The organism is Candidatus Cloacimonadaceae bacterium (genome assembly GCA_030693415.1).
Taxonomy (GTDB): domain Bacteria; phylum Cloacimonadota; class Cloacimonadia; order Cloacimonadales; family Cloacimonadaceae; genus JAUYAR01.
The window spans coordinates 1-48,386 of sequence record JAUYAR010000150.1 but is presented as its reverse complement, the minus strand read 5'-3'; the positions used below and the strand labels follow the sequence as shown (position 1 = coordinate 48,386).

Here is a 48,386-nt window from a genome sequence, read left to right as displayed (position 1 = left end):
TTCCAGTTGCTCTCCACCCCACCTCACGGTGACGCAGTTACCTTCGGCTACAGAGTTTTAACGGTGCTCTGAACAGGACTTTCACCTGTCTGATATGTATCGCTCACAGGCGCACGAATTACCGACGTCCCCGTCGGTTCCTGCGCGGCAACCCCATCAGGGGCGACACAAGATAGCACAGGATAGAGCGAATACTAACCCCCGAGTCCTGCCACCCACCCCACTGGGATGCCGAACTCCGATTCGGCTGTGGTTTGTAAACTGTGGGGAATCGGAATTTCCCGCTCCAAGGGTTAACTCATTGCAGATTAACTATTTGCAGGCTCATCCGCAGCATCAGCATGCTGCGCTACTCCTTAGCATTACGGAGTCAATACGGACTTAGTCCGTAATGAGTCCGTATTGATTCCGTAATGCAAAGGGGGAAGAACCGGATTTTTTTAGGTGCAAGATAAGAGATGAAGAAAGTGCCGTCCTACGGACTGGTCAAGGTTGAACCTCACATCATCCCTCTTCTCTTGCTCAGCTTTCACTCTGCTTTCCTCTGTGTTATCTCTCATTTCTCATTTCTCATCCCCGGCTTCACCTATCCACCCAAAAAAGTCATTGACAATATCGGGTGCTTTTCAGGTGATGCGATGCATAAGGCAATTACAAGTTAGAATAGAATAGGAGATAGCGTATGAGGTTATCAAAGCGACATTTAAGCCTGTTGCTGGTCTTGTTGTTCATCGCTGTTATCAGCGTTGTAATAGCACAAAAGCAAAAGCTTGCCGAAGAAAATGTTGTGGAAGACTTCAAGATTGAGGATATTCCTGCCGATGACGGCACGGGATTGATGCTGAGCTGGAAGCCACTTCACCGTTCCAAGAGAATATTGGAATATCGTGTTTATCGCGGAATCAGTCCAGACACACTGTTTTTCTTAGCTTCGATTCCGGTGAACGTAAAAACCGGAGTCGCTTCCAACCAGATGTTTTTCTATGACAGCGGCAACAGCGATTTCATCGACATCGGCTCCCCAGGTAAATTGCGCAGGGAAAAAGGGCAGAACGATAAGAGTCCGCTCTTCCGCAAGATCCCTCGGAACATGGAGATCGCGGCTCGGTTATCAGAGAAATTTGACATCTTCTCCTCCCTCGAAAAGAAAGCATATTATTACCGCTCCGACAAAGTGCGCTCCGCCAACGCGGAGGATTCCACTTACTATGCCGGGATGAAGTTTCGCCAGTTGGTCACCTATGCCTATCTGCGCCCCGGCGAGACCTATTATTACACAGTAGTGGCGGTCAACGAAAGAAACCAGTATATGCCCCATGCAATTCCTCAAGCCTCCACTCCGCTTACCAATCCTCCAGAACCTGCCACAGCGTTTTATAGCGCCTGGTTGGAGGACAAACAGGAGCTGCGCTTTGAATGGGAGCTTCCGCTTTTCAAACAAGACATCACCTCCTATCGCATCCATATCGTGCGTGGAATCTCCGATTCGCTGTGGATGAAGGTCAAGGACGATCCCGCGCAGCAAAAAGCATACGCCACTCCGATCGCCCAAGGTGGAATCGGCGGTGGAGCACTCAAGAACTATACTGCCGTTGGTGCCGCGAGCCTGGCTTCCACAGGGATTGACATCGATGCCATCAAGGGTGCTGGCTACGCGATCGAGCTTTTGGACGGCGAAAGCTCCTCAATGTCCCACATGGTGCAAACCCGGCAAACAAACAGCAGTGCCATTCCGCCAAAGCCGACTTTCCATGCGGAAGACAAACCCAATGACAAAGGCGACCGGCTTTCCGTGATCTGGGACAATGCCATCGTGTTCATCACCAAGACCTCCTCCCTGGATCAGGAAAATACCAAGCTGAAGATCAACTATCAGCTCAATAAAGCCGAAACCCAGAAAGTGCAAAACATCTACTTCTCCCTCTATCGCACTGGAGAGGAAAAGCCCTTTGTCACGATCAACGAATACCATCAGGACAATATCATCCGGCTGGACGTTCCCACCGGCTATGACTATAAACAGGGTTTCAAAATGCGCATCACCATGCAAGGCAAGCCCAAGATTCCGGCAGATTATTACATCGAACAAAACCTCGAATGGGACGAAACGATGCTGGCGCTGATGCCTTCCAAACAGCTTTACCGCACCGGGGTGGAAGTTTCCGGCATCAAAAACGTGGTTTACCGCCGCGGAATCCGTTCGCCACAATATACTTTGATCAAGAGCAACACCTCCTACGACAACAATCTGGACGTCACGATTTCCTATCCTTCCACCGTGGGACGCATGGTTTACGGCATCAACTTTGTGAAAGGGGACATGCTGCACACCTATACCGATGGCAAAAGATTCAGCCGCAAGCTCTTACTCGGCGAAAAGCACAGAGGAAATATCCTCGTCTCCCCTGAATTGGATTTCACCTATGACCGCGAAGCCGAGATGACGTTGATGACCAATCTCTTCAAGGATGAGGCTATCAAAGCCATCGACGGAATGAAAACCAAGCTGGTCGAAATGAAGTCCCAGATGGACACCCTGAAAGCGATGCCCATGACACCGGAGGTGGAAGCTCAGATCACCGGGATGAAAAATAAGCTCGAGACCATGCAGAAACGGGTGAACGCCTACGAAAACAACGAACACATGCAGAAAGCACTTTCCCGCAATAGCGACCGAAGCCGCATCCGATATGTGGCATCGATCCGCGAGCCGGAATCCCGTCACCAGAGCTATATGCTGGTCAAGACAGACGGACGCGGCTTGTATGTGGAATCCGATCCGGACACATTGGCAAACGGCGAGGTCAATTTTATGATCCCCGTTTCCAACTGGTTTGACCGCAATAAGATTGTCACGCTGATCGCAACCCTTCTTTTTGGCTTGGCGGTGGTGATCTTTGTCAATCTGGCAAAGCGAGGAAAGGATCTCTTTATCCGTTCCATTGCCGGTTTGCAGGAGATCGACAATGCCATTGGCCGCGCCACCGAAATGGGACGCCCGATGCTTTATTGCATGGGCAACGGCGGACTTTCGGACGTCGCCACCCTGGCATCCTTGGGGATACTCGGACTGGTGGCAAAAAAAGCTGCGGAATACGATACCAGGATCATCGTTCCCTGTTATGACTTTATCGTGATGCCGATCGCGCAGGAAATCGTTCGCGAGGCTCACTATTCAGTGGGACGACCGGATAGTTACGATAAGAACAGCGTGTTTTATCTGAGCAACGCCCAGTTTGCTTATGTGGCTGGTGTGAACGGCATCATGGTGCGCGAACGAATGGCGACGAACTTCTTTATGGGATTCTTTGCCGCCGAAGCGCTGCTCATGACCGAGACTGGAAACATGGTGGGCGCGGTTCAGATAGCCGGCAGCGATGCCATCACCCAGATTCCTTTCTTTATTACCACTTGCGACTATACATTGATCGGCGAGGAACTCTATGCCGCCTCCGCCTATTTGAATAGAGAGCCCATGCTCTTGGGCACCCTGAAGGCACAGGACTATTTCAAGTTCCTGATCCTTTCCTGCGTGATTGTAGGCGCCATATTGGCTACTTTCCAGGTCACTCAGTTTATGCAGCTATTTCCTTTAAAATAAACGAGGTATTTCATGAAGAAAACAATACCACTGATGATCGTGATAATCGGAGGAATCTTCTGGTTTGGTTGGGCGCTGAGCACGCACAAGTTCTTCCAGGATGATTTCTACTATAGCTTCTATATGCCCTGGGCACGCGCCATGGCACCGTTTGCCATGCTTCTCGGTGTGGTCAGCCTATCCATGATGCACACAAACAAGATAAAACGCCGCGCTCCGAAATGGCAATACAGCTACTTCTTCTTTGCCGGATTCGTAGTAACCACCCTTGCCGGATTCATTGGCGGCACCCAAAAAGGCGGAGTCTATATGTGGATGTTTGAAAACATGCAGATGCCGATGAGCGCCACGATGTTTGCGCTGTTGGCTTTCTATATGGCATCCGCGGCATACAAAGCCTTTCGTGCGCGTTCGCCGGAAGCGACGGTGCTGCTGCTTGCCGCCATCCTCGTGATGCTTGCTCAGGTTCCATTGGGAGTGCAGATCAGCAAACACCTTCCCACAATCTCGCAATGGATTCTGGACGTGCCAAACCTGGCTTCAAAGCGTGGCATCATGTTAGGCGTAGGACTTGGAAGCGTCGCCACCACCCTCAAAATAATGCTCGGAATCGAACGCTCATATTTGGGCGGCGGTGATTGATTTAGGAGATGAAGATGAACTTTTTTGAACGCATACAAAAGCTCGACCGACGCTGGATCTACATCGTGGTCGCACTTGCCATCGTCATTCCCCTGATGATTCCCTACAATTCTGATAACGTCACGACTCCTCCCACGGAGAATCTCTATCAGATGATAGATTCATTCTCCGGCAGGGAAGACCGCGCTTTACTGCTCAGCTTTGCACACGATGCCTCCACGATGCCGGAACTCTTTCCGATGGAAGTGGCGATCCTGCGGCATTGCTTTGAGCGCAACATCAAAGTGTTTATGCTCACCTGGCTGCCACAAGGCGGACCAATCATCGATTATGCCATCAACACCGTCAAGGAAGAATATCCGGATATCAAATCCGGCGTGGACTATTGTAATTTCGGATACATTCCCGCCGCTCTGGCGATGCCCACCATCATCGGTATGGGAGACAACATCTCCACCACGGTGAAGACGGATGCCGAAGGGCGCAAGGTGGAAAATCTGCCGATCATGAAAGCGCTCAACAACTATAGCGAACTGAACTTGGTAGTGGAGTTTTCCGGCTCGGTGGCAGGCATGTCCTGGCTCTTCTATGCCAGACCGAAGTTTGGCTTGAACGTCTCTGTGGGAGTGACTGCGGTGATGGCTGCCGATCAATATCCCTACCTCCAAAGCGGGCAGTTTATCGGCATGCTTGCAGGGCTCAAGGGCGCTGCCGAGTATGAAAAGCTGGTGGACGTCTTTGCCGCCTATCGCGAACCTGGCTCTCCCATCCGTCCGACTTTCGACGAGGAAGGCGTCAAGATCATCCCCGGCAGATCCTTCAGCAGCGATATCCTCGCGGACGACGCGGCAAAGAAACTGATCAATATCACCACTCAAAGCATAGCCATCTTTTCACCGGCGGAGTTTCAGCTTTTCATCGATAAATATCCGGATAAAACCGCCCTCTTCAATCAGATCAAAACTGAGCAGGACGGCAAGATATTGATCGATGTGCGCACCGTCACCGAGCAGCAAAAAGAAGAGCTCGGTTATCTCGCCTGGGGTGATCTCAACCGCATGACACGCAATATCCTCTACAAATTCAAGGTCGCGCGCATCGGCATGAACGCCCAATCCGTCGCCCATATCATGATCATCCTGTTCATTATTCTGGGCAACATCGGCTACTTCATCCAAAAAGCCAGAACGGCAAAGAAATAAAGGGAGGAAAACATGTCATTCGAATTAATGAGCAACCTGGTCGGAGCATTCTTTACCTTGTGCATATTCTCCTTTCTTTACAAGGACAATCCCCTGTATCAGATGTCCGAGCAACTGTTGGTAGGCATCTCGCTGGGTTATGGTTTGGTGCTGACTTATGAGCGCGTGTTCGTGCCCTATTTCTATCAACCGCTATTCCTCAAACAACAGTGGATTCTGATCATCCCCAGCATTATCGGTATGTTCTACCTCCTCCGCTTCTCCCGCAAACTGAGCTGGCTATCTCGCTATCCCATCGCCTTTTCGATGATGGGCGTGGGCGCCAGCGTTCCGCTTGCCATGCACACCAGCATCCTAGTGCAGATGCGTCAGGCAATGGTTCCGCTCGAGAGCGTCAACTTGTTTCTGATCTTCTTTGGAACTATCGCCGTGCTGCTCTATTTCTTCTTTTCAAAGGCGCACGCCGGCTTATATGGCAAGTTTGTGAACGTGGGAAAGTGGTATATGATGGTGGGATTTGGCGCTTCCTTCGGTTTGACCGTGATGGCGCGTATCTCGCTATTGATCGGCAGAATCCAGTTCCTGGTAAATGACGTCATGGGATTGCTGAAATAGCAGCCGGACAAATCCTTGGTAAGCTCGGGGATGCCAACCCTCGCATCCCCGTGCTTACCATTACTCTGTTTGCAGATGGCGCTTGCCATGATGACATGAAGGAAACAACTTATGAATAAGAATATGCCGATATTGGGAATTCTGTTGGTGGCGTTGATGCTGATCGGCTCCTGTGCCAAAAAGCAAGATGACACAGATGCCACCGTGCAAAACTTCAGTGTGCTGGATATGCCTTTTGATGACGGCACCGGCGTCATGCTCAAATGGAAACCGTTGGACAAATCCAAGCGGGTCATCCAATATAATATCTACCGGGGACACAATCCGGACAGCCTTTTTCTCCTCAGCAAGATCGAGGTCGATCCTAAACTGGGCGTTATCGGCAACGAGCTCTATTTCTTTGACCGGGATTATCAACCTCTGATCGAATTTGAAAAAGCTCCCGGCAAACTCAAAAAGGAAAAGCACCAAGCTCCCGACAGCCCGCTCTACCTTGCTGTGCCGCTCGATCCGATTGTGCTGAAAAACCTCTTGCCCCACTACACGGTTCTGGGCGCCATCAGCAAAAACAATTTCTATTACCGCGGCAAGAAAGTGCTACAAGGCGAGGACGTGCTTGCCGGCTATAAACTGAACCAGTTTGACTATATCTTTGCCAATCCCATCCCCGGCAAAGAGTATTATTACAGCATCGTAGCAGTAAACGAGCGGGGCAGGCATTTCTCAGGCTCCGAGATCAAATCCGTGGCGCCGTATGACAACCGTCCAGATTCAACAGCCGTGCTGCACACCACCTATTTGGAAGACACACAAGAGTTTGGCTTTGAATTCAGCCCACCCTCCGGTAGCCAGGACATTGCTCAATACAGCGCATGGCTGATGCCGAAGAGCATGATCCCGCTATACCACAATGAGCAGCTCAAAAACCTCCACGCGCCGGACAGCGTATTCAACGCCGCCTGGCAGAATGGATCGATCCATCTCTTCGACCTGCCAAATCATAGCAACACTCCGTTTTCATATCACAAAGTGAACGCCAGGGAAGCGGGCATCGGCACTTTGCAAAATGTTGGGGATTATCTCCCCGTCTTCAGCTATGTAGATTATTCTGGATTTGAAACCGCCAGCCTCGGCAATTCCCTTCGCATCCGAACCAGCGATATGCTGCCCAAGGTTCCCGAATTTAAGATCAAGGACAAGATGAACGACAAAGGGGACAACCTGTTGGTCTCAATCGGTCATCCCATCGCCTATATCAGTCAAGCGGCTTATGCCAATTCCCAGAAGACCCGTCTGCGCGTGAATTATGAACTGGCGGAGAACGAAAGCTATAAAATCGACCAGATCAAATTTACGTTTTACGATAAAAGCGGCGTCAAACACCTGGAAGTGATCGAACACTTTGTAGATAAAACCTTTCGGATAAACATCCCTATAGCTTTGAAGAACGTAGCGGAATTCAAGGTGGAAAGCGTTGTCAAGATCAGGGGAACGCGCGCTTGGAGCAACGATGTGTTGAAGCAGAACGTTTTTTACGACAACATCACCCGGCGTTTCAATGCCAAAAACATCCGCTTGAACTCAATGCCCCTCACCGGATTATATTACGACGTATTCACAAGGTCAAAATTGAGTGCCGATTTTGCCCCCGGCTTGCGCAGCAACGCCATGATCCGTTCCTATGACCACGCGATCAGCTATGAGAGTACGCTATATAAAGTGCTCAAGGGTTTCGACGACGCCACCAAGCGCATCACCATCGATCCAAGTTTCATAGTGGCGGTGGACAATGAAAAAGAAGCCGTCTTCCGTGCCTCGCTCTTCCGCGATGAGTTTGAGAAAAACCTCAAGGACAGCGAATTTGCGGACTTTATCACCAAACACCCCGCCTATAAAGAAGCAAGCGCCAAAAAAAGCGAGCGGGCATGGCTCAAAACCCTATGGCGCGAAAGCCAGCTCAACGCTCGCAGCTTTGCCTATCAACTGCTCGTCACCGATGGCAAGGGAATGCATTCCCAATCGAATACGTTTACTCATCCCGACGGCAGCATCTGGAACTATCCCGTTTCCGAATGGTTTGACAACACCAAATATGCCACCTTGCTGGGAAGCCTGCTCTTCTGTTTTTTACTGCTATTCTCCATCTACAACAGCCGCAGGAAGGAGCTTTTCATCCGCCCCATCGCTGGTCTTGAAGAGTTGGACAACGCCGTGGGACGCGCCACGGAAATGGGCAGACCGGTGATGTTCGTTCCCGGATGGGGGTCGCTTGGCGAGCCTTGCACGATCGCTGCGATGATGATCCTCAATCAGATCGCACGGAAAACCGCTGAATATGATATTCGTCTGATCTCCCCGCATTTGGATTATTTCGTAGTTCCCCTCGCTCAGGAAATGGTGAGAACCGCCTATAGCGAAGCCGGCAGACAGGATGCCTACAATCAAAACGACATATTTTACGTCTCCGATGCCCAGTTCGCTTTCAGCGCTGCCGTCAATGGCATCACAGTGCGGGAACGCGTCGCCACGATATTCTATATGGGATATTTCAATGCCGAGGCGTTGCTAATGACCGAAACCGGCAACCAGGCCGGCTCGATCCAGATTGCCGGCACCGACGCCATCACCCAGGTGCCATTCTTTATCACCACCTGCGATTATACTCTGATCGGCGAAGAATTCTACGCCGCGTCTGCATATCTGTCCCGAAACATGGAACTGATCAGCATGCTCAAGGGTCAGGATTATTTCAAACTCGTGATTGTGATCAGCGTCGTGGTCGGAGCAATCCTCTCCAGCATGCATTTCAACTTGCTGATCAACTTTCTGCCTTTCGAATAAGGAGCTTGCATGGTCAAGATACCCACCAGCACCCTCAAACGCCTTCCCCAGTATCTGGAAGTGTTGAAACAACTGCGCCGGGCGGGTCTCAAAGAAGTTTCCGCCACCAAGATTTCCGTCTTTGCAGACGTGCATCAGACCATGGTGCGCAAGGATCTCACTTTTACCGGGGTTGAAAATATCCCCCAAAAGGGCTATCGGATCAAGGAACTTTATTCGGCAATCGAAGCACTGCTCAATTGGAATGATACTTCCACCAGCTTTTTGGTGGGAGTGGGACACCTCGGTTCCGCGCTTTTGGGCTATCAGGAGTTTTCTCAAAAAGGGCTCTCCATCGTTGCCGCCTTTGACAACAATCCTGCCAAAATCGGTGGAATGGTGCACGGCATCCCGGTTTATTCAGCTTGGGATTTCAGCACCATGGCATTGAAACAAAACATCCGCATCGGCATCATCACCGTGCCTCCCGAAGCTGCACAATTGATCGCGGACATCATGGTGCACAGCGGGATCAAGGCTATCTGGAATTTCACTCCGCACAAGATCATCGTGCCACCGGACATCATCGTGGAATACGTCGATATGTTCGCTTCGCTGGCAGTGCTTTCACGCCGTTTGGCAGAAAAGGAGTGAGTATGAATCTACTCTTTGTATCCCCACGGGGGCGCACCGGCGGACTTGAAACCATGCGCAAGGGTCATCAGATCCTGCAGGGCTTGCTCTTTGTGGCAGCCGCCGCTCGCGATGCCGGACACAAAAGCACTGTCGTGATCGCCGATGCCGATAGCGTGGATCGATACATCCGTCGCTACCAACCTGATCTTATCGGCGTATCCTGCGTCACATCCACCTATCCCGTCGCCAGAGAGCTATTGATCAAGCTGAAACAGGATTATCCATCCATTCCCACCATCCTCGGCGGACACCATGCCACTTTCATGTACAAAGAAGTCCTTGCCGAAACGGGAGTTTCCTATGTCTGCCGCGGCGAGGGCGAGGAAGTGTTTTCCCTGCTGCTCAAATCCCTCGAAGCGGGAAATCCCTATCCCGAGATCCCCGGCATCGTCTTTGAAAAGGACGGAAAGCTTTTTAACGAAGGTCATATCGCCATATTGGAGAATCTTGACCATCTGCCCCGCATCACGATGGATTTGACCGCTCCGGAATTTACTTTCACCCCCAAGATCGTCTCCAGCCGGGGTTGTCCTTTCCGCTGCTCATTCTGTTCTATTTCCGCATTCTACAACGGTAAATACCGTCAACGCAAGGTGTTGGACGTGATTGCAGACGTCGAGGAATACATCCGTTGGGGCTTCGACACTTTCTGGTTTCATGATGATAATCTCACCGTCGATACAGTTTGGGTGAACGACTTCTGCGCAGAAGTGGAAAAGCGGGGACTCAAGTTCCGCTGGAACTGCATGACCCGTGTGGACAGCATCGTTAAAGATCCCAAATTATTCGCGCGGATGGCAAAGTGCGGCTGCACGCTGGTCTCGATCGGCATCGAAAGCGGCATCCCGGAAGTGCTCAAACGCATGCACAAAAAGATCGATATCCCCCAGATCAAACAGGCGATCAACACTCTCAACCGCCTCTCCATCACCCACAACTGGTATATGATTCTGGGCAGCGGAGACGAATTTGATCAGCCCAAATACATCGAACAAAATATCAAATTCTTCAGTTCCCTCCCCTTTGGTTATGTCCTAATTTCCATACTCACTCCATTCCCTGGCACCGAGGTTTTTGCAAAATTGCAGGCGGAAAACCGCATCCTTCACTATAACTGGGAGGATTTTGACATCACGCACTGCGTATATCAGCCACTCGGAATGAGCCCAAAACAGATGGAAAGCTACCTCCCCAAAGCCTACCTCCAGATTTACCTGAGGAAAGGCTGGAAACTGATCCCACTCTTCATCAACAGTCTGCGCCGCAAGGCTATCCGTCCCCAAATGATCACCGGTGCGTTCAAGGCTTTATTTAAGACCTATGTCCTGCGCAAATCTCTCTACAAAGCACTGGAAAAGCGGTGAGCGTCGGTTAGCCGAATTATCTGAAGCCATTTATTATCAACGAGTTATAGCATATCTATCCTTGGCTTGTTTTTCGGCAAATCTGAGAGCAATTACTCCCACAAACGCCAATAAGTTGCCAATTACTTCCCAAATCTTCTTATTTCTTATCTCATTTCATAAATGCCATTTTATACCATTTCACAACCATTACATAAACCATTACATAAATGCTTTATTTTCAATCTCTTCCCCCTCCTTCCTCTTTCCAAAGCGTTAATCAAGCCTTAATCAAGCGTTAATCAAGCGTTAGTTTTATTACGCTTGATTAACGCTTGACTACCGCTTGATTGACGCTGTGGGACGGGAAGGCATGTAGCGCAGCATGCCGATGCTGCGGGTGTGGAGAGATAAAATCGCAATAACAGTCGCCTCGACTGTCCTCGCTATCCATCACGCGAGACAGTGATATCACGATCATGACCTATTAATGTGGATATCGCAACTCCGCATCTCAATACACACCCACTCTTCTCACTGCGCGCTACTTTCGCCAACCAGCAGAAATCGCTCAGGAGATCAGTGAAAGAGCAAAGGAGGAGCTATGTCCGTCAATTGTATTTTGAGGTGATTTCCTCCATCCCCGGGAGGCGAAAAACCTTGAATTGATCGACGCGGGAATCCGCATCGGCAAAAAATTCTATCTGATCCTTGAAAGCGACGAAATGCTCGTCGTGATTGCGGATATGGGCATGCAAATCAGGATTGACAACGATGCGCAGCATCTGATTCTTGATAAAATATTCCGCCCGGCTGAGCCACCGATGGATGCGCATGGTCATGGCTTCTTTGGAGATCACGCGTCCGCTACCGCTGCAATATGGGCAGGTATCGGAAAAATTGGCGATCAGGGTCGAGCGCATGCGTTTGCGGGTTACTTCCACCAAACCCAGTTCCGTGAAGGAATAGACCTTGTTTTTGGCGCGGTCGCGACGCAAGCCTTTGCGCAGGGTGTCCAACACTTCCTGTTTGTTGTTTTCGCTGATCATGTCGATAAAATCAATGATAATCACGCCGCTGAGATCGCGAAGCCGGATTTGACGCGCGCTTTCCGCTGCTGCTTCGATGTTGGTGCGTTTGATTGTTTCTTCATAGTTTGTTTTTCCGGTGAAACTGCCGGTGTTGATATCGATCGCCACAAGAGCTTCGGTCTGTTCGATCTTGATATTTCCCCCGCTGGGCAGATAGATGCGCGAGTGAAAGACGGTTTCGATCTTTTTCTCGATGCCCCAGGCATCAAAGATGGGGGAATCCTCTTTATAGAGTTCCACCTGATTGACCAGTTCCGGCGATATATCTTCCAGATAGGAGATGATTCTGCGGCGGAAAGCCTTGTCATCGATCACCAAACGATCCACATGCTCTCCAAAGAGATCGCGGATCAGATAGTTTTCCAGGGCGTTTTCTTCAAAGACGCAGACCGGTGGCTTGGCAAACTTGATCTGTTTCTCAGTGAGACGCCATGTTTTTGCCAGCGCATTGTATTCGTTCTTAAACTCTTCTTCGTCGCAACCTTCAGCTTCAGTGCGCACGATCAGTCCGTAGGTGGGGTCCTTGATGCTGGAAAGGATTGTGCGGATGCGATTGCGCTCACCCTGGTTATAGATCTTGCGGGAGATTGCGATCTTGTCCTTGTTTGGAAAAAGCACCAGATATTTGCCGGGAATGGATATCTGACCTGTGAGGCGGGCGCCCTTGGAACCGATAGGTCCCTTGTGCACCTGCACCACGATCTCCTGTCCGGGCTTGAGCAGATTGCCGATTTTGGAAGAATCGCTTGGATGAAGCCTTTTCTGCGGTTTGTCGTGTTCAAAAACGTCTAAGAAATCCAGCACGATATCCGAATAATGCAAAAAAGCAGTGCGATCGAGCCCGATCTCGATAAAAGCGGCTCCCATTCCGGGTAGGACATCCTTGACGGTGCCCTTGTAGATGTTGCCGACGATGTTTTGTTTGTCCATGCGCTCGACAAAGAGCTCCACCAGACGGTTGTCCTCGAGCACGGCTACCCGCTTTTCCAAGGGGTGGACGTTCACGATGATCTCGGAGTTAAAACTATCTTTTTTCATAATGTTCCTGTAATATTTGGGCTCGGTTCACGCTCCTCAATCCAGATTGTAGGGACAGTGATAGAGCCAATGATTGGGACTGAAAGCACGCGCAAGGTGGGCTTCCAGTTGCTGGGCGGGGCTTTGTTTATCCCAGTTCAGCATTTTTTGGATTAGGTTGAAGGCATTGCTTTCACGCAAAGCATCGAAAATTGTGATCTTTCCTGGAAATTGTCTCGTGGAATAGGAATCGAGCTTCGCCAGCGCGGCTGCTTTGCCAATGGCGTTTTGCAGTCCGCCGATCTCGTCGATGAGCTTCAGTTTTTTAGCGTCCGCGGCACTGAATATCCTGCCTTCGGCGACGGCGGTCATATCTTCAGAAGGGATATTTCTGGAGATGCGGACACGAGCTTTAAACTCATTATAAACACTTTCGGAATTGCGTTTTAGCGAAGCGATGATCTCGGGATCGTATTTCTCAAAAAGGTTGATGGCGCCGGCATACTTGCCATAGTGAATGGTCTGGCTGCGCAAACCGAGTTTTCTGCCCAGTACGTCGGTTTCCGGCAAAGTCATGATCACGCCGATCGAACCAGTGATGGCATAGGGATCGGCAAAAATGTAATCCGAAGCGCAACTGATATAGTATCCTCCGCTGGCGGCAACTCCACCCATGGATACAACCACCGGCATCTTTTGGCGCAGCTTGTTCAGTTTTTGGTAGATCAATTCGGATTCCAAAGCGCTGCCTCCGGGACTGTTGACGCGCAGCACCACCGCTTTGATGCTCTTGTCGGCGGAAATACTCTCAATGATATCGCTCACTTTATCTGCGCTGATGACGGATTCGGAGCTGTAACCCATCGAAGGAGAGATGGTTCCGCTCAGATTTACAACCGCGATGCGATCCTTTTGGTGAGCGGAGGAACTCTTGTCCGAATAGCTGCCGATCGAGATGCTGTGTTTTTTTCTGATGTCATATTCGCGCAATAGATCGTCGTATGAGAGCACGCGGTCGATGAGTTTGGCATGCTTCGCGGTGTCCGCACTAATGAAGAAATCTCTGCGGTTCTCGAAGATATCCTTCACGGAAAGGCTGTCCGCGCTCCGCAGTTTGGAGATATCAGAGATCATCAGATCATAGCGTGCTTTGAGTGCTTTGGCGATGTTGTCTCTGGTGCCGGGGCTGAGCGAAGTCTGTGAATATGGTTCTCCCGCTCCTTTGTATTCACCGGATTGGAGGACGTGCATCTTGATGCCGAGTTTGTCCAGAGCTTCCTTGTAAAAGAGGATGTTTGCGGAAACTCCTTCCAGCAGCAGTCCCGCGGAAGCAGATGCTTCCATATAAATGCTGTCCGCCATCGCGCAAAGCAGATAATCCTTTTGTAGAAGCATATCACCGTGGGCGATGACGGGTTTGCCGCCGGCTTTGAAAACTTTGATGGCTTCGCCGATCTCACCCAGATTGGCGTGGCTCACCTGGATGAAAGCGGGTTTGATCAGGATGCCTTTGATCTTTTTATCCGTGGCGGCGGATCTGATCTTGCGGCAGACATCTTCCGTGCTGGCTTGACCAGAACCAAAAAAGCCGGTGCTTGTGATCTCATTATAATCGGAGATCATGCCCCTCGAATCAAGCAGCAGCCAGCTATCTGAAACCAGCTTGGTTCCATATCCGCCGCTGCCGATCTTGGTGACGAAACCGATGAAGAAAGCCAAAACAAGGACGAGCGGAAAAGCTATGCAGCCGATTAGAATACCTTTGTTTGTTTTCATGTCTAAAATACTCCTGTCTTGTGCGAAAGGGATTGATTGCCATCAAGTGGAAAAACTGATGGCGGAGATGCTGGGATTCGAACCCAGGGTACGCGTTTTGCACATACACACGATTTCCAATCGTGCTCCTTCAGCCAACTCGGACACATCTCCGCGCAAGGAAAGGTCAGCTTTTTCAGAGCGCTCAATCTGTCAAACAATTTTAGTGCCTAAAGTGCCGGTAGCCGGTGAAAACCATTGCCATATCCAGCTCGTCGCAGGCTTTGATGACCTCTGGATCGGCTTTTGAGCCACCTGGCTGGATGACGGCTTTGATCCCCTGGCGATAGAGTTCGTCGATGGAATCCCGATATGGGAAGAAGCCGTCCGAAGCGCAAATGGCTTTGCTGAGATCATGATTGAACTTTTGCGCTTTGTAAAGAGCAAAGGTGGTGGAATCGATGCGGCTGGTTTGTCCTATCCCCAGCCCCAGAGTTCCGTCCTTGCTGGTCAGCGCGATGGCATTTGAACGCAGGATGGAAACCACTTTCCAGCCAAAGACCAAAGCCGCGAATTCTTCCTGGCTGGGCTGGCGCTGGGTCACCACTTTCATAATGTTGATCGGCTCATCCACCAGATCCCATTCCTGCAGCAAATAGCCCCAGCCCAGGGTCTTGATCTCCATCGGATTGCTGGGACGGACAAGCAGTTGCGGATCATACTGGATCAAGCGACGGTCTTTCTTTTTCTTCAGGATGTCCAGAACTCCAGGCTCATAACCCGGCGCGATGATGATCTCCGTGAAGATGCGGTTGATCTGCACCGCGGTTTCCAGATCCAAGCTTCTATTCACGATCACGATCCCGCCAAAGGGTGATATCGTATCTGTAGCAAAGGCTTTGCGGTAGGCATCGCTGAGGCTGAAACCGCAGCCGATGCCACAGGGATTGCAATGTTTGGTGATGACCACGGTGGGCTCTTCGAAGAGGCGCACCGCCCGCAGTGAGGAATCGATATCCAAGAGATTGTTGAAGGAGAGATTCTTGCCGTGCAGGATATCCCAGCCCTTGCGTTTGTTCACATAAAAGCCCGCCATTTGATGTGGATTCTCGCCATAACGCATCGCCATGTTGAGCGAGCAGGAAAGATCAAAGAATGGCGGCACATTGCGTTCCGGCTTTTCCTGATCCCGCAATCCGGCAAAATAATCAGCTATATCCGCATCATAATGCGAGACCATGGCAAAGGCTTTTTGTGCCAATTCGACGCTGAAATCAGGGGTCAGCATTCCACCATGCCGCAGGTGTTCGATCGTGGGGAGATAGTCCTTGGGGTCGGTGAGCACCACCACATTTTGATAGTTCTTCGCCGCGGCTCGGATGAGCGAAGGACCTCCAATATCGATGTTTTCGATGATCTCCGCTTGGGTGGAACCCTCATGAAGCCGTATCTGGGCAAAGGGATAGAGATTTACCACCACCACGTCGATGTGTTCGATATTCAATTCCTGCAGAGTCTTTGCGTGCTCCACGTTGTTGCGGTCTGCCAATATTCCCGCGTAGATCACAGGATGCAGAGTCTTCACCCTTCCGTCCAATATCTCTGGGAATCCGGTGAGATCCGAGACTTCCACCACATCTGGACAAAACTGGCGCAGGTGTTTGGCAGTGTTTGAGGTTGAAAGGATACTATAACCCAGGCTGTGCAACTCGGTTGCGAGTAGCTCGATCCCGGATTTGTCGCTCACGCTGATCAGGGCATACTTTTTCATGTTTCCTCTTCTTCATCTATAATTTTTGTTAAATTCTTAAGTTCGCTACTTTTCAAATAGCTCTCGATGCGGGTGTTGATTTTCTCGTTGCTATACATTTCCACGGTCAGGCGCAGCACTTTCTTGGGATCTTCCTTGAGCCGTTTGGAATAATCCTTGTTTTCGATCACGGAGACTAACACGATGCCACCGAGGATGATCACCCAATTGATATATATCCACATTAGAAAGATGGGTAGTGCCGCCATCACTCCATAGATTGCCTGGATGTTGGTGAGCCGGTAGATATAGAAATCGAAACCGGATTTTGCCACAACCCACACCACAGTCGTCCAAAACGCTCCTCTGAACAGCGAACTCCGTTTGATCCGGATCGTAGGTAGCAGCATGTATAAAAACAACATCGCCAAAAACTGCAACACAAAAGGGATGACATACATCAGATACTGCAACCCGGGCAGGCGCAGCATCATCGAAATGATCGGCAGCGAGCTGCTGGAAAAGAGCAGGATCATGATGAAGAGACCAAAGATCACAGTGCCGGAAAACTTGATTATCTGTGAAAGCAGATCTTGCGAATAACGGAATTGCAGGCTGAGAATGCGATCGAAGGTATCCCGGATCACTTTGAACAGAGAATAGGAAGTTACCAGCAGGATGATGAAATTGAAGACATTGAAACCCGAACGCCGCGCCATCATTTCGTCAAAAAACTGGATGATCGCCTGAGCCGAACCAGGGAAAAAGTTGTTTGCCACAACGGTCTGAAACTTCTCCTTGAGATTCAAAAAGGGAAGATCGGGAGCGATCAAAAATATGAAAGTGATAAAGGGCAGAAAGCCCAAAATCGTGATATAGGTGAGCGATGCTGATTCCTTCAGCACACCTTCCGTGGTGATCCGCACATAGAGCGTGTGGAAGAAATGTGATACGTTTTTCAGGATCAGTTTCCGCTTGCGGGGGTTCTGCAAATGTTCCCAAGTGCGTTTGGTATCGGCGATCACAGTCCGCAGATAGGACATGATCGAATCGATCAAGCTGCTGAATGGCTGAAACTTCTTTTTGGTCATCGGTTATTCCTCTCTCAACGCTACGACTGGATCGAGGCGGCTGGCACGATATGCAGGCATGATGCCAAATCCCAAACCCACGCCCACCGAAACGATAAGCGCCACAAAAATCATCGATACCGATGCCGCAACCTTGATGTTCAAATAATCTCCCACCGCTCCGAGGATGCCCAAACCTAAGATAACACCCAAAACTCCGCCTAACCCCGTGATCAAAACCGTCTGCACCAAAAACTGGACAAATACGTCAAAACTGCGTGCTCCGACAGCGATGCGAACTCCGATCTCGCGGGTGCGTTCCTTGATCGATGCCAACATGATGTTCATGATCACGATTCCTCCCACCAGCAGTGATATGACAGCGATCAGGATGAAAACAGCCGAGAAGATCATCGTGTTTTGTTTCATTTGATCAAGCTCTTCCTGAGCGGAACTGACCGTGAACAAACGCTTGCCGCCCTTGAGGTTGAGGATGATGCCTTCCAGTTTCTGTCTCAGTTCCTTAGCGGCATCGGGGCTGGATGCTTTGATTTCGATGCTGCTGATTCTTTCACCCGGGCTAAGCTTACTCAGCATCGTGGAGATCGGAACAAAGGCACGCCGGTTCAGATATTCCAGGGCGTTGTCTCCAAAGGCTCCGCTCCCACCTTGGTTTTGCCAGTATTTTTCATCGAGCACGCCCACAACCATCAGCTTTTGTTTCTTCAAAACCACGTATTCGCCAAGGGAATTGCGCGAGCCAAAGAGTTCGCGATTCATGGTCGAGCCCAATACTATGACGTTGTTGTGCAGATCCATATCGACGTTGGAAAAGAATCTGCCTTTGTCCACCTGCCAATCTTCCACGATCATCATGTCCGGCATCACTCCAATGACCGATCCCTGATAGCTGAGATCGCCACGTAAAACGACACCGTCTCGAAGCTGCACCTGGGGATTGAAAGCCTCTGCGGATGGGATCTGGCTGCGGATATAATTGATCTCCCGCAGGTCAAAACTGGCATCGCCCCCGCGGCTGAAATCATAGCTCCAATTGCGATTGACCTCGATTTTGTTCAAACCGCCCCGTTCCGACATCCAACTCAGGGTAGATTGGTTCATGCCGTTCACGATTGCCAGCACTACCATGATGCACATCACTCCAAGGATGATTCCGATCACGGTGACGGCGCTGCGCACTTTGCGGGTCATGATGTCCGCCAAGCCGATGCTGATGGATTCTCTAAGCTGAATCGCCACTTTCAATCCTTCCATCCATGATGCGGATGATACGATCGGCACGAGCGGCGACGGCGGGATCGTGGGTGACGATGATCACGGTGTTTCCATTGCGGTGAAGCTGGGAAAATATCTCCAGGATATCTCCTCCGGCTTGGGAATCGAGATTTCCGGTGGGTTCGTCCGCCAAAAGGATGGTGGGGTCGTTCACGATCGCTCTGGCGATCGCAACGCGTTGTCTCTGCCCGCCGGAAAGCTCCGATGGCTTGTGTTTGATGCGGTCGCTGAGCCCCACGCTTTCGATGATCCATCTTGCCTTTTCTTTTCTGCGTGAAGGATTCATGCCGCTATACATCAGCGGCAGCTCCACGTTTTTGAGTAAGCTCAGATGCGGAAGCAGGTTGAAGGATTGGAACACAAAGCCGATCTTTTTGTTGCGGATCGAAGCCAGCGCTGATTTTGGCATCGCGCTCACCATCTCCCCTTCCAAAAGATAATCTCCCGTCGAAGGACTGTCCAGACACCCAATGATATGCATCAGAGTGCTTTTCCCCGATCCGGAGGGACCCATAATGGCGACAAACTCCCCCCTCGCGATAGTCATATCGACTCCGCTCAAAGCGCGGACTTTCACCTTTCCCAGGTCATAATCCTTGATCAGATCTCGGGTGCTGATAATCTCCATATTTTTATCCAATTTAGCCCAACAAATCATGCCATGGCTAATTGTCAACTAAAAAAGAGGTGGAGCTTGAGGGAGCGGTCAGATCGTGGAGGAAAGGTGAAAAGTGGAGGGTGAAGAAACTCAGAACTTAGAGTGGTGCTCTGCCTTAAAACTTCGCCGATCAAGAGCTTAGTATTGCCGCCTGAAACTCGCTGCGGAGTTTTGAATTAAACCTAGGGTTCAAGATGTGCAAACCACACATCAAAGATAAATTTAGTTAATTTAGTATGAGCTTATTTTCTTCCCAGATGTCTTTGCACTTCCAGTAATGAAACAGGGATTTGTTTCGCGGAAATCTCATCCAACCATAGAGCATCCTCTCTATCATATAGAATCAGAGCTACTATCCGGTAGAAACATGACGGGCTGAATTGACCAACTCCTAAGTGGATAAAGTTCAATGCGGTAGTATTTGTCAGATACCCAAAATGTTGATTATCAGGCAGTTGATCAAATAATACGAGATATCGGTTCACTTCAATGGGATCTCCAGTGGTGGTGGATAATACCGCATCCCAGGATAGATGCGCGTCCGCACCGATCATGGCTATTTGCAGATTTTGCACTGAATCGGGGGGAGAGGAAACGCCTCTGCCGGTGAGGGCAAAAGTCAATTGGGGATGGTTTGTGGCATTACTGGCAATGATCAAACTATCGCTCACGATCCCTTCGGTCATAGGTGTGAAAGTTATCCCGATGGCATAGGAAGAACCGGGTGGAACTGTTATCGGAACATCTTGATTGATAACTTCAAAGACAGAGTATCCAGACTGTAGTGTAATAGAATTTAGCACAATCGCTTCGTTTCCGATGTTTACCAGATTGGCATATTCTGGAGCAGGAGTATTATTTAGATATACAGAGCCAAAATCCAGGGTGATCGGTCCGCAATAGTCAATCAGTTGATCTTGGACGACAAACATGATCTCATTACCAAAAACTGAACCCAGAAAACCGTTGTCGATCGTTTGAGCTGAAGCATAGTATGTAACTCCAGGCTGTGGGTTGAACAGATATTCCTTTCTCCCTCTGGCAGCAATCCTGCGAAAGCCATTGGCGCTTGACATAGGTGATATCACGTCGCCCAACCCCGGACCCGTGCCGATTCTAAGGTTATATGTAAGCGCGGCAAAAGGAGTGGTGTCATCCGATGCTCCCGAAAAGGAGAACCTATTTGATACATGATCAAATGCGACAGTAGGAGGAGAGGGAGCAGTGTTTACAGCAGGGAAGTTATTTTGATACACTGCGCTATGATATCCGGTACCGTTATAGCCTGCAAGAATCAGATCGATCTTGCCGTCATTGTTGTAATCCCCCCAGGCACTAAACGAACTGCTCAGACCGGGGAATCCCGCATTGACATTGCTGAAAATCCCAAAGTTGTCGTTCCGGTATAAGGTCGAAAACCTGTTCTGATCCCAACGACCGGTGATCAGCAGATCCGGCAGTCCCCCTTAGCATTACGGTATCAATACGGACTCATTACGGACTAAGTCCGTATTGACTCCGTAATGCTAAGGAGGTAGCTGCAGCAGCGGAGAAGATGTAGCGCAGCATGCCGATGCTGCGGAGGAGTCTGCAAAGAGTTAGCCTGTTATGAGTTAAATCATGGGGTGGGGAATTCCGATCCCCCACACTACCACAGTTCCGTCCTACCGGACTCATACTTGGTTTTGTGTTGTGTGTCCACGGGGTGGAGCGAACACGAAAACCCGTGACCGACGGAGACAAAGACCATATCCAAGCCACATCTGGGGCTGGGGCGCGTGAACCGACGGGGACGTCGGTAATGCCAAATTCTTTCCCAAAAAAAGCCCCGAACACAATGTCCGGGGCGGTATTATCGATTCAGGCAGAATCTACTACTGCATGAGGATCATCTTTTTGGTGGAGACAAAGCTCCCAGCTGTCATCCGGTAGAAATAGATGCCGCTGGCAATGTTTTTGCCCGCATCGTCCTTTCCATTGAACACGACGCTAAAGCGTCCGCTGTTGTGCTCTTTATTCACCAGGGTGCGCACCAATTGCCCTTTGACGTTATAGATCCCGATAGAAACGGCTGAGGGGTCTTTGACCGCGTAGCTGATCGTGGTTTCGGGATTGAAGGGATTGGGGAAGTTCCCCCCCAGCTCCGTATGATAAACCGGCATCAAATCATCATCCGTAGCTGATCCGGGGTGAAGGACGAAGTTTACCGTGGTAGTAAGATTGGTGTTCACGAGGACGTCATGGACAGTGAGGGTAATGAATCCCGTCTTGGAAGCGGTGACGCTGTATGTGCCGACGGGGACGAGCAAGCTGTAGGCGCCGGAGGTGTTTGTCGTGGCGGTAAATGCACCCGCGGTGATTGTAGCTCCCTGAATCGGTGCTGTTTGAGGAGTCCTCACCACGCCGGAGATGGATCCGCTGACCACTTGTTTGACCAATTGATTGGAGAAAGCGGGTACGGACATGACGTTTGAGGTATAGACTGCTCTGACTGCCCAGCGATAGGTGTTGTTTGGCAGATTCATCCAGTTGGTGTCAATAAGAGTCTGTCCTGGAATCGTTGCCGTGGTCAGAAGAGTCCAAGTCTGTTCGCTCTGCTCCATTCCCGCAGTCAGACGCCAGACCTTGTAGCCGATCAGGGCGCGGCTGTTGTACCGACCACCGCTTTGGACGTTTGTAGCGGTGAATTTGCCCTCGACGCGCGGATACGCATGTCTAACATCTTTGGAGAGCCGCAAAGGAAGGCTGGCATCGATGGATGTGTTTGGTCGGGTGGAACTTACAGAAGTCCTGCTGAAATCCGATGCGGCAAAACGCAATGCGCCGACTTCGTTGCCGACATAGATATCGTCTATGAACCAGACATACCAAAGACCGTCATTTGAAGGCGGATCATCCGCGTGCCAGGCGAGCTTGATCTGCTGTCCCTCATACATGGAGAGATTGATGTTGATCGGCGTGGTATAGTAGTTCCATCCACCGGTCAGAGCTGAGGCATCCCAAAGGATCGTCCAGGTGGTTCCTCCGTTTGCGGAGACTTTCACATAGTAGTGATCGCCATTGGTGGAACCGAGAAAGACATAGGAATCGAACCTCAAATATGCTGCGGGGGGGCAGTTGAAGGAGGGGGTCATCAACCATTCATCCTGGTGACTATAGCTCCACCACAATCCGGCTTGATGGCTACCGTCCGTGGGATTGACTGGGTTTCCGCCGATGGTGATGCCACCCGTTCTGCACCAAGTGGGAAATACTCCATTGGCGTTGGCGGGACCGTTGTTGTTGATTACCCTCGACCAGCTTTCCGGCGGGAAGGAATCACCTTCAAAGCTCTCAGTCAGATCGAGTGCGGTGGGATCCGGTGCCTGCCATTGGAGGCTGATTTGGGTGTTGTTGTTGATGATCTCACCCTGCACTTGTCTGGGCGCGTAGGCGATCTCACTTAAGATGATGTTTCCGAAAGAATAGTTTGTGCTGCCCACGTTGATGACACCGCTGGCGTTTTGATAGCCGGGGCAGATGACGGTATAATTGTAGGTCTGATTCGCGTAAACGGTGGGTATGCTGAAGAGCCCCTGGGTATTGGTGGTGCCGCTATAGTTATCATAGCCCTGCAAGAATATCCCCGCTCCGGGAAGTCCCAATCCGGTGTCGCTGGCAAGAATGGTTCCGCCGACGGTCACTTGCGGCATCTGGACAAGGTTGATATTCAGGGTCAGGGTCACATCTTCCGAGATCTCAACGGTTTGGGTCTGGTTGATATATCCGTACTTGCTGAAGGTTACCTGATAGGTGCCCGTGATGAGGTTTTGAATCTGATATAGTCCCTGGGCGTTGGTAGTTGCGCTATATCCGCCGGTGGCAAATTGCATTAGAACTCCGGCTAACGGCGCTCCGCCGGCTCCATAGACCGTTCCGTTGATGTGTCCCACTCCTCCGGGGACGATGTAGAAGGATGTTTTGGGGAAGGCTCCGCTTGCTGTGGCGGTGGGAGGATTGGCAGGATCGTATGCGATGCCGTCTGAATAGGCGTTGCGGGCGCGGTTCGTTCCCACGGTCTGGGTCAGAAACAAATCCGAGGGACTGAAGTATTGGGTGTCCATGGGACGGTTTACCAATAACACGAGGTTTTGTCCGTTCAGATACATAAAGGGTGTGGTGAAGGGGATGTGGATCAGGTTTTGTCCGCTGGGATAGTTCACGTTGCCGTCGAAGACGAGGGTCAACTGAGTGGAGGGGATCCATCCGGCGGAGAGATCGTTTTGGGTGGTGGTGCCCATCCATATTTTGGTGGGTTTGTTCGGCAGATTGGTCGCAAAGTTGTTGTAGAATCCAACGCCAAAGATGACGCCGATCGTGTTTCCAAGCTCCGCGGGATAGTATAGGGTCTCAAACAGCGAGTTCATGTAATACATATCCAATGGGAAGCGACCGGTCTGGTTGCCTGAGCCGATGGTGAGAACCATCAAGCCCTGGGGTTGGACGACGACAGGGAAGTTCGGGGTTTGGTCGTTCAGGTTGTTTTGATCTCCCGTGAGGAAGACCTTGCCATAGACCTGGGTGGCGCCTTCCACGGTGGGAGTCCATGGCACAGCAACGACGACCGTCTGACCGGGATTGATGTTTGGACCGGCAACTGATCCAAGCTCGACGTCGCCGGTGCGGAAGAGCTTCACCTGATAGGTCGTTTGCGGGTTCGAACCCCAGTTGAAGATGCTGATGCTATAGTTTGACAGCATGCCCACGGAGGGCGTGGTGTTTCCGGTTATTGATAGCGCGGCAAGATCATTTTGAGGGATGTATTCCAGCATGATGTTGTCCAGAAAAATGGAGCGGTTCGTTCCACCCAGTCCATGCTTGAAAGCGATGGTTCTGCCCGTGCCGGTATAACCTCCGAAAGTGACCACGTATTCCGTCCAGGTAGTGCTGAGAGTGATCACCTGGGTTTCGATGTAGGTCGCAGCGATTTGCGGATTGGTTAATACACCCACGGAGAGGGTGAAGTTCGCTCCGGAGGAACGGGCATAGAATTTGGTTCTGGTAGCGTTGGTGTTGATCGTGTTCACGTATGGAGGCGCTACGAAGATCAGCGAAGCGTTGGCGTCCGTGCTGTTTGTCATCAGAGCGCTATTAGGCGCCGAGTATGGGGTTGTGGCGCTGGTCGTCACTCCTGCGGCGGGGGCGATGGATTGGACGATGGTTGTCCATTGCACAGGTAAAGCGGGAGCTGTGACCGCATCGAAGTTTTGCAAGTAGGGCAGCGCGGTGATGGTGGGATCGACGCAGCTACCCGTCAGCGCGATGGTGTTGGGTAGGCGGTCCCGGGTGGAGCGTCCCCCTGAACGAAGGTGATCGTTCACGGTGATCGTGGCTGTATGGTTCCCCGCGATCGTGGGATTGTATCTTGCGGTGAAGGTGAGTAACTGACCGGTATTCAGGTTTGCCGGAAGCGCGGGCAGGTTTTGCAGGGTCATGTATTCACTGCCTGCGATGCCGATGCTGGTGATGGTGAGGGTTCCGCCACCTACGTTCATCACGTTGAAGTTGCGGTTGTGGGTGCTGTTCAGGAGCACCGTTCCATAGTTGTGGCTGCTGGGGTTGACCATAAAAATCGGATTTGGGCCAATTGGAGTCATGTGGAAGGTGGTCTTAGGAAATTGCCCGGTCGGTGTGGCTCCGGTGGGAGGATTTTCCGGGAAGTACTGCGTTCCGTCGGAATAGATATGCAGACTGCGGTTCGTGCCCACGGTCTGGCTATAGAAAACGTCCGAAGGGGAGAAATACTGCGTGTCCATGGGACGGTTCACCATCATCACGAGGTTTCCGCCGGCGTAGGTATATGGAGTTTGCAGGGGGATGGTGATGGTATTTTGCCCGATGGGATAATTCACATTGCCGTCATAGACGAGTGTGAGCTGCGTGGAGGGAATCCATCCACCGGCAAGGTTGTCGTTTTGAGTGGAGCCGAGCCAGATTTTGGTGGGTTTATTCGGCAGGTTGGTCACAAAGCTGTTGTAGAAGGAAAGAGCCGTGACTGTGCCGAACATACCGAGTTCCTGAGGATAGTAAAGAGTCTCGAAGAGGCTGTTCATCCAGTACATATTGACGGGGATCTGGGCTTGCTGGTCTCCCGCTCCGACGGTGACGACCACCATGCCTTCGGGCATGACGGTGATGTTCAATGGCTGAGTCTGGTCGTTGTTTGGGTTTTGATCTCCGACAAGGACGACCCTGCCACGAATGATCAGCGGACCCTCGGTTGCGGGGGTCCAGGTAACAGTGAAATCGATGGTCTGTCCCGCGGCGATGGGAGTGCCGGCGATCGATGCCAGTTCAGCCCCCGTAGATGTGACAAGCTTGACCTGATATACGTTTTGGGCATTGGAGCCGCGATTGCGAACCGTTATGGTATAATTGGTGGGAGTTCCCTGCGAGGGAGTGGTATCTCCAAGTAGTCCCACAGCCGCCAGATCGTTGTTTGCTGCCACTAAAGGCAGGAACTCATAGATGGTGCCATTGGCTGGGAAGGCTGAGATTGATATGTTTTCCGTGGTTTGGGATACAGTTGCCGGCGGACCGGGAGTTACGCTGTAGATCCAGGTTGATCCACCGGGCAGCATGTTTATCCCGATGGAAGCCGAAGCGTTGGAAGGCGTGCCGGTATAGGTGCCATAGATGAAGTCTATCTTTCCGGTTTCATAGAGACGCACCTGAAAGTTGAACTGGTTGGTGGCGCTGTAATTCCACCTCGCGTTTTGATACTGAACCGTGAAGATCCGGTTTGGCGCCGTGCCCGTCACGAGATACTGTGCCGTGCCGCCGGACAAACTGATGTCATCCCAGAGCGGTGCTGCCAAAGGACGGTACTCGGTGGACAGAAGCTGGTTGCTCAGATTGCTGTGAGCAAAAGTTGGACCAAAACCCACCCATCCGTTTGAGGAAACGCGAACCACCGTATAAACGTTTTCTCCATAGGGAAAGGTAAACCCGATATTGATGGCTTCGGATAAGGCATCGTCCGAGTGAATCGACGGAATTGGGGTTCCTGTGATCGGAACGTATGTTCCAGTGGTGGCATTGAATGAGTAAAACTCGTCTATGCCGGCAAAACATAACAAAGAGATTGCGATCATCAGGTTAATCAAGAGGATCTTTTTCATGATCGGCTCCTTTAGTTTATTTATCTTATTTTCGTTTTTATACTCATTTTCCTATGTTGACCCATACTCAGTGTCACTGTTATAGGTGCGTTTTTTCAATCTTATGAAGATGAAAACAACCACGACACCACGCTTACGGAGTAGGATGAAATTGTCAACCATTTTTCCCTGATTTTGCAGATCATGCGTTTCACATGCCGGATTGAATGCACAGATCACGGTTTGTGATACCTTTGGCAGCCAGTTCTTCCTGTTCTGTTAGCCAGGCGTCGATGCCGATCTCGCGGATGCGGTGATTGTTCTGCACTATAAACGGATAACGTCTAATGAAATCGGTTAGTTGTTTACAGGGAAATTCGACGCAGAAAGCACAGACGTCGATGTCTTTGGCGATGGCGCACTTGCGGATCCCGCAATCAGGGTCTCCACAGCCGCCGCGGCAAAAAGGGCTGGTCTGATCAAGTTCGGAGATGCTTTTCAACACTTTCCAGAAATCCGGAAACTCGGGAAAGAGCTCGGAACCATAGAATTCCCAACCGTCTTCCTGAAGGGTTTGATGCAAGTTTCCCGCCAGGCGCGGCAAGGTGGCAACGATGCTGCACATCCTGCAGTTCAGTCCACAGTAACACAAGTAGTCTTTTGCGGTTTTAGTCGTCATGCAATCTACCTCGCTTATATCGCGTTAACGATGCAAGAAACATTCCTTTTTTCACGATAATATCTGCCTTCCTCAAAGTCCGGGAATGTGGAATTGATTCAACAGCTTAAAAAAATTATGAGTAAAAAAAAACGGGTGTCACAAGGACACCCGTTTTTTAAGGACTGCGCTATTGTTGTTTCAGCGTGTTTGTATTACTTGATTTTGGCTGGAACTGGTTCAGGCACCGGAACCACGACTGTAGTATCAGTGGGGATTTCTATAGCCGGAGCGATTTCTTCAGTCTTGGGTTCTTCGGTCTTTGCTTTGCACGCGCTGAAAGCGACCATGCCGATAAGCATCATAGCGATTAGGGCCAATAAGATAAGTTTTTTCATGGTGATTCCTCCATAAGTGAAATCCATATTTTTTTGGGTTTGATTTTGATATTTTCGGCAGATATAGCCATGCCGGGGCTTTTTGTTTGAAAGGCGAAAAAGGCGCGAGCCCTTTAGTATCCTTTCACACAGTCCTTACTCACATCTATGTACTTGTTTATTGTCGCCAACCTATAGAGTATGATATTTTTGGCAAGAGATTTTTTTTGGGGATACCCTAAAAAGACAAATCAAGCCCGGCATGAACCATGCCGGAACCGAAATCCGCAAAGCCGTTTTCCCGATAGCCAAGCCCATAGGCGATACCCAGAATTCCGAGTCTGGTATTCACTTTGATGCCAAGCCCCAGAGCGAGGAGGTCTGATTTGAAACGATTCAGCGGCAATGCGTAAGCGCCATGATCAAAAAAGACGAATGCGCGCGATTGGGGACTGAGGTGATAGCGCAGCTCATAATTTGCCCATCCGAGCCGGTGGCTTCTGATCTCATCTTCGCCATAGCCCCGCAGGCTGGAATAACCACCCATTTTATAGAGTTCATAATCCAAAGCCGCGGTGTCGTTGAGGTTGCGAAGGTGAAATCCCAGCGACGTCACAAAGCGGTTTGATATCCTCAAGTAGGTGCTGTAATCCGCTTCAAAGGCGTCCCTGAAACGTTTCGCGAGGTCTGAGTAGATTATGCGATAGACGAGATCAGCTTCGATGCCTTTGGCAGGATTGATCCTCGGGCGGCTGTTGTCGAATCTCCAGAACGCGCCGATGCTGCGGCGGGCGTTTTTATCCACGATAATGGGACGCCGCATGCCCGGAGCGATGGATTCACCCACCATTTCGATGCCATAGCGGTGATTGGCAAAATAGGAATAAATCTCGGCGCGGACCTGAGATTTGATCCAGGAAGAATCCTGCACTGCGCGATAGAGATAGAGATCGCCGGAGAGCGGAAAGCGGTTGAGCCCTGATTCATGATAGCTGAGTTCCAGTTCTCCGCTGCCGCTGTGTTCTTTCCAATACAGACTGATCGATCGATCCGAACCCCAGAGATTGAGAAACTTCAAGCGCAACAGACCGCTGAGCTCGGTTTTCAATTCACGCTGGTTGATTCCCAGGATGCCTTCCAGATAGGTCATCTTGCCTTCTTCGATCTTGATCAGGAGGCTGTTTTCCTCGATCGGTTCGATGATCGCGTCCCGGATATAGGCTTTGCGCAGGATGTTTTGTTCCGCCTGATCGAGAGCCTGGGGGGTGATCAAAGGCTTTTGCGCCAGCCCGGAAAGCTTGATCAGGGTTTGATCGCGGGTATATTGGTTGCCCTCAAAATAGTAGCGTTCCGCCTTGAAAGGCTTGCCTTCCTCGATTCTCAGCCAGGCGCCGAGCGCGTCCCCATAAACCAATGAGTCCAGGCTCACCTTGGCAAAGAGATAGGCGCGTTGATGATATTGATCCAGGATCAGGTTCATCAAGCCCGGCAGCTCATCAATGCTGAATCTGCGTTCCTCTCCGATGAGCAAAACCTGTTTCAGCTTTGCCTCGGAAAAATAACGCATGCCGACAAAGTGAACCGATACCTGCCTTGAACTGATGATCTCGTCCAAAAGAAAGCTCAAATCCAGCTCTTCCTCAGAAACCGGAATCAGCTCCGGATAAGGGATTTTCACGAAATGGCGTCCCTGTCTGCTTAGCTCGGTCTGCATAGCGGTGATCGCCATTTTCAGGAGCTCCGGGGAATATTCTGCTCCTTTCCTCAAGCCCGAAACCTGTCTCAGCCTCACTTCGTCAAAGGGAAAATCCGCGGAATAGGAAACCTCCCTGATCCTGAGAGCACCGATCTGCAAAGCGCAGAGCAGGATGGCGATCAGAACCGGCAGCTTCTTCATAGTGGGGTTTTGGTCAATCGCGATCCGCTTTCAAAACTGCGAGGAAAGCTTCCTGGGGGACGGACACGCTGCCGATATCCTTCATCTTTTTCTTGCCTTCCTTTTGTTTGTCCAATAGCTTGCGTTTGCGCGATACGTCTCCGCCATAGCACTTTGCCAGCACATCCTTGCGCATGGCGTTGATTGTGCTGCGGGCGATGATCTTGGCTCCGATGGAAGCCTGCAGGGCGATCTTGAACATGTGCCGCGGGATCACTTCCGAGAGCGTGGTGGTGACGCTTTTTCCCCAATTATGAGCTTTGTCGTGATGGCAGATAAAGCTCATGGCATCAACCTTTTCGCCGTTGATCAGGATATCCACCTTGACCACGTTTGAGGGACGGTAATCCTTGAAGGAGTAATCCAGCGAGGCATAGCCGCGGCTCACGGTTTTGAGCTTGTCATAAAAATCGAAGATAATCTCGATCAACGGCATCTCATAATGCAATGCTACGCGTTTTTCATCGATATACTGGATGTTTTTCTGGATGCCGCGGCGATCCTGAGCCAGTTTCATGATGTTGCCGATATAATCCGTGGGAACGATGATCTCCGTCTCCATAAAGGGTTCTTCGATGGTGTCGATATAGTTTGGATCAGGAAAGTCGATGGGGTTGTTGACGATGATGTCGGATCCGTTTTTGAGCTTGATCAGAAAGCGCACGCTGGGCGTTGTGGCAATGATCGGAATGTTATATTCCCGCATCATGCGTTCTTTCACGATCTCCAGATGCAGCATGCCGAGGAATCCGCAACGAAAACCATATCCGAGCGCGGCGGAATTTTCCTTTTCATAGATGAGCGAGGCGTCGTTTAGCTTAAGCTTGGCGATCGAATCCACGAGGTTTTCATAGTCCTCGCCGTTGATCGGAAAGATGCCGCTATAGACCATCGGTTTCGGCTCCATAAAGCCTGGCAGGATTTCCGTGCAGCCGCCCTTGGCGAGAGTGATGGTATCTCCGACGCGCGCGTCCGCCACTTCTTTGATATTGGCGATCACATATCCCGCCTCACCGGTCAACAATTCCTTTTGGGGAGAGAACTTGAGCCCCAGATATCCGATCTCTTCGATATCATATTCACGGGCGTTTGAAAAAAGCCGGATGCGGTCTCCCTTTTTCAGCATTCCGTCAAAGACGCGCACCAACACCACCACGCCGCGATACATATCAAAATAGGAATCGAAGATCAAAGCTTTGGGAGGAGAATTTTCCACGCCTTTGGGAGCGGGAAGGACTTCGACGACGGCGTCCAAAAGTTCGATGATGCCGAGTCCGGCTTTGGCGCTCACGCGTTTGATGTCAGTGGGTTTGCAGCCGAGGATTTCCACCAGATCGTGTTCCGTGCCTTCGATATCCGCCTTGGGCAGATCAATTTTGTTCAGTGCCGGCAGCAGCTCTAGGTTATTTTCCAGAGCCAGATAAAGGTTGCTCATCGTTTGCGCTTCGATGCCCTGGGAGGCGTCCACTAAAAGGATCGCGCCTTCGCAGGAAGCTAACGCGCGGGAAACTTCATAGGAAAAATCCACGTGCCCGGGGGTGTCGATCAGATTCAGGATATAGTCCTGTCCTTTATAGTTGTGGATCATTCTGATGGCGTGGCTCTTGATGGTGATGCCTTTTTCGCGTTCCAAATCCATGCTGTCCAAGACCTGAGCCACCTCAGCGCCTTTGCCGATCACGTGAGTCGCTTCCAAAAACCGATCCGCCAGAGTAGATTTTCCATGATCGATGTGGGCGACGATGCAGAAGTTTCGTATGTGTTCCTGTTTCATTTTTTGTCCTTATATCCTTGCCGGATAGCGAATTAAATCCATCTTACCGATTATGTGCCTTAAATTGCTTTGGCGCGCTTTTGTCAATCAAATTGAGTTTTTAGGTGGTTTGAATAAGGTGGAAGAGTGAGTTTCAGAGATTTGATTCACCACAGAGGGACAGAGGAATCAGAGAATGAGAAACGGAGCGGTGGACGAGTAGAAGGGTGGATTGTTAGGATATTCACCTTGGCGGCAAGCCGCTCTCTCACTTGACTGCGTTAATCAAGCCTTAATCAAGCGTTAATCAAGCGTTAGTTTTATTACGCTTGATTAACGCTTGATTAAGGCTTGATTAATGCTTTGGATGTAGCGCAGCATGCCGATGCTGCGAAATACATACGAAGAAAAACAAAGTAAATCGCGAAGCAAATATCCAAAGCAAATTTCTCAACCTGACAGTCGCGGCGACTTTCTTTACGATTTTATGTATCTTCAATGCGCCGATAATTCTGGTATGGAAGCCATCTCAACCCTGCAGCAATGCACTGCTGCGGTAGCTATCTCATCTCCTCTTCACACCCAAGCTCGCAAGATATAGACCAAACTCCAGCAGCACGATCGTCGCGCCGGTGGGCAGATTCAGATACCAGGAACACGCAAAGCCTCCCAGCGCCGCGACCAAACCCACAATTAGGCTGACAACGATGGCGGAGCCGAGTCTGCGGACAAGATTGAACGCCGTAGCTGCTGGCAGGATCAATTGCGCACTCACAAGGATGATGCCCGCGGATTTGAGATTGAGAACGATGTTGGCAGCCAGCAGAGCGAGGAAAATGCGGTTGATGAGATTCGCGCGGATGCGGTAAAATGCTGCCATTTCTGAATTGTAGGAGAGGTAAAAGAGCTCTTTGTAGAAGACGAGGATAAACGTCAGATTGGCAATCAGCAGCAGGATCAGATAGATGATCTCGGCTTTGCCGATGAGCAGGACGTTTCCGAAAAGATAGCTGGAAAGATCGAAAGTGTAGCTCTTTTTGAGCGAGATCAGCACCACGCCCAATGCCATGGAAACGGAGAGGAAGATGGTGATGCCGTTGGCTTCCTCCAGCTTTTTGTGTTGGGCGAGGAAACCGATGGCAAGCGCGATCAGGACTACAAAAGCGAGGGTCGTGGCAAAGAGATCGATGCCGAGTATCAAAGCGATGGCGATACCCGCAAAGCCAATGTGGGAAAGCGCTTCACCCATATAGGATATCTTACGCAGGGTCACAAACGGAGAAAAAAGCGCCAAACTAACAGCGGAAAGCACCGCGCCGATCAAAGCATAGACCAAAAAGCCATATTCAAACATCTTCAATAGCCCTTTTCAATGATCTTTACCGCTTTGCCGAAGGTCTTGTGAATCAATTCCGCGTTCACCATTTCGGTCTGGGTGTGGCAGTGCAGATGGCGGTTTAGGCAGACGAGAAAACTGCAATACTCGGTGAGGGTGTGCAGGTCGTGGGAGATGGTGATCACCGTCTTTCCCTGTTGATTGAGATCTTTGAGCAGGGCAAAAAAGGTTTCCACGCCGGTGTGGTCGATGCTGGCTTCCGGTTCGTCCAGGATCAGATATTTGCTGCGGGAAACGATCGCTCTTGCCAATAGCACGCGCTGAAACTCTCCTCCGGAAAGGGTTCCGATCAGACGTTTGGCGTGCTCTGCCGTGCCGGTATATTCCATCGCTTCAATAGCAAGCGCTCGATGCGTCTTTTTGAAACGCGCACCAAGCGGGATTTCTCCTGCCAATCCCATGAGAACGATGTCCATCGCGGTGGCGGGAAAACGGCGGTCAAAATCCTCACGCTGAGGCAGATAGCCGACTGGATTGTGGTTCAGCCATTGAAGATGAGGGCTTCCATCGATGAGTATCTTTCCCGTTTGCATGGGAATCATGCCGAGGATCAGCTTGATCAGGGTGGATTTTCCCGCTCCGTTGGGACCGATGATCGCCACAAACTCCTGATCCGCGATGGCGAGATTGATGTCCACAAGGATCTTGTTTTCACCGATGGAAAAGCTCAGGTCTTTGATCTCGATCATCTTGTCCGCGAGCGAGCTATTTCACTCATAGGTTCCTATTTAAGACCCAGTTTCATTCTTTCCCAATTGCCAATGAGAAACTCCGCGATGGTGGTCGCTTTTATGGTATAGCCCATGGGATCGATTTCGACGAGTTTGAGATCAAATTCGGTTGCCAGGATTTCCGCCGGCTGGCGGTTCATTTGCGGTTCCACGAAGATCGCCTTCACGTTTTTGGCTTTGATGCGTTTGCCCAGCTCCGCCAGTTCCTTTGGCGTAGGTTCCTTGCCGGGAGAGCTTTGCACGGCGCCGACGAATTCGATGTTGTAGGCATCCAAAAAATAGCGGAAACTGTCGTGAAAGGTGACCACTGCGGGATTGTGGATCGCGAGGCGTTCCTGCATGATGCGCTGATGCGCTGCGGTGATGGAGGATGCCATGCGGTGCCCGTTATCTTTGATCTTGTCCGCGATTTGGGGAAAATGGCTTTGAAGGATGTCCGTGAGGGCAATGACGCTTCGTAGCAGGATGGAAGGGGATGTCCAGATATGGGGATCGTTTTCCTCGTTATGATCGTCCTCATCGGGCATGCAGGAACATCCGTAAACCTCATTCAGCGCAAGAAGCTTCGCCATGCTGATGTGCTTATCTCCCCGGCTTTCAAATGCGGAGAGCAGATTGGTTTCCAGTCCGAGTCCGTTTGAGATCACCAGATCCGCATTCTGAAGCGCGGCAAGATCTGCCGGTTTGGGAGACCAGGTGTGTGGCGATGCGTCCGGCGGGATGATGCTTCGCACTTCGATGTCTTCGCCGACCAGCTCTTTCAATACCAGCTCCCAAGGATAGATGGAGACGATAATCAACTGTTTGCTGCTTTTAGCTTTTCCCTTGCAGGACAAGGTGCCCAGCAGGATCAAAAGCAAAAGTGGGATCAGGATCCGGCGGATACGCATTATTCCATTTCCTTGAGCAGCGAAGTCAGCAGCCGCACGCCCACTCCGGTGGCGCCATAGGAATAGACTCCGCTTTCCTTGTCGCGCAACGCAGTGCCGGCGATGTCGATATGGATCCAGGGTTTTTCCTCCACGAATTCACGGATAAAGAGGGCTGCGGTGATGGTTCCGGCTAAGGGTCCGCCGCTGTTTTTGAGATCGGCGACCTCGGATTTGATCAGTTCCTTGTAATCTTCGTGGGCAGGGAGCTGCCAGATCTTTTCGCCGCTGGATTCGGAGGCGGTTTTCAGCTTGTCCAGCCATTTGTCGTCGTTGGTGACGACGGCGGAGATCTGATTTCCGAGGGCTCCGACGGCGGCTCCGGTGAGGGTGGCGATATCGATGATCTTTTCCACATGCTCTTTTGTGATGGCATAGGTGATGGCGTCGATCAGAGTGAGGCGTCCTTCGGCATCAGTATTGATCACTTCGATGGTCTTGCCCGCCATGCTGCGAAGGATGTCTCCGGTGCGATAGGCGTCTCCTGAGATCATATTTTCACACGCGGCGATGATGCCAATGACGTTGATCTTGAGCTTGAGGGTGGCGATGGCGGCAAAGGTTCCGATCACTGCGGCGGCGCCAGCCATGTCGTTTTTCATGTTCACCATGCCCTGCGGGGTTTTGATGCAATATCCGCCGCTGTCATAGGTGAGTCCTTTTCCCACGAGTCCGATCACCTTGTTTTTGTGTTCCAGATTGCCGTGATATTTCATAATGATGAGGCGTGGTTCGTGTTTGGAGCCGCGTCCGACGGCGAGGAAGGCATCCATCTTGAGGCGTTTGAGCTTGTCCAGAGTGAATATCTCGAGGGAGAAACCGTATTGCAGGGCGGCTTTCTTGGCTGCTTCGGCAAGGCTTTCGGGAGTGATCACGTTCGCAGGCTCGTTCACCAGGTTGCGTGCCAGATTGGTTGCTTCCGCATAGATTCTGCCCTCTAAAATGCCGCGGTTGATATGGCGGGTGTTTTTGAGGTTGAGCGCCAGATGCACGGATTCGATGCTGTGCTGTTTGTCCGAGCTGAGATACTTGGAGAACTTGTATTCTGCCAGCAGGGCGGCTTCGGAAAGCACGTGTCCAAACTGGACATCCCCGGTGGGATTGACGAAACCGGGGAAGATATAGACTTGGCGCGCGTTCAGTTTCAGCGACGCGCGGATGCAAGAGGCAAAGAGCTGGCGCAGCTTGTCCATGCTGAGCTTCGCGGCAATGCCGATACCGCAAAGAATGACGTTTGTGCGGGTGTGATTCTGCACCGCCTGGAAACTCTTGAGCGCGGCATAGCTGAAGGTAAAATCGTCGCTTTTGACGAAAGTGGCGATGGCTTCCTTGAGCGTGTCGGTCAGGAATTCAACGTTTTTGATGTTTCCCTTTTCCTCCATCATTACCACTACGGTATCCATGTGATCGGGAAGTTTGCGCAACAAATCGATTTTCATGATTTGACTCCTATATTACATTAATTTCACTTAAAAATCTTCGGACAGGCTCAGGTAATAAGCCGGCTTGGATATTTTGGAAAGATTCGACGACCATGCGATATCGAGCCGGAGAACGACATAGCCCAGATTGATCCTCGGTCCCCAGCCATAACTGAGATGAAGATCCTTGAGCTTGCCGTTGTCGAAAGCACGAAAATCCTTGGCTTCGTCGAATACGGTGCCCAGATCTGCAAAAACGCTGCCGCGGATGTTTCCAAGCGTGATGGGCAACGGAAACGCCATGGCGATGTATTCAAAGAAGGGAAATCGCAGCTCGGCATTGATCAGGGCTTTCTTTTGCCCATTGAGATCGCCTTCGTAGGCACGGACACCATTGTAGCCTTTAATAGTAAATACTTGAGTGCTGTCACCTACTGTCACTCCGCCAATACCTCTGAAAGCCAAGGCGTATCGCTTGCTGAAAAGAGTGTAGCTGCGGATATCGAGGTAATTGGTGAGGTATTCCATCTTCTTATCGGCAATGCTGGTACGTAGTGTATAATAAGCACGCCAACCCACCAAGGGTCCGGTCGAGCCATATAGAGCGTTGTCGTGCACCAAACTGATAGCGGGGGAATAGACCCAACTCTTTTCTGGATTGGTGAGATCCGCCCAATTGCCTTCGGTGGCGTCGGAATTCCAGATCCATTTATCCCAGCTCCATTCCCGTTGATAGACAAGCTGTTCAAAATCGGCTCGCAGGAAGCGGTTGAATGGATAGCGGGTGAGAAAATAGGCGCCGGTCTGCCGCTCGCGATACTTCAAATAGTCATCCGGTCCCGGAATGGAAAACCGGTAGATCGTCTCGTCAAAGAGATTGAAAGCGCCGATGCCAAAATCTGCCCGGCGTTTCAGATAGAGATAGCTGAGCAGGAGGTTGGACTTTTCCAGCTTTCCGGCGATTCCGGCATTGATGCCGATGCCGTGGTTGCCCATCATGTCACTCAAGCCCAGTTCGATATAGCCGATCGTTCCCACTGCGGAGGAATATGCCAGCCCGCCCCAAAGGCTGTCCAGGCTGAAACGGGTGTGATAGGGTTTCACCTGCGGAGGGTTGACTATTGCATCGGGTCGGTCATCATAGCTGAAGTCCCGAAAGAGGTTGAGGGAATCCTCGCGGGTGAAGCTGAATTCCTGGATATCGCCGAGGAAGGGTCTGCGGCTGTCATATTGCGGAGCGGGATTGATCCGCCGCGGTTTCTGTTTGGGGCGTTTGCCAAAATAGTCCAGATCGCGGAGGTTGATGTGGTCTAACAAGTCGCGCTCACCGGTAGATAGCTTTGCCTCGGGATAATCCGTATATTCAAGGTTGGAAAACGGGTTGTTGCCAAAATAGATGTCCCAGGCGCCGTTGAAGTAGCTTGAAAAGACCAGATAGAGTCCGTCCTGGGAAACGTCCCCGCTGAAAACTCCGGACAGAACCTCGGTCATTTGTGCTCTTTTTCCGCTGGGAAGATCAATGGTCATCAGATTTGTAATTCTATTTTTTTCGGATACATAGATCAGCTTTTCGCCGCTGCCGTCAAAGAGCGGGAAGCTGCTATTTGCCTCTCCGAAGGTGTGTTGGTGAATCTGACCGCTATCCAAGTCATAGGTGTAGATATCGCGGGTGAGATTGGCAAAGAAGCCCTTGCGCTGACCATTAAGATCCAGGCTGCGTTCGGAGGAAAAAACAACACTTCTGCCATCCGGCGAAAAACGCGGTTGGGCGTCATCATAATAGTCGTCGGTCAAACGGGTCAGTTCTCCGCTTTCCGGATCGAATAGAAAGAGATCAGACTGCATTTTCATCTGTCCGGCGATCACGATCTTGCCGTCTATCGGAGACACATCGATTTCATAGATGGCGGAAAGCTGCGGCAGTGCATAACTTTCAATGATCTTGCGCTGTTCTACGTCCATGATGTGGATGCGATCGCCGTTCGCGGTCTTTGCCGAAAAGGCGATGCGGCGGTTATCCGAAAACCAGGCTATATTAGAACGGAAATAATAGAATTCCTCCAGCTTCCCGCTGCTCTCTCCGGTGATCAGTTTGCGAGCGGGGGAAAGCCCTTGTGTGCCTGCTATCCAGATGCTGTAGCGCGCTCCGCGGTTGGAAAAAAAGACATAGCGTTGTCCGTTCGGCGAAAAGCGGGGCATAAAGTTGAAATAGGATCCGTCCTTGGTGTGATCGGTGCGTTGTTCAAAATCTTCCTTGGGCACGCCATGGGTGTTCATCGTGGGAAAATAGTCCCGCTTGAGCTGATAGCGCCAACGGGATTCAAGCTCTTTGAATTCCAGTCCGAAGACCTTCTTGGTGGCGTCTTGAAAGCTATTCATCGAACGGATGGCGTAGAAATACTCGGAGACCTTTTCCCTGCCGTAAGTATTGGCAATATAGGTCAAAAAGCTCTCGCCCAGGCGGTAGGCATAATAGCCCTCGATGTTTTCCAGCGAAGGCAGACGGTCATTGACCACCATATCCAGCACAAACATGTTGTTAAAGTTATCCTCACCGCCGATGGAGAGAAATTCCGGCAGCCCTTCCGAGAACCAGAAGGGGAAACCGGTGGGGCGCAAGGAGTTGAAAGCATTGGTGATGCGGTCGTCCAACGCGTTCACGTAGGCATGGACGAGTTCATGGACGAGCAGCTCTTCCAGCTTGGAATAGCTGCCCTCAAAGGGAATCACCACGCGGTTGCGCAAGCTTTCGGTGAAACCGCCAACCCCTTCCGTGAGGATGGGATAGATGATGTTTGTGCTTTGAAACTCCGTCTTGCTGCCATAAAAGATGATCGGGATGCGGCTGGAGACTGGAAAGCGCAGATCCGCTCTCAACAGATAATAGGTCTCCTCAGCCATCAGCGCCGCGAGCTTGCCAAATTCGTCATTGCCCGCGGGGAAATAGATATCGAAGTGCATGGTCTGAATCATCGACCAGTCGGTTAGCTTGCCATTTACCTTGTTTTGACCGAAGTTATATGCACTTGCCAGCGCCGCCAGAATGAGCAGCAAGACAAGCATGAGGGTCTTTTTTATATTCATTGTCTTTCCTAAAATATACTGAATTTGACGTATTTCTTGGGATTTGACTTCACGTCTTTGACGAGAGCGTCAAGGTTGTTCACGGATTCCATCAGGCGGCGGTATAGCTCGTCCTCCGTCATCACCAATCCCGCGCTGCCTTTACCGCGATTGACGCCATCCACGGTCTGATGCAGCTTACCGGAAAGAACTTGCAGGCTGTCCAGGGTATGATTCAGGTTTTGCATCGTCATTGGTGAGGAAGCCAGCACGTTATTTACGTTTTCGCGGTTGGCATTCACGATTGAATTGATCTGAGCGGTGAGGGCATCGATGCGCGAAAGCACGGCACCGATTTCGGTATTCATGTCCGTCGCGAGGGCATCAACAGAGCGCGCCGCGGCACCTGCATCGTCTATCATATTGGATGATTTGCCGATGATCCCTTCCTTAGAGCCCAATTGTGCCATCATGGATTTCATTTCGTCGATCGCCGAAGAGGCTTTGGCAACGATGGACATCACACCTGCGGGGGATTCTCCTGTGTGGGTTTTATCCATCGCCAGCCAGGTCTCACGGCTGCCTTGTTCGATGAATAAACCCTTGCCGCCCATGAGGCTGCTATCCGATATATAGAAGCGGCTGCCATCTTTGAGTTTAAAATCTTTGCCGATCTTTGCAGATACGAAGACGCGATCTCCCTTGATACGGATCTCGCGGATTCTACCCGCTTCCATGCCGCGGAACATCACTTTATCCCCTATTTCCAAGCCCATCACGTTGTCGAAGCTCAGTTTCAGTTCCTGTTGGGCGCCTACGTTCAAACTGTTGGTGAGCCACAAATAGCTGATCAGCAGGAAAAGTCCAATGATCAGGGTGAAGAGCCCAACCTTGACTTGAGTTTTGTATGTATTCGTATAAAACTTCATCATCCGCTGTCCTGTTATCAGGTCTTCAGTTCTTTCTTTTCCGCCGCGGGGAAAAGGATATTGTTGAGGATCAAGCGATAGCCGGGTGAATTGCGATGCAGATCCAAAATCGTTTCCGGATCCCCCACCTTGTGTTGATAATCTTCAGGGTCGTGTCCGCCATAGAAGGTGAATGTCCCTTTGCCGATGTTGCCGTGGAGGTATTTCACTTCGTTATGGGAAGGCACTTCCGCCAGGATGATCACGCTTTTTTTGACCTTGTCCTTGAAGAAGGAAGTCGTCTGTCCGAGGAAACCGTCGATCACGTTTGTGTGGCACTGCGTGAGCATTGTCGGAACGGGATCGTATTTGGCGGAGAAATCGAAGAGCTGGAAATAATCCGCCTCCGCGCCGCGCAGCATTGAATAGTCGCTGGCGTCGATATCCGAGAACTCATATTCGAAGGGATTGGTCTTGAGCTTAAAGTTCTCAAAGGCGAAACAGCGGTCAAAATTGAGCTTGCTCTGATAATTGGGATCGATCCCGTCGCCATCGATCAGCGCGTCCACGATGTCGATTCCATGCGCCGCCATGGCAATGTCGTAAGTATCCGTTGCTGCGCACATGGCAAACATGAATCCTCCCTTAAAGACGAAATCACGAATCTTTTCCGCAACCGCGTGTTTGAGCTGCCAAACCTTTGAGAATCCGTGTCTTGCAGCCATTGTCTCGTTCTCGCGCACATCATCCTGATACCAGGGCATGTATCGATATGAGCCATAAAACTTGCCATACTGCCCGGTGAAATCCTCGTGATGCAGATGCAGCCAGTCATAGTCCGCAAGCTTTCCCAAGAGAACCTCATCGTCCCAGAGCCGGTCATATTCGATCTCGGCATATTCGAGCGCGAGGGTGACGGCGTCGTCCCAGGGCAAAGTATTGGGAGGGATATAGATGGCGATCTTGGGTTCTTTTTCAAGCACCACGAATTCCATGTTGGATTCCTGGATTTCGCTCATGATGGATGCCACCTGAGCGGAAGCTATGATCTCATATCTCACGCCACGGATATTGCAGAGCGCAGCGATCGCGTCGCTATCTGGAAAGAGAAAGCTGCCGCCCCGGTAATTGAGCAGCCATTTCACCACGTATTGCTGTTTCAAGCCTGAAAAAGCCACTCCGTATGCCTTGAGATGATTTGTCTGGGTGATATCCATGGGCACCAATATCTCGGCTCCCAAGGCGCACAGTGCCAGCAGTAAAATCATCGCGATCAATATCTTGCGCATCATCATCCTTCTACCCCAGGGAAAAACTCCCGCCGCAGCATATCCAACAGCTCTTGTTTTCCCCACTCGGGATTTTCAAACCATCGCTCCTTCGCTATTTTCAACATTTCTCCTATAATACTACCCTCGGAAATGGCAAACTCCTCCATCAGGTCTCTACCTGTCAAGATAAATCTTTGCATCACCTCTTTCAACAAGCCGATTCGCCGTCTTAATGCTGGAATTTGATCCGGCAGACAGTGATCAGGATGGTGCGACAGATTGTCCGCATGAATGAGCCCCAAGAGCAGTTCCAACTTGTCATCGCCGTGCTCCATATAGCGACGCAGGGTGGAATCTTTCAGCTTTTCGCCCTTCTCGCCGCCTTGTTTGAAAACCATGTGTTTTTCGATCGCGAAGGCGATATTGACGGCATCGGCTTTGCGAATGTGAAAACGTTTGAGGATCTCTCTCGCCAGGTGGGCGCCGACGCTATGATGATAATAGAAATGGATGTTTCCCTTATCGCTGAGCGTGAGAGTTTGCGCTTTGCCAACGTCGTGCAGGAGTGCCGCGAGACGCAGATTGGGGATGTTTCCGGTCTTGCGCAGCACCTCCAGGGTGTGATAGTACGCGTCCAGATGGTGAAAGTGGTTTTGCGCAAGTCCAACCAACGCTTGCAGTTCCGGCAGGATTTGTGTCAGGATGCCGGTCTCACGCATCAGCTCGATACCGGAAATCGCGGCTTCGATATCCGGCAGAGAGATGATCTTGCAAAACTCCTCCGCGATCCGCTCTTCGGAGATGTCTTTGATTGACGCGTTGCTAACACAAATCGCCGCAAGCGTTTCCTCATCGATGGAGAAATCCAGTTGAACGGCAAACCGGATCGCACGCAGCAAGCGTAAAGGGTCTTCTTCAAAGACTCCTCCGGGATCGCGAACGCTGCGTATGACGCCATTTTTCAGATCCTCAAACCCCCTTTGAGTGGGGTCAAACAACGCTCCATCGGAGATATTGATATAGATGGCATTGACGGTGAAATCCCTTCTTTTGGCATCGTCAAGCAAATCTCCCGCAAGCACCGAAGGCTTTCTGTTCCTGGCGCGGTAGCTTTCTTTACGGGTCATCACCAATTCCAATCGCAAACCCCGCAGAATGGTTGAAGCCGTCCCAAAAGTATTATAGACTGTTGGGTGGGAAGTGCCCAGCCTTTGGTGAAGAAAATGTGAAAGCAGCACTCCGCCATCGGGAAACTCGACCGCGATATCCACATCCTGAGTGGATTGTTCGACGTATTGGCGCTCTTTGGAGACGGCATCCGAAAGAGACAGAAGATAATCCCGCACGCAGCCTCCGGTAAAGTATGTTTTGCCCTCAAAAGGAGTTCCGGATATCGTTTCCGCAAGCTGAAGACGCAATTCTTCCAGTTTCACAGCAGCGCTCCGATCACGGTATTTGATATGAACAAAGCCTTGCTTGACAAGCGGATATGATTCTCATCAAACTCCAGCAAGTCCAAAGCTGCCAAACGCTTGACCGCCTCGCACTTTTCTTTCATAAAATCAACTCCGAAACGTTTCTTATATTCGGCACTATCCATGCCCTCTATCAGGCGAAGGCTCATCATTGCATAGTCCGCGGCGTTTTGGCGCTCATCGGAATGCTCGGTATTGGGGAAAACCACGCCGGCATCGATGTCTTTGTAATACTCTTTTAGCGAAGCGGCATTCTGATAACGCCTGGGCGGCATCCATCCGGCAGCGGAAGCTCCCAAGGCAAGCCAGGGATCGGAATTCCAATAAAGCAGATTGTGTTTTGAACGAAAGCCGGATCGCGCGAAGTTTGAGATCTCGTAGTGCTCAAAACCCGCGTCTGTCAAGCCTTCACGGATGGCATGATACTGCGCGGCGAGAATCTCGTCTTCTGGTAGAGTAGCCCGCTCTTTTTGCTTTTTCCCGAGCGGCGTATCCTCATCTAAGGTAAGCAGATAGCATGATAGATGCTCAGTGCCCAAAGCAAGGAAACGCGCGAGGTTTTCCTTCCCGCTTTGCTCACTCGAACCCGGCAGACCGTAGATCAGGTCAAGCGAGATATTATCATAACCAAACTCACGCAGGAGAGAAATCTTTTCGGGGATTTGCTGAGCCCGATGACGTCTTCCAAGATAGGCAAGATCATTGTTATCAAGGCTTTGCACTCCGATGGAAAGACGGTTCACGGGGGTTGAAACCAGTTCCTTCAGATAGGAAGACGTGATCTGCAAAGGGTTGATTTCAAGCGTGATTTCGGCATTTTCCTTGAGCTTGAAACGCGAGCAGAGCATGAAAATCTCCTCCGCGCTCAAAAGCGATGGCGTTCCTCCGCCAAAGTATATCGTATCAAGCTCTTCGCTCAAGAAATCCCGATAGAGGCCTATCTCCATATCCAAGTATTCAAGATAGCGGGAAAGTGCGGCGCGGGAATAGTCCTGCGAGAAAAAGCTGCAATAATCACATTTCCTGAGGCAGAAAGGAATATGAAGATAGAGCCCTAACGGGCGAGGCGGAAGATTCTGTCCCATCGTGTGTGCGGGGTGTCGAACAGCTTGTTATATTCGATACCCTTGGAAAAGAAGATCAGCCAAGGCGTGCCGGTGATGTCCTTTCGATCCAGAAATCCCCAATAACGGCTGTCTTCGCTCACGTCGCGATTGTCCCCGAGCACGAAGTATTTGCCCTCGGGCACTTTGATTGGCCCGAACCAATCGCGGTTGAAAAAGTTGCGTCTGGCGATCGCGTCCGTGGAATCCGTTTCCACTCTAAATGGTTCATACCAGCGGCTTTGCGCCACCCAATCCATCGTGAAGGGGCTCATCCGGTGTTCGTGAATGATCCTTGGCGGGGAGGGGGGAGCGGGTTCGGCGACGTCATAGCATTCATATCCGCGCTCGAATCTTTCGCCGTTGACAAAGACGATCTTGTCGCGCACTTCGATAGTGTCTCCCGGCATGCCGATCACCCTTTTCACCACATTCTTTCTGGCATAATAGGAGAGGTGCAAAAAGGTGAGGGGAAACTTGCTAAAACTCCCGCTTTTATTGATATAGATCGGATGGAAAATCCTGACGAAGTCCTTTTTATATTCCGGGTGTTCCGGTGTGCCTTCCTCGATCTTGGGATAGCGGAAAGTGACGATGTCCTCGCGTTGGGGATCGGTAAAATAGTATTTAAGTTTGTTCGCCACCAGATAATCGCCCACCAATAGGGTCTTTTCCATCGAAGAAGAGGGAATCATGAAGTTCTGAAACGTATAGTTGCGGATGATCATCGCCACCACGAAGGCAAAGAGGATCGCCTCCACCCAGTCTTGGACGAAGGGCTTGCGTTTGCGAAACTTCTTGCCATCCGGTAGAGGGGTGATCGTTCCGGCTATTTCTTTTGTATCTTGCTTTTGTTTCATGTTTTTCAGGGACGCGCGTTCTTTCATGAACCTCATTTCCTTATTTTTCGGAATTTATGGAACACTCCCAAGAGCCCTTGCCTTTTGTCAAGCGGGAAATATTTTTTAGTGATTCTTATGCACTGAGCAAGGCGGGTGAGAAGCAGAGATTTTTCACCACGGAGATTCAGAGGGATCAGAGAAGAGAGGCAGAGAAAGTGATGTAGTGATGTATGGTATTTGCGTTCTCTGAATATCCGGTCCGCAGCATCGGCATGCTGCGCTACTGGGAAAGTCGCTGTGTTTGATAGGCATATTTCCAAAAAACTCGGTATTACACCGCTATACTCACCATCTTTCCTGGAACGACGATAATCTTTTTGACTTGGCAACCTTCCAGGCTGCGCTTGACGTTTTCTACCTCGAGAACTTGCTGTTTCAAGGTTTCGTGATCGATATCGACAGGCACTTCGATCCTGCCGCGCAGTTTGCCATTGATCTGGATTACGTAAGTGATACTATCCTGTATGAGATAGCGCTCCTCATAATCCGGCATGCCGCTTTCGTGAAGCATCGTCTCAAAGCCCATCATTTGCCAAAGCTCTTCAGCGATGTGGGGCGCGAAGGGATAAAGCATTTGGGCAATGATACCGCAGGCTTCACTATAGACCGCCAGATCGGCATCGCTCAAGGATTCGGGATTCTTCACGGCAATGCAGTGATTCAGATGTTCCATCGTGGCGGCGATGGCGGTATTATACTGCATGCGCTTGAGACAATCCTCGCGCCACTTTTTGATGCCTCGGTGGGAGCTGAAAAGCAGGGGTTTCATTTCCGGAGAAACATCCTCCGGCTCTGCGCTGCAAGCCATGCCACGCTTGATGGTTTCCAGATTGGATTCGATCAATCGCCACACGCGGTTCAGGAAACGGAATGAACCCATGACGCCGTCGTCGCTCCATTCCACGTCTTTTTCCGGTGGCGAGGCAAAAAGCAAGAATACGCGCAAAGTATCCGCTCCGAAACGATCAATGATATAGGTAGGATCGACGGTGTTGCCTTTGGATTTGCTCATTTTGGCGCCGTCTTTGGTGACCATGCCCTGGGTGAGCAATCTGGCAAAGGGTTCGTCCTGCTCCAGCCAGCCAAGATCGCGCATAAACTTTCCGATGAATCTGGCATAGAGCAAGTGCATGCAGGCGTGTTCGATGCCGCCGATATATTGATCCACCGGCAGCCAATAATTTCCCTTGACCGGATCAAAAGGAAGCTCACTGTTTTGGGGATCCGCATAGCGCGCATAGTACCATGAACTATCTACGAAGGTGTCCATCGTATCCGTTTCGCGCCTTGCGTCTTTTCCGCAGTCCGGGCAAGGCACATTGATCCATTCCGGCACGGAAAGCAGCGGGTTATTTGTGGTTTTACCCACTTGAACGTTGTCGGGAAGCAGCACGGGCAGATCGCAATCCGGAACCAGAACGATGCCGCAATCCGGACAGTGGATCACCGGAATGGGATTGCCCCAATATCGTTGGCGCGAGATTCCCCAGTCCCTCAAACGATAGGTGGAGGTGCGTTTGCCTCTGCCCTCGGCTTCAAGCTCTTGAGCGATTGCACCCTTGGCGGCTTCGCTTTCCATACCGTCAAAGGCTCCGGAATTGACCATGATGCCGGGTTCGATATATGCTTCGGTCATTTCGGACAGGATCAGGTTTTGAGTATGATTCTGGATCACAATCCGCATCGGGATGTCATACTTTTCGGCAAATTCAAAATCGCGTTGGTCATGCGCGGGGACAGCCATCACGGCGCCGGTGCCATAATCCATGAGGACATAGTTCGTCACCCAGATCTGCACTTTTTCATTATTCAAAGGATTGATACAGAACCTGCCGCTGAAGATGCCTTCCTTGGCGGTGTCCGTGGCAGTGCGCGTCATCTTGTCTTCGTTGATGACCTTCTGGCAAAAATCCACAAGCGCTTTGTTTTCAGTATCTTCCATCAACCATTTCTGCACCAGCGGATGCTCCGGAGGCAATGCCATGAAAGTGGCGCCAAAGATAGTGTCCGGACGAGTAGTGAAGACGCCGATGGTTTCATTTGTGTTCTCAAACGGAAATTCGATCAAGGTGCCTTCGCTTTTGCCGATCCAATGCTTTTGCATCATGATCACACGCTCCGGCCAGTCGATCACTTTGCTGAAATCGAGCAATTCCTCTGCATACTCGGTGATCTTAAAATACCACTGCTCCAATTCTTTCTGGACAACTTCGCTCTGGCATCGCCAGCAGGCACCGTCCTCGACCTGTTCGTTGGCAAGCACTGTCTGGCATTCGTCGCACCAGTTTTGAAAGGATTTCTTGCGATAGACCAAGCCTTTTCCAAAGAGCTTTTTGAAGATATATTGTCCCCACTTGTAGTAATCCGGACGGCAGGTGCTGACCTCGCGATCCCAGTCCAGTCCAAAGCCCATGGCGTCAAACTGGCTGCGCATGGCGGAGATATTTTCCTCGGTGGTAATCTTTGGGTGTGAATTGTGCTGGATGGCATGATTTTCCGCAGGCATGCCAAAGGAATCATAGCCCATTGGCTGCATCACGGCATAGCCTTCCATCATTTTCAGCCGCGTGACCGCATCGCCGATCGAATAGTTAGACGCATGCCCGATATGGAGAACGCCGGAGGGATAGGGAAACATCGAAAGGACATAGTATTTTGGTTTTTCGGAAAGATCCGGAGCGTTGAAAATGCGTTTTTCGCGCCAAATCTGCTGCCATTTTTGCTCGATCTCATGAAAAGGATATTCCATTGTTTTCTCCATCCGGCGGCGGATACTCAACTCCGCCTGCCTGTTCGATTTATCTTTATTTGTGCCTTTTTTTGGGAAAAGCGGAATCTGTCAAGCGCAAAGGGCGCGGCATTACACCGGAGCACCGCATTCACCAGTTCCGCAGCATGCCGATGCTGCGGAGGAGCCTGCAATGAGTTAAATCATGGAACGCCGACGTCCCCGTCGGCGACACGAAGCTCTATCCCTATGCGAAAATAGCGATGAGCTTGACACATCTGCAAATTACGTAAACCATCCACAAATCTGTAGTCAACCCACAAATCTGTGGTCAACCCACAAATCTGTAACCGATCCTGCGGGCAAGAACCGACGGGGACGTCGGTAATTCCATATCATGGAACGCCGACGTCCCCGTCGGCGACACGAAGGGACTCTATCCCAACTGCTCTTCTCCTGCATTAAGTCATTGCAGTCTAATTCATTGCAAGTTTCTCCGCAGAATCGGCATTTTGCGCTACTCCATAGCATTACGGAGTTAATACGGACTTAGTCCGTAATGAGTCCGTATTGATACCGTAATGCAAAGGGGGAAGACTGGATTTTTGTAGCGCAGGATGCCGATCCTGCGGGTGAACGAGTGAACGGGTGAACCCGTCATTCCAGCGAAGGCTGGAATCCAGCCACGTTTTTCATCTTTTACGAATCTGGAACTGCCACCGTCACAAGCAGATACTACATCGGCATGGGATAATTGGGTAGCCGCATTCTCTCCATTGGGAAGCCGAATTCCGATTCGGCTATGCGCTATGGAATTACCGACGTCCCCTTCGGTTCTTGTCCGCAGGATGGTTTACAGATTGGTTGATGTGTTATGTTTGTCGCTACTATTGCCGACGGGGACGTCGGCGTTCGTGCGCCTGTGAGCGATACATATCAGACAGGTGAAAGTCCTGTTCAGAGCACCGTTAAAACTCTGTAGCCGAAGGTAACTGCGTCACCGTGAGGTGGGGTGGAGAGCAACTGGAAGCGAATGACCA

The 48,386-nt window shown here is 50.8% G+C and carries 30 protein-coding genes and 1 tRNA gene; 7 read left to right on the top strand and 24 right to left on the bottom strand.

Annotated features, from left to right (window positions below):
- The first annotated feature begins 682 nt into the window (after positions 1-682).
- From Q8M98_09305 to Q8M98_09275, 7 genes are all read left to right on the top strand, one after another.
- Complete coding sequence (locus tag Q8M98_09305; GenBank protein MDP3114961.1) at positions 683-3,601, top strand: hypothetical protein; 2,919 nt, start codon at positions 683-685, stop codon at positions 3,599-3,601.
- A 12-nt stretch (positions 3,602-3,613) separates the two neighbouring features.
- Positions 3,614-4,243, top strand: coding sequence for a hypothetical protein (locus tag Q8M98_09300; GenBank protein ID MDP3114960.1), 630 nt, complete (start codon positions 3,614-3,616; stop codon positions 4,241-4,243).
- 14 nt (positions 4,244-4,257) lie between these two features.
- Positions 4,258-5,445: a hypothetical protein gene (locus Q8M98_09295; GenBank protein ID MDP3114959.1), complete on the top strand. Its 1,188-nt coding sequence runs from the start codon at positions 4,258-4,260 to the stop codon at positions 5,443-5,445.
- 12 nt (positions 5,446-5,457) lie between these two features.
- Entirely contained in the window at positions 5,458-6,060 is a 603-nt protein-coding gene (locus tag Q8M98_09290; GenBank protein ID MDP3114958.1) for a hypothetical protein, read from the top strand.
- A 111-nt stretch (positions 6,061-6,171) separates the two neighbouring features.
- Positions 6,172-8,901, top strand: a complete 2,730-nt coding sequence (locus tag Q8M98_09285; GenBank protein MDP3114957.1) for a hypothetical protein — start codon at positions 6,172-6,174, stop codon at positions 8,899-8,901.
- A 9-nt stretch (positions 8,902-8,910) separates the two neighbouring features.
- On the top strand, positions 8,911-9,534 hold the full coding sequence (locus Q8M98_09280) for a redox-sensing transcriptional repressor Rex (protein ID MDP3114956.1): 624 nt from the start codon (positions 8,911-8,913) through the stop codon (positions 9,532-9,534).
- Between the two features lie 2 nt (positions 9,535-9,536).
- Positions 9,537-10,940, top strand: a complete 1,404-nt coding sequence (locus Q8M98_09275) for a radical SAM protein (GenBank protein ID MDP3114955.1) — start codon at positions 9,537-9,539, stop codon at positions 10,938-10,940.
- A 590-nt stretch (positions 10,941-11,530) separates the two neighbouring features.
- On the opposite strand, the gene Q8M98_09270 is transcribed toward Q8M98_09275, so the two are convergent.
- From Q8M98_09270 to leuS, 24 genes are all read right to left on the bottom strand, one after another.
- Entirely contained in the window at positions 11,531-13,048 is a 1,518-nt protein-coding gene (locus tag Q8M98_09270) for an Rne/Rng family ribonuclease (protein MDP3114954.1), read from the bottom strand.
- 36 nt (positions 13,049-13,084) lie between these two features.
- A complete protein-coding gene (gene sppA / locus Q8M98_09265) occupies positions 13,085-14,803 on the bottom strand; it encodes a signal peptide peptidase SppA (GenBank protein MDP3114953.1) in 1,719 nt (572 codons plus the stop codon).
- Between the two features lie 59 nt (positions 14,804-14,862).
- A tRNA-Ser gene (locus tag Q8M98_09260) sits at positions 14,863-14,956 on the bottom strand.
- Between the two features lie 49 nt (positions 14,957-15,005).
- Positions 15,006-16,553 carry a bifunctional phosphoribosylaminoimidazolecarboxamide formyltransferase/IMP cyclohydrolase gene (gene purH, locus Q8M98_09255; protein ID MDP3114952.1) on the bottom strand — a complete coding sequence of 516 codons (1,548 nt, stop codon included), beginning with the start codon at positions 16,551-16,553 and terminating at the stop codon, positions 15,006-15,008.
- Positions 16,550-17,623, bottom strand: coding sequence for a YihY/virulence factor BrkB family protein (locus Q8M98_09250; protein MDP3114951.1), 1,074 nt, complete (start codon positions 17,621-17,623; stop codon positions 16,550-16,552). The genes purH and Q8M98_09250 overlap by 4 nt, the downstream gene beginning before the upstream one ends.
- Positions 17,624-17,626: 3 nt before the next feature.
- Positions 17,627-18,862, bottom strand: coding sequence for an ABC transporter permease (locus Q8M98_09245; GenBank protein MDP3114950.1), 1,236 nt, complete (start codon positions 18,860-18,862; stop codon positions 17,627-17,629).
- The gene (locus tag Q8M98_09240; protein MDP3114949.1) at positions 18,846-19,526 is read right to left on the bottom strand and encodes an ABC transporter ATP-binding protein; all 681 of its coding nucleotides are present in this window, start codon (positions 19,524-19,526) and stop codon (positions 18,846-18,848) included. The genes Q8M98_09245 and Q8M98_09240 overlap by 17 nt, the downstream gene beginning before the upstream one ends.
- 272 nt (positions 19,527-19,798) lie before the next feature.
- Positions 19,799-20,632 carry a hypothetical protein gene (locus Q8M98_09235; protein MDP3114948.1) on the bottom strand — a complete coding sequence of 278 codons (834 nt, stop codon included), beginning with the start codon at positions 20,630-20,632 and terminating at the stop codon, positions 19,799-19,801.
- 798 nt (positions 20,633-21,430) lie between these two features.
- Complete coding sequence (locus tag Q8M98_09230; protein MDP3114947.1) at positions 21,431-26,716, bottom strand: carboxypeptidase regulatory-like domain-containing protein; 5,286 nt, start codon at positions 26,714-26,716, stop codon at positions 21,431-21,433.
- 190 nt (positions 26,717-26,906) lie between these two features.
- A complete protein-coding gene (locus tag Q8M98_09225; GenBank protein MDP3114946.1) occupies positions 26,907-27,374 on the bottom strand; it encodes a DUF3795 domain-containing protein in 468 nt (155 codons plus the stop codon).
- Between the two features lie 194 nt (positions 27,375-27,568).
- Entirely contained in the window at positions 27,569-27,751 is a 183-nt protein-coding gene (locus Q8M98_09220) for a hypothetical protein (GenBank protein MDP3114945.1), read from the bottom strand.
- Between the two features lie 217 nt (positions 27,752-27,968).
- Entirely contained in the window at positions 27,969-29,627 is a 1,659-nt protein-coding gene (locus tag Q8M98_09215; GenBank protein ID MDP3114944.1) for a BamA/TamA family outer membrane protein, read from the bottom strand.
- 13 nt (positions 29,628-29,640) lie between these two features.
- Positions 29,641-31,440 (bottom strand): translation elongation factor 4, encoded by a 1,800-nt coding sequence (gene lepA / locus Q8M98_09210; protein ID MDP3114943.1) that lies wholly within the window; start codon positions 31,438-31,440, stop codon positions 29,641-29,643.
- Positions 31,441-31,984: 544 nt separating this feature from the next.
- A complete protein-coding gene (locus Q8M98_09205; protein MDP3114942.1) occupies positions 31,985-32,773 on the bottom strand; it encodes a metal ABC transporter permease in 789 nt (262 codons plus the stop codon).
- Positions 32,774-32,775: 2 nt separating this feature from the next.
- Positions 32,776-33,504 (bottom strand): ABC transporter ATP-binding protein, encoded by a 729-nt coding sequence (locus Q8M98_09200; GenBank protein MDP3114941.1) that lies wholly within the window; start codon positions 33,502-33,504, stop codon positions 32,776-32,778.
- A gap of 35 nt (positions 33,505-33,539) precedes the next feature.
- Entirely contained in the window at positions 33,540-34,436 is an 897-nt protein-coding gene (locus tag Q8M98_09195) for a metal ABC transporter substrate-binding protein (protein ID MDP3114940.1), read from the bottom strand.
- On the bottom strand, positions 34,436-35,914 hold the full coding sequence (locus tag Q8M98_09190; protein MDP3114939.1) for a leucyl aminopeptidase: 1,479 nt from the start codon (positions 35,912-35,914) through the stop codon (positions 34,436-34,438). Before Q8M98_09190 ends, Q8M98_09195 begins: the two co-directional genes overlap by 1 nt.
- Positions 35,915-35,944: 30 nt before the next feature.
- A complete protein-coding gene (locus tag Q8M98_09185; protein MDP3114938.1) occupies positions 35,945-38,980 on the bottom strand; it encodes a BamA/TamA family outer membrane protein in 3,036 nt (1,011 codons plus the stop codon).
- An 8-nt stretch (positions 38,981-38,988) separates the two neighbouring features.
- Positions 38,989-39,891 (bottom strand): MlaD family protein, encoded by a 903-nt coding sequence (locus tag Q8M98_09180; protein ID MDP3114937.1) that lies wholly within the window; start codon positions 39,889-39,891, stop codon positions 38,989-38,991.
- 14 nt (positions 39,892-39,905) lie between these two features.
- Positions 39,906-41,156 carry an asparagine synthetase B gene (locus Q8M98_09175; GenBank protein ID MDP3114936.1) on the bottom strand — a complete coding sequence of 417 codons (1,251 nt, stop codon included), beginning with the start codon at positions 41,154-41,156 and terminating at the stop codon, positions 39,906-39,908.
- 2 nt (positions 41,157-41,158) lie between these two features.
- Positions 41,159-42,571, bottom strand: coding sequence for a CCA tRNA nucleotidyltransferase (locus Q8M98_09170; GenBank protein ID MDP3114935.1), 1,413 nt, complete (start codon positions 42,569-42,571; stop codon positions 41,159-41,161).
- Entirely contained in the window at positions 42,568-43,698 is a 1,131-nt protein-coding gene (gene hemW / locus Q8M98_09165) for a radical SAM family heme chaperone HemW (protein ID MDP3114934.1), read from the bottom strand. Before hemW ends, Q8M98_09170 begins: the two co-directional genes overlap by 4 nt.
- Positions 43,668-44,603 carry a signal peptidase I gene (gene lepB / locus Q8M98_09160; protein ID MDP3114933.1) on the bottom strand — a complete coding sequence of 312 codons (936 nt, stop codon included), beginning with the start codon at positions 44,601-44,603 and terminating at the stop codon, positions 43,668-43,670. The genes hemW and lepB overlap by 31 nt, the downstream gene beginning before the upstream one ends.
- A 286-nt stretch (positions 44,604-44,889) precedes the next feature.
- Positions 44,890-47,367 carry a leucine--tRNA ligase gene (gene leuS / locus Q8M98_09155; protein MDP3114932.1) on the bottom strand — a complete coding sequence of 826 codons (2,478 nt, stop codon included), beginning with the start codon at positions 47,365-47,367 and terminating at the stop codon, positions 44,890-44,892.
- Positions 47,368-48,386 lie beyond the last annotated feature (1,019 nt).

Excerpts from the sequence above, each read along its gene's own strand:
- Q8M98_09250 (MDP3114951.1), bottom strand. The coding sequence starts at position 17,623 with ATGACCAAAAAGAAGTTTCAGCCATTCAGCAGCTTGATCGATTCGATC.
- Q8M98_09270 (MDP3114954.1), bottom strand. The coding sequence starts at position 13,048 with ATGAAAAAAGATAGTTTTAACTCCGAGATCATCGTGAACGTCCACCCC.
- Q8M98_09180 (MDP3114937.1), bottom strand. The coding sequence starts at position 39,891 with ATGATGAAGTTTTATACGAATACATACAAAACTCAAGTCAAGGTTGGG.
- Q8M98_09195 (MDP3114940.1), bottom strand. The coding sequence starts at position 34,436 with ATGCGTATCCGCCGGATCCTGATCCCACTTTTGCTTTTGATCCTGCTG.
- Q8M98_09235 (MDP3114948.1), bottom strand. The coding sequence starts at position 20,632 with ATGTCAAGCGCCAATGGCTTTCGCAGGATTGCTGCCAGAGGGAGAAAG.
- Q8M98_09280 (MDP3114956.1), top strand. The coding sequence starts at position 8,911 with ATGGTCAAGATACCCACCAGCACCCTCAAACGCCTTCCCCAGTATCTG.
- Q8M98_09295 (MDP3114959.1), top strand. The coding sequence starts at position 4,258 with ATGAACTTTTTTGAACGCATACAAAAGCTCGACCGACGCTGGATCTAC.
- purH (MDP3114952.1), bottom strand. The coding sequence starts at position 16,553 with ATGAAAAAGTATGCCCTGATCAGCGTGAGCGACAAATCCGGGATCGAG.
- sppA (MDP3114953.1), bottom strand. The coding sequence starts at position 14,803 with ATGAAAACAAACAAAGGTATTCTAATCGGCTGCATAGCTTTTCCGCTC.
- Q8M98_09200 (MDP3114941.1), bottom strand. The coding sequence starts at position 33,504 with ATGATCGAGATCAAAGACCTGAGCTTTTCCATCGGTGAAAACAAGATC.
- Q8M98_09185 (MDP3114938.1), bottom strand. The coding sequence starts at position 38,980 with ATGAATATAAAAAAGACCCTCATGCTTGTCTTGCTGCTCATTCTGGCG.
- Q8M98_09175 (MDP3114936.1), bottom strand. The coding sequence starts at position 41,156 with ATGCGCAAGATATTGATCGCGATGATTTTACTGCTGGCACTGTGCGCC.
- Q8M98_09220 (MDP3114945.1), bottom strand. The coding sequence starts at position 27,751 with ATGAAAAAACTTATCTTATTGGCCCTAATCGCTATGATGCTTATCGGC.
- Q8M98_09305 (MDP3114961.1), top strand. The coding sequence starts at position 683 with ATGAGGTTATCAAAGCGACATTTAAGCCTGTTGCTGGTCTTGTTGTTC.
- Q8M98_09215 (MDP3114944.1), bottom strand. The coding sequence starts at position 29,627 with ATGAAGAAGCTGCCGGTTCTGATCGCCATCCTGCTCTGCGCTTTGCAG.
- Q8M98_09225 (MDP3114946.1), bottom strand. The coding sequence starts at position 27,374 with ATGACGACTAAAACCGCAAAAGACTACTTGTGTTACTGTGGACTGAAC.
- Q8M98_09240 (MDP3114949.1), bottom strand. The coding sequence starts at position 19,526 with ATGGAGATTATCAGCACCCGAGATCTGATCAAGGATTATGACCTGGGA.
- Q8M98_09290 (MDP3114958.1), top strand. The coding sequence starts at position 5,458 with ATGTCATTCGAATTAATGAGCAACCTGGTCGGAGCATTCTTTACCTTG.
- Q8M98_09300 (MDP3114960.1), top strand. The coding sequence starts at position 3,614 with ATGAAGAAAACAATACCACTGATGATCGTGATAATCGGAGGAATCTTC.
- lepA (MDP3114943.1), bottom strand. The coding sequence starts at position 31,440 with ATGAAACAGGAACACATACGAAACTTCTGCATCGTCGCCCACATCGAT.
- lepB (MDP3114933.1), bottom strand. The coding sequence starts at position 44,603 with ATGAAAGAACGCGCGTCCCTGAAAAACATGAAACAAAAGCAAGATACA.
- Q8M98_09190 (MDP3114939.1), bottom strand. The coding sequence starts at position 35,914 with ATGAAAATCGATTTGTTGCGCAAACTTCCCGATCACATGGATACCGTA.
- Q8M98_09285 (MDP3114957.1), top strand. The coding sequence starts at position 6,172 with ATGAATAAGAATATGCCGATATTGGGAATTCTGTTGGTGGCGTTGATG.
- Q8M98_09230 (MDP3114947.1), bottom strand. The coding sequence starts at position 26,716 with ATGAAAAAGATCCTCTTGATTAACCTGATGATCGCAATCTCTTTGTTA.
- Q8M98_09205 (MDP3114942.1), bottom strand. The coding sequence starts at position 32,773 with ATGTTTGAATATGGCTTTTTGGTCTATGCTTTGATCGGCGCGGTGCTT.
- Q8M98_09275 (MDP3114955.1), top strand. The coding sequence starts at position 9,537 with ATGAATCTACTCTTTGTATCCCCACGGGGGCGCACCGGCGGACTTGAA.
- leuS (MDP3114932.1), bottom strand. The coding sequence starts at position 47,367 with ATGGAATATCCTTTTCATGAGATCGAGCAAAAATGGCAGCAGATTTGG.
- hemW (MDP3114934.1), bottom strand. The coding sequence starts at position 43,698 with ATGGGACAGAATCTTCCGCCTCGCCCGTTAGGGCTCTATCTTCATATT.